Origin of the sequence: Curtobacterium sp. NPDC090223, from assembly GCF_044746585.1 — a bacterium.
GTDB lineage: Bacteria > Actinomycetota > Actinomycetes > Actinomycetales > Microbacteriaceae > Curtobacterium.
This window is the reverse complement of the sequence record NZ_JBIVCN010000007.1, coordinates 111,766-166,026: the sequence shown is the minus strand read 5'-3', so window position 1 is coordinate 166,026 and position 54,261 is coordinate 111,766. Positions and strand designations below refer to the sequence as shown.

At 70.6% G+C, this 54,261-nt stretch carries 63 protein-coding genes, 1 tRNA gene and 1 riboswitch (1 of these 65 only partly in view); of the genes, 31 read left to right on the top strand and 33 right to left on the bottom strand.

The window, feature by feature from the left end; all coding sequences use genetic code 11:
- The 3 genes in view from ACIPJY_RS17375 to ACIPJY_RS17365 are tightly spaced (at most 54 nt apart) and all read left to right on the top strand, a layout consistent with a single transcriptional unit that may run on beyond the window.
- Positions 1-242: the 3' portion of an SDR family NAD(P)-dependent oxidoreductase gene (locus tag ACIPJY_RS17375; RefSeq protein ID WP_400466590.1), read on the top strand. 655 nt of this gene lie to the left of the window's left edge; 242 of the gene's 897 nt are visible here — the last part of the coding sequence; its start codon lies beyond the left edge, outside the window; its stop codon occupies positions 240-242.
- Positions 243-296: 54 nt separating this feature from the next.
- Positions 297-1,295, top strand: coding sequence for a TerC family protein (locus ACIPJY_RS17370; RefSeq protein WP_400466592.1), 999 nt, complete (start codon positions 297-299; stop codon positions 1,293-1,295).
- A gap of 19 nt (positions 1,296-1,314) precedes the next feature.
- The gene (locus tag ACIPJY_RS17365) at positions 1,315-2,070 is read left to right on the top strand and encodes a phosphotransferase (protein WP_400466595.1); all 756 of its coding nucleotides are present in this window, start codon (positions 1,315-1,317) and stop codon (positions 2,068-2,070) included.
- Here the strand turns inward: ACIPJY_RS17365 and ACIPJY_RS17360 are convergent.
- Complete coding sequence (locus ACIPJY_RS17360; RefSeq protein WP_400466598.1) at positions 2,057-2,788, bottom strand: hypothetical protein; 732 nt, start codon at positions 2,786-2,788, stop codon at positions 2,057-2,059. The genes ACIPJY_RS17365 and ACIPJY_RS17360 overlap by 14 nt on opposite strands.
- 62 nt (positions 2,789-2,850) lie before the next feature.
- Between ACIPJY_RS17360 and ACIPJY_RS17355 the strand changes: the two genes are divergently transcribed.
- The gene (locus ACIPJY_RS17355) at positions 2,851-3,417 is read left to right on the top strand and encodes a TetR/AcrR family transcriptional regulator (protein WP_400466601.1); all 567 of its coding nucleotides are present in this window, start codon (positions 2,851-2,853) and stop codon (positions 3,415-3,417) included.
- 5 nt (positions 3,418-3,422) lie between these two features.
- Here the strand turns inward: ACIPJY_RS17355 and ACIPJY_RS17350 are convergent, their stop codons facing one another.
- The 9 genes from ACIPJY_RS17350 to clpS all read right to left on the bottom strand — a co-directional run bounded on the left by ACIPJY_RS17350 (position 3,423) and on the right by clpS (position 10,636).
- Entirely contained in the window at positions 3,423-4,253 is an 831-nt protein-coding gene (locus tag ACIPJY_RS17350; RefSeq protein ID WP_400466604.1) for a class II glutamine amidotransferase, read from the bottom strand.
- 68 nt (positions 4,254-4,321) lie between these two features.
- Positions 4,322-5,488: an N-acetylglucosamine-6-phosphate deacetylase gene (gene nagA / locus ACIPJY_RS17345; RefSeq protein WP_400466607.1), complete on the bottom strand. Its 1,167-nt coding sequence runs from the start codon at positions 5,486-5,488 to the stop codon at positions 4,322-4,324.
- On the bottom strand, positions 5,485-5,892 hold the full coding sequence (locus ACIPJY_RS17340) for a YrdB family protein (RefSeq protein ID WP_400466610.1): 408 nt from the start codon (positions 5,890-5,892) through the stop codon (positions 5,485-5,487). Before ACIPJY_RS17340 ends, nagA begins: the two co-directional genes overlap by 4 nt.
- Before the next feature lie 5 nt (positions 5,893-5,897).
- Positions 5,898-6,776 carry a formyltetrahydrofolate deformylase gene (gene purU, locus ACIPJY_RS17335; protein WP_400466612.1) on the bottom strand — a complete coding sequence of 293 codons (879 nt, stop codon included), beginning with the start codon at positions 6,774-6,776 and terminating at the stop codon, positions 5,898-5,900.
- A gap of 161 nt (positions 6,777-6,937) precedes the next feature.
- Positions 6,938-8,266: an MFS transporter gene (locus ACIPJY_RS17330; RefSeq protein WP_400466615.1), complete on the bottom strand. Its 1,329-nt coding sequence runs from the start codon at positions 8,264-8,266 to the stop codon at positions 6,938-6,940.
- 120 nt (positions 8,267-8,386) lie between these two features.
- The gene (locus ACIPJY_RS17325) at positions 8,387-8,836 is read right to left on the bottom strand and encodes a MarR family winged helix-turn-helix transcriptional regulator (RefSeq protein ID WP_400466617.1); all 450 of its coding nucleotides are present in this window, start codon (positions 8,834-8,836) and stop codon (positions 8,387-8,389) included.
- 52 nt (positions 8,837-8,888) lie between these two features.
- Entirely contained in the window at positions 8,889-9,806 is a 918-nt protein-coding gene (locus ACIPJY_RS17320) for a GNAT family N-acetyltransferase (RefSeq protein WP_400466620.1), read from the bottom strand.
- Between the two features lie 37 nt (positions 9,807-9,843).
- The gene (locus ACIPJY_RS17315; RefSeq protein WP_400466623.1) at positions 9,844-10,320 is read right to left on the bottom strand and encodes a DUF2017 family protein; all 477 of its coding nucleotides are present in this window, start codon (positions 10,318-10,320) and stop codon (positions 9,844-9,846) included.
- A 28-nt stretch (positions 10,321-10,348) separates the two neighbouring features.
- The gene (gene clpS, locus ACIPJY_RS17310) at positions 10,349-10,636 is read right to left on the bottom strand and encodes an ATP-dependent Clp protease adapter ClpS (protein ID WP_123656338.1); all 288 of its coding nucleotides are present in this window, start codon (positions 10,634-10,636) and stop codon (positions 10,349-10,351) included.
- Between the two features lie 39 nt (positions 10,637-10,675).
- Positions 10,676-10,759, top strand: a riboswitch (ZMP/ZTP riboswitch).
- 128 nt (positions 10,760-10,887) lie between these two features.
- Between clpS and glyA the strand changes: the two genes are divergently transcribed.
- Together glyA and ACIPJY_RS17300 are read left to right on the top strand one after the other, a co-directional pair.
- Complete coding sequence (gene glyA / locus ACIPJY_RS17305; protein ID WP_400467022.1) at positions 10,888-12,123, top strand: serine hydroxymethyltransferase; 1,236 nt, start codon at positions 10,888-10,890, stop codon at positions 12,121-12,123.
- Entirely contained in the window at positions 12,120-13,043 is a 924-nt protein-coding gene (locus ACIPJY_RS17300) for a bifunctional 5,10-methylenetetrahydrofolate dehydrogenase/5,10-methenyltetrahydrofolate cyclohydrolase (protein WP_400466627.1), read from the top strand. Before glyA ends, ACIPJY_RS17300 begins: the two co-directional genes overlap by 4 nt.
- 427 nt (positions 13,044-13,470) lie before the next feature.
- Here the strand turns inward: ACIPJY_RS17300 and galK are convergent, their stop codons facing one another.
- Both galK and galT read right to left on the bottom strand, forming a co-directional pair.
- Positions 13,471-14,607, bottom strand: a complete 1,137-nt coding sequence (gene galK / locus ACIPJY_RS17295) for a galactokinase (protein ID WP_400466630.1) — start codon at positions 14,605-14,607, stop codon at positions 13,471-13,473.
- Positions 14,604-15,701 carry a galactose-1-phosphate uridylyltransferase gene (gene galT, locus ACIPJY_RS17290; protein ID WP_400466633.1) on the bottom strand — a complete coding sequence of 366 codons (1,098 nt, stop codon included), beginning with the start codon at positions 15,699-15,701 and terminating at the stop codon, positions 14,604-14,606. Before galT ends, galK begins: the two co-directional genes overlap by 4 nt.
- A 64-nt stretch (positions 15,702-15,765) precedes the next feature.
- On the opposite strand from galT, the gene ACIPJY_RS17285 reads away from it, so the two are divergent.
- On the top strand, positions 15,766-16,605 hold the full coding sequence (locus ACIPJY_RS17285; RefSeq protein ID WP_400466636.1) for a DeoR/GlpR family DNA-binding transcription regulator: 840 nt from the start codon (positions 15,766-15,768) through the stop codon (positions 16,603-16,605).
- Entirely contained in the window at positions 16,602-17,534 is a 933-nt protein-coding gene (locus ACIPJY_RS17280; RefSeq protein ID WP_400466639.1) for an aldose 1-epimerase family protein, read from the top strand. Before ACIPJY_RS17285 ends, ACIPJY_RS17280 begins: the two co-directional genes overlap by 4 nt.
- A gap of 13 nt (positions 17,535-17,547) precedes the next feature.
- On the opposite strand, the gene ACIPJY_RS17275 is transcribed toward ACIPJY_RS17280, so the two are convergent.
- Positions 17,548-17,868 (bottom strand): hypothetical protein, encoded by a 321-nt coding sequence (locus ACIPJY_RS17275; protein WP_123656333.1) that lies wholly within the window; start codon positions 17,866-17,868, stop codon positions 17,548-17,550.
- Positions 17,869-18,542: 674 nt separating this feature from the next.
- On the opposite strand from ACIPJY_RS17275, the gene ACIPJY_RS17270 reads away from it, so the two are divergent.
- Positions 18,543-18,764, top strand: coding sequence for a hypothetical protein (locus ACIPJY_RS17270; RefSeq protein WP_400466642.1), 222 nt, complete (start codon positions 18,543-18,545; stop codon positions 18,762-18,764).
- A 176-nt stretch (positions 18,765-18,940) separates the two neighbouring features.
- On the opposite strand, the gene ACIPJY_RS17265 is transcribed toward ACIPJY_RS17270, so the two are convergent.
- Entirely contained in the window at positions 18,941-19,441 is a 501-nt protein-coding gene (locus tag ACIPJY_RS17265; protein ID WP_400466645.1) for a hypothetical protein, read from the bottom strand.
- Positions 19,442-19,489: 48 nt separating this feature from the next.
- Here ACIPJY_RS17265 and ACIPJY_RS17260 point away from each other — a divergent pair, with 48 nt between their 5' ends.
- Positions 19,490-19,645: a hypothetical protein gene (locus ACIPJY_RS17260; RefSeq protein ID WP_400466648.1), complete on the top strand. Its 156-nt coding sequence runs from the start codon at positions 19,490-19,492 to the stop codon at positions 19,643-19,645.
- Between the two features lies 1 nt (position 19,646).
- Here ACIPJY_RS17260 and ACIPJY_RS17255 read toward each other — a convergent pair whose 3' ends face one another.
- A complete protein-coding gene (locus ACIPJY_RS17255) occupies positions 19,647-20,345 on the bottom strand; it encodes a hypothetical protein (protein WP_400466651.1) in 699 nt (232 codons plus the stop codon).
- 672 nt (positions 20,346-21,017) lie between these two features.
- On the opposite strand from ACIPJY_RS17255, the gene ACIPJY_RS17250 reads away from it, so the two are divergent.
- The 3 genes from ACIPJY_RS17250 to ACIPJY_RS17240 are packed head-to-tail and all read left to right on the top strand — an operon-like array spanning position 21,018 to position 22,584.
- Complete coding sequence (locus tag ACIPJY_RS17250) at positions 21,018-21,701, top strand: recombinase RecT (RefSeq protein ID WP_400466654.1); 684 nt, start codon at positions 21,018-21,020, stop codon at positions 21,699-21,701.
- Complete coding sequence (locus ACIPJY_RS17245; RefSeq protein ID WP_400466657.1) at positions 21,698-22,210, top strand: hypothetical protein; 513 nt, start codon at positions 21,698-21,700, stop codon at positions 22,208-22,210. Before ACIPJY_RS17250 ends, ACIPJY_RS17245 begins: the two co-directional genes overlap by 4 nt.
- On the top strand, positions 22,210-22,584 hold the full coding sequence (locus ACIPJY_RS17240; protein ID WP_400466660.1) for a hypothetical protein: 375 nt from the start codon (positions 22,210-22,212) through the stop codon (positions 22,582-22,584). The genes ACIPJY_RS17245 and ACIPJY_RS17240 overlap by 1 nt, the downstream gene beginning before the upstream one ends.
- 5 nt (positions 22,585-22,589) lie before the next feature.
- On the opposite strand, the gene ACIPJY_RS17235 is transcribed toward ACIPJY_RS17240, so the two are convergent.
- Positions 22,590-22,892 carry a hypothetical protein gene (locus tag ACIPJY_RS17235; protein WP_400466662.1) on the bottom strand — a complete coding sequence of 101 codons (303 nt, stop codon included), beginning with the start codon at positions 22,890-22,892 and terminating at the stop codon, positions 22,590-22,592.
- A 414-nt stretch (positions 22,893-23,306) separates the two neighbouring features.
- On the opposite strand from ACIPJY_RS17235, the gene ACIPJY_RS17230 reads away from it, so the two are divergent.
- The gene (locus ACIPJY_RS17230; protein ID WP_400466665.1) at positions 23,307-23,633 is read left to right on the top strand and encodes a ParB/RepB/Spo0J family partition protein; all 327 of its coding nucleotides are present in this window, start codon (positions 23,307-23,309) and stop codon (positions 23,631-23,633) included.
- Positions 23,603-24,703 carry a hypothetical protein gene (locus tag ACIPJY_RS17225; protein WP_400466668.1) on the top strand — a complete coding sequence of 367 codons (1,101 nt, stop codon included), beginning with the start codon at positions 23,603-23,605 and terminating at the stop codon, positions 24,701-24,703. Before ACIPJY_RS17230 ends, ACIPJY_RS17225 begins: the two co-directional genes overlap by 31 nt.
- Here ACIPJY_RS17225 and ACIPJY_RS17220 read toward each other — a convergent pair.
- On the bottom strand, positions 24,694-24,987 hold the full coding sequence (locus ACIPJY_RS17220; protein WP_400466671.1) for a hypothetical protein: 294 nt from the start codon (positions 24,985-24,987) through the stop codon (positions 24,694-24,696). The two genes, ACIPJY_RS17225 and ACIPJY_RS17220, sit on opposite strands and share 10 nt — an antisense overlap.
- A gap of 25 nt (positions 24,988-25,012) precedes the next feature.
- Here ACIPJY_RS17220 and ACIPJY_RS17215 point away from each other — a divergent pair, with 25 nt between their 5' ends.
- On the top strand, positions 25,013-25,762 hold the full coding sequence (locus tag ACIPJY_RS17215) for a hypothetical protein (protein ID WP_400466674.1): 750 nt from the start codon (positions 25,013-25,015) through the stop codon (positions 25,760-25,762).
- Between the two features lie 220 nt (positions 25,763-25,982).
- On the opposite strand, the gene ACIPJY_RS17210 is transcribed toward ACIPJY_RS17215, so the two are convergent.
- Both ACIPJY_RS17210 and ACIPJY_RS17205 read right to left on the bottom strand, forming a co-directional pair.
- Positions 25,983-26,055, bottom strand: a tRNA-Lys gene (locus tag ACIPJY_RS17210).
- 54 nt (positions 26,056-26,109) lie between these two features.
- The gene (locus tag ACIPJY_RS17205) at positions 26,110-26,271 is read right to left on the bottom strand and encodes a hypothetical protein (RefSeq protein WP_165931368.1); all 162 of its coding nucleotides are present in this window, start codon (positions 26,269-26,271) and stop codon (positions 26,110-26,112) included.
- Between the two features lie 125 nt (positions 26,272-26,396).
- Between ACIPJY_RS17205 and ACIPJY_RS17200 the strand changes: the two genes are divergently transcribed.
- The 3 genes from ACIPJY_RS17200 (at position 26,397) to ACIPJY_RS17190 (ending at position 29,046) form a co-directional block, all read left to right on the top strand.
- Positions 26,397-27,026: a DNA-directed RNA polymerase subunit beta gene (locus ACIPJY_RS17200; protein WP_123656332.1), complete on the top strand. Its 630-nt coding sequence runs from the start codon at positions 26,397-26,399 to the stop codon at positions 27,024-27,026.
- A gap of 548 nt (positions 27,027-27,574) precedes the next feature.
- A complete protein-coding gene (locus ACIPJY_RS17195) occupies positions 27,575-28,174 on the top strand; it encodes a sigma-70 family RNA polymerase sigma factor (RefSeq protein WP_123656331.1) in 600 nt (199 codons plus the stop codon).
- 29 nt (positions 28,175-28,203) lie between these two features.
- Positions 28,204-29,046: an anti-sigma factor domain-containing protein gene (locus ACIPJY_RS17190; RefSeq protein ID WP_400466678.1), complete on the top strand. Its 843-nt coding sequence runs from the start codon at positions 28,204-28,206 to the stop codon at positions 29,044-29,046.
- Positions 29,047-29,300: 254 nt separating this feature from the next.
- Here ACIPJY_RS17190 and pstB read toward each other — a convergent pair whose 3' ends face one another.
- The 8 genes from pstB to ACIPJY_RS17150 all read right to left on the bottom strand — a co-directional run bounded on the left by pstB (position 29,301) and on the right by ACIPJY_RS17150 (position 38,234).
- On the bottom strand, positions 29,301-30,080 hold the full coding sequence (pstB, locus tag ACIPJY_RS17185) for a phosphate ABC transporter ATP-binding protein PstB (RefSeq protein WP_123700813.1): 780 nt from the start codon (positions 30,078-30,080) through the stop codon (positions 29,301-29,303).
- A gap of 31 nt (positions 30,081-30,111) precedes the next feature.
- On the bottom strand, positions 30,112-31,191 hold the full coding sequence (pstA, locus tag ACIPJY_RS17180; protein WP_400466681.1) for a phosphate ABC transporter permease PstA: 1,080 nt from the start codon (positions 31,189-31,191) through the stop codon (positions 30,112-30,114).
- Positions 31,192-31,205: 14 nt separating this feature from the next.
- Positions 31,206-32,156 carry a phosphate ABC transporter permease subunit PstC gene (pstC, locus tag ACIPJY_RS17175; RefSeq protein ID WP_400466684.1) on the bottom strand — a complete coding sequence of 317 codons (951 nt, stop codon included), beginning with the start codon at positions 32,154-32,156 and terminating at the stop codon, positions 31,206-31,208.
- 86 nt (positions 32,157-32,242) lie between these two features.
- The gene (gene pstS / locus ACIPJY_RS17170) at positions 32,243-33,352 is read right to left on the bottom strand and encodes a phosphate ABC transporter substrate-binding protein PstS (protein ID WP_400466687.1); all 1,110 of its coding nucleotides are present in this window, start codon (positions 33,350-33,352) and stop codon (positions 32,243-32,245) included.
- Positions 33,353-33,578: 226 nt separating this feature from the next.
- Positions 33,579-34,526 (bottom strand): NUDIX domain-containing protein, encoded by a 948-nt coding sequence (locus tag ACIPJY_RS17165; RefSeq protein WP_400466690.1) that lies wholly within the window; start codon positions 34,524-34,526, stop codon positions 33,579-33,581.
- Entirely contained in the window at positions 34,523-36,688 is a 2,166-nt protein-coding gene (locus ACIPJY_RS17160; protein WP_400466692.1) for an RNA degradosome polyphosphate kinase, read from the bottom strand. Before ACIPJY_RS17160 ends, ACIPJY_RS17165 begins: the two co-directional genes overlap by 4 nt.
- 58 nt (positions 36,689-36,746) lie before the next feature.
- On the bottom strand, positions 36,747-37,550 hold the full coding sequence (gene mshD / locus ACIPJY_RS17155) for a mycothiol synthase (RefSeq protein WP_400466695.1): 804 nt from the start codon (positions 37,548-37,550) through the stop codon (positions 36,747-36,749).
- Positions 37,551-38,234, bottom strand: a complete 684-nt coding sequence (locus ACIPJY_RS17150) for a response regulator transcription factor (RefSeq protein ID WP_123656322.1) — start codon at positions 38,232-38,234, stop codon at positions 37,551-37,553.
- An 82-nt stretch (positions 38,235-38,316) separates the two neighbouring features.
- On the opposite strand from ACIPJY_RS17150, the gene ACIPJY_RS17145 reads away from it, so the two are divergent.
- The 5 genes from ACIPJY_RS17145 (at position 38,317) to ACIPJY_RS17125 (ending at position 41,647) form a co-directional block, all read left to right on the top strand.
- Positions 38,317-38,598, top strand: coding sequence for a hypothetical protein (locus ACIPJY_RS17145; RefSeq protein ID WP_400466699.1), 282 nt, complete (start codon positions 38,317-38,319; stop codon positions 38,596-38,598).
- Positions 38,599-38,735: 137 nt separating this feature from the next.
- Positions 38,736-39,344 carry an FABP family protein gene (locus ACIPJY_RS17140; protein ID WP_123656320.1) on the top strand — a complete coding sequence of 203 codons (609 nt, stop codon included), beginning with the start codon at positions 38,736-38,738 and terminating at the stop codon, positions 39,342-39,344.
- Positions 39,344-40,426, top strand: a complete 1,083-nt coding sequence (locus ACIPJY_RS17135; protein WP_400466702.1) for a YgfZ/GcvT domain-containing protein — start codon at positions 39,344-39,346, stop codon at positions 40,424-40,426. Before ACIPJY_RS17140 ends, ACIPJY_RS17135 begins: the two co-directional genes overlap by 1 nt.
- 63 nt (positions 40,427-40,489) lie before the next feature.
- Complete coding sequence (locus ACIPJY_RS17130; protein ID WP_400466704.1) at positions 40,490-40,972, top strand: hypothetical protein; 483 nt, start codon at positions 40,490-40,492, stop codon at positions 40,970-40,972.
- Positions 40,973-41,251: 279 nt separating this feature from the next.
- A complete protein-coding gene (locus ACIPJY_RS17125) occupies positions 41,252-41,647 on the top strand; it encodes a hypothetical protein (RefSeq protein ID WP_400466707.1) in 396 nt (131 codons plus the stop codon).
- Here ACIPJY_RS17125 and ACIPJY_RS17120 read toward each other — a convergent pair.
- Positions 41,644-42,417: a class I SAM-dependent methyltransferase gene (locus ACIPJY_RS17120; RefSeq protein ID WP_400466709.1), complete on the bottom strand. Its 774-nt coding sequence runs from the start codon at positions 42,415-42,417 to the stop codon at positions 41,644-41,646. The two genes, ACIPJY_RS17125 and ACIPJY_RS17120, sit on opposite strands and share 4 nt — an antisense overlap.
- 44 nt (positions 42,418-42,461) lie before the next feature.
- Between ACIPJY_RS17120 and ACIPJY_RS17115 the strand changes: the two genes are divergently transcribed.
- Complete coding sequence (locus tag ACIPJY_RS17115) at positions 42,462-43,208, top strand: phosphoglyceromutase (RefSeq protein ID WP_400466712.1); 747 nt, start codon at positions 42,462-42,464, stop codon at positions 43,206-43,208.
- A 55-nt stretch (positions 43,209-43,263) separates the two neighbouring features.
- Here ACIPJY_RS17115 and ACIPJY_RS17110 read toward each other — a convergent pair whose 3' ends face one another.
- Both ACIPJY_RS17110 and phoU read right to left on the bottom strand, forming a co-directional pair.
- Positions 43,264-43,803, bottom strand: a complete 540-nt coding sequence (locus ACIPJY_RS17110; RefSeq protein ID WP_281265873.1) for an AAA family ATPase — start codon at positions 43,801-43,803, stop codon at positions 43,264-43,266.
- Positions 43,804-43,830: 27 nt separating this feature from the next.
- On the bottom strand, positions 43,831-44,490 hold the full coding sequence (gene phoU, locus ACIPJY_RS17105) for a phosphate signaling complex protein PhoU (protein WP_400466715.1): 660 nt from the start codon (positions 44,488-44,490) through the stop codon (positions 43,831-43,833).
- 157 nt (positions 44,491-44,647) lie between these two features.
- Between phoU and ACIPJY_RS17100 the strand changes: the two genes are divergently transcribed.
- Entirely contained in the window at positions 44,648-45,814 is a 1,167-nt protein-coding gene (locus tag ACIPJY_RS17100; protein ID WP_400466718.1) for a sensor histidine kinase, read from the top strand.
- Positions 45,811-46,491 carry a response regulator gene (locus tag ACIPJY_RS17095; protein WP_400466721.1) on the top strand — a complete coding sequence of 227 codons (681 nt, stop codon included), beginning with the start codon at positions 45,811-45,813 and terminating at the stop codon, positions 46,489-46,491. The genes ACIPJY_RS17100 and ACIPJY_RS17095 overlap by 4 nt, the downstream gene beginning before the upstream one ends.
- Positions 46,492-46,576: 85 nt before the next feature.
- Here ACIPJY_RS17095 and ACIPJY_RS17090 read toward each other — a convergent pair whose 3' ends face one another.
- Positions 46,577-47,185 (bottom strand): hypothetical protein, encoded by a 609-nt coding sequence (locus tag ACIPJY_RS17090; RefSeq protein WP_400466723.1) that lies wholly within the window; start codon positions 47,183-47,185, stop codon positions 46,577-46,579.
- 148 nt (positions 47,186-47,333) lie between these two features.
- Here ACIPJY_RS17090 and ACIPJY_RS17085 point away from each other — a divergent pair, with 148 nt between their 5' ends.
- The 4 genes from ACIPJY_RS17085 (at position 47,334) to rlmB (ending at position 51,565) form a co-directional block, all read left to right on the top strand.
- Positions 47,334-47,816, top strand: coding sequence for a CarD family transcriptional regulator (locus ACIPJY_RS17085; RefSeq protein WP_017888066.1), 483 nt, complete (start codon positions 47,334-47,336; stop codon positions 47,814-47,816).
- Positions 47,817-47,838: 22 nt separating this feature from the next.
- Complete coding sequence (gene ispD / locus ACIPJY_RS17080; protein WP_400466726.1) at positions 47,839-49,050, top strand: 2-C-methyl-D-erythritol 4-phosphate cytidylyltransferase; 1,212 nt, start codon at positions 47,839-47,841, stop codon at positions 49,048-49,050.
- Between the two features lie 33 nt (positions 49,051-49,083).
- Positions 49,084-50,493 carry a cysteine--tRNA ligase gene (gene cysS / locus ACIPJY_RS17075; protein ID WP_400466729.1) on the top strand — a complete coding sequence of 470 codons (1,410 nt, stop codon included), beginning with the start codon at positions 49,084-49,086 and terminating at the stop codon, positions 50,491-50,493.
- Between the two features lie 61 nt (positions 50,494-50,554).
- A complete protein-coding gene (gene rlmB, locus ACIPJY_RS17070) occupies positions 50,555-51,565 on the top strand; it encodes a 23S rRNA (guanosine(2251)-2'-O)-methyltransferase RlmB (protein ID WP_400466732.1) in 1,011 nt (336 codons plus the stop codon).
- A 111-nt stretch (positions 51,566-51,676) separates the two neighbouring features.
- Here rlmB and ACIPJY_RS17065 read toward each other — a convergent pair whose 3' ends face one another.
- Both ACIPJY_RS17065 and ACIPJY_RS17060 read right to left on the bottom strand, forming a co-directional pair.
- Positions 51,677-52,987: a DUF4032 domain-containing protein gene (locus ACIPJY_RS17065; protein WP_400466735.1), complete on the bottom strand. Its 1,311-nt coding sequence runs from the start codon at positions 52,985-52,987 to the stop codon at positions 51,677-51,679.
- A 135-nt stretch (positions 52,988-53,122) separates the two neighbouring features.
- Positions 53,123-54,223: an ABC transporter ATP-binding protein gene (locus ACIPJY_RS17060; protein WP_400466738.1), complete on the bottom strand. Its 1,101-nt coding sequence runs from the start codon at positions 54,221-54,223 to the stop codon at positions 53,123-53,125.
- Positions 54,224-54,261 lie beyond the last annotated feature (38 nt).

The window sequence follows — 54,261 nt, the reverse complement described above, 5'->3', positions numbered from 1 at the left end:
TGGCGCGGGTCGCCGGCAGGATCGCGCGGCTCGCCGCCAGGACGGCCGAGGACGGCGCCCGGTCGACCCTCTGGGCCGCGACCGCCGCCGACGTGCCGGAGGGGGTGTTCGTGGGCCCGGCGCTCCGTCGCGGTGACCGTCGGATGCACCCCGTGCCGGTGGCGGGCGCCGCGGCGGACCCGGTCTTCCGCGAGCGGGTGCGCGCGTTCGTGTCGGGGGTCCGGGAGCGAGCCGTGGCCTAGCCGACAAGCGGTCGGGTGGTCGCCACGGTCTGAGCGGTGCCTCAGACTGGAGGCATGCCGGAACTTCCTGTCGTGTTCGAAGTCGGCTCGATGATCGCCCTGGTCGCGATCCTGCTGGCGGACCTGCTCATCGTCGCCCGTCGTCCGCACGTGCCGACGCTCCGGGAGTCCGCGATCTGGGTCGGCGTCTACGTCGGGCTCGCGCTCGTCTTCGCGCTCGCGATGTTCGTGTTCGCCGGGGGCGAGCCGGCCGGGCAGTTCGTCGCCGGGTGGCTGACCGAGTACAGCCTCAGCATCGACAACCTGTTCGTGTTCGTGATCATCATGGCGCGGTTCGCCGTGCCGAAGGCGATCCAGCAAGAGGTGCTCATGCTGGGCATCATCATCGCCCTCGTGCTCCGCGGCGTGTTCATCCTCGTCGGCGCCCAGCTCATCGAGGACTTCTCCTGGATCTTCTACATCTTCGGCGCCTGGCTCGTCTGGACCGCGATCCAGCAGCTCCGCGACGACCACGAGGACGACCAGAAGGACAGCCTGATCGTGCGGGTGCTGCGCCGCCGGGTGCGCCTCACCGACACGTTCGACGGGATGAAGCTGCGCACCACGCACGACGGCGTGCGCCACTTCACGCCGCTGCTCATCGTCCTGATCGCGATCGGCACGACGGACCTGCTGTTCGCGCTCGACTCCATCCCCGCGATCTTCGGGATCACCCAGAGCGCGTTCATCGTGTTCACCGCGAACGTCTTCGCCCTGATGGGGCTGCGGCAGCTCTACTTCCTGCTCGGCGGACTCCTCGAGCGGCTGGTCTACCTCAAGTACGGCATCGCGTTCATCCTGGCCTTCATCGGCGTGAAGCTCGTGCTGCACGCGCTCCACGCCAACGAGCTGCCGTTCCTCAACGGCGGCGACCACATCGCCTGGGCGCCGGAGATCCCCACGTGGGTGTCCCTCGTGGTGATCGTCGTCGCGATGGCGGCCTCGACCCTCGCGAGCGTCGTCCGACTGCGCCGCGACGACGCGGAGTCGGTCGACGACCAGGCGCGGACGTGAGCCCGACCCTCGCGATGCTGTGGGAGTCGGACGACCCCCACGATGCCCTGCGGACCAGGTTCGGGTTCGCCGACGCCGAGGCGGCCGGAGCGTCTTCGAACGGCTCGCCCTCGCCGCCGACCTCACCGCCTGGCTCGGTGCCCGTGGGCTCCCCGTGTCGGCACCGGTCCCGACGCCCGACGGGCGGGTCCAGGTGCGGACCGACGACGTGTCGATGAGCCTTCAACGCGTGGTCGACGGTGCCCACCTCGACGTCGACGACCCGGAACAGGTCCACGCGGTGGGCGCGGCAATCGCCCGGCTGCACCGCGCGATGGTGGCCTACCCCGGTACCGCTGGGCGGCACGGGGTCCTGACGCCGCCACCGGCACCGGCCGAACTCGTCGCGGGCTGGCTCGACACGGCGCCCGAGGCCGCGCTCCCGCTGCAGGTGGTCCAGGGCGACTACCGGGCAGCCAACGTCCTGTGCGCCGACGACCGGGTCGTCGCCGTCCTCGACTTCGAGGAGCTGCGGCTCGACCACCGGGTCGTCGAACTCGCTCGCTCCGCGGTCATGCTCGGCACGCTCTTCCACGACTGGGGCCCCGTCTCCGAGGCCGTCCGGCAGCGCTTCCTGGACGGCTACCGGTCTGTCGAGACGCTCACCCGGGACGAACTGCGCTGGTGGGACGTCCTGGTGCTCTGGTACTCGCTGGCCCTCGTCCCGCCCGGCGACGACCCGACCGGCTGGGGTCGGGCGGCGGACGAGCACCTCGCCCGCATCAGGTCCCGCTGACCCAGTCGCGGAAGCGTGGGCCGACCACCTCCGTCCCGCGGTCGGGCACCAGGGCTCCGCCGCGGAACGCCCGCCCCATGCGTCCGGGGATCGGCAGCGGCACCGGTGTCACGTGCGGGTGGGGCACGGCCTTCGTCATCGTCCACAGCGTCGTGGTGTCCGGGCCGGCGACCTCGACCACCGGTCCGGTGCGGTCGCCGACAACGACGTCCGCGATGACCGCCGCGACCGCATCGAGCGCAACGGGGGCGATCGTCATGCCCGGGACCAGCGCGACGGGTCCGAGTCGCATCCGATCGAGGTTCTGCCGGGCGAACTCGAACCACTGCGTCGACCGCACGACGGTGAGCCGCGGGCTCGACGCGCGCGCGGCGGCCTCCTGCGCCGCCTTGCCCGCGAAGTAGCCGTAGCCCTGCACCTCGGGGCGCATGCAGTTGACGATCGACAGCAGCACGTGTCGCGACCCGAGTGCGTGCGTGGCACGACCGATCGCGCCGGTGGACGCCGCGAAGAAGTCGGTCGCTCGCTTGCGGCTCGTCGTGAACCGGCCCGTCGCCTCGATGACCACGTCGGCCCCGCTGAGTGCCGCGGTCGCGTCGTCCCGCAGCACGTCGAACCCCGTCGACCGGGACAACCGGGACACGGAACACCCTCGTGCCGCCACCGCGCTCGTGATCGCCGCCCCCGAGATCCCGCCACCGACCACTGCTACGTGCATGACCAATCCGTCCTCTACGTGTGTAGAGAACACTACGATGGTAGAGGCACGAAGGGAACAGCATGGACCGACGCGACCTGATCGCGGACGCGGGGATCCGTCTCACCGCGCGTGGTGGTGCCCGTGCGCTCACCCATCGCGCGGTCGACGCCGAGGCCGGGCTGCCCGCGGGCTCGACGTCGTACTACGCCCGCACCCGCCGGGAGCTGACCGCCCTCGTGGTCGCCCGGGTCTCGGCGCAGCTCTCGGCAGACCTCGGCGCCCTGCAGCTCCCCGACGACCTGGACGACGAAGCCGTCGTCCGGATCGCGGCGGGGTTCCTCGACCAGATCGCCGCACGGGAGGACGCGCAGGCGGCACGACTCGCGCTCCTGCTCGAGCTCCGTGACGACGAGGAACTCCGTGCTCCGCTCACCGCGGCCGACCCGGTCCGTGCCCGACTGCTCGACACGGCGCGGACGCTCCTGCGGATGATCGGCGCGGCTGCTCCGGAGCGGGCCGCCGTCGACCTCGTCGGCCTCGTCGACGCGATGCTCGTCTACCGCACCGCGGCGATCGCTCCCCTGGACGCCACCGCGGTGCTGCGCGCGTACATCGCGGGGACGGAGCGCAGCCGGCCCGCTCGGTGACGGGGTCAGCGCGGAGGAGCCGGGACGAACGGGCGTTCGTCGGTGTGTGCGCCGATCGTGACGACCGAGCCCGCCGGGACCTCGCGCCAGAGCCCGGGCAGCGCGACCAGCGGCTCGGAGACGACGACGCGGGCGTTCTCGGGCAGGTGGGACAGCCGTTCGACCTCCGGGTACAGCTGCCGGACGGACGCGACGTCGGAGCTGACGAACAGGGTGTTGGCCGGGCCGGCGCTCGCGTACCGCACGGCCGTCAGGGTGGCGCCGTCCGTGAGGCCGATCGTCATCTGGAGCGCCCCGTCGATCCCGGCCTCGGCGGCGACGGACTCGACGAACCCCGCCATCCGTTCGAGGCCGCCGATCGGGTCCTCCTCGAGGCCGAACGTCAGCGCGAGGTGGAACATCAGCTCCGAGTCGGTGGAACCCGCGATGCAGGGGAACAGGTCCGCCCTGACGGCCATGAGCAGCTCCCGCCGGAGCACGGCGAAGTCCTTGATGAACCCGTTGTGGACGAACAGCCAGCGGCCGTGGCGGAAGGGGTGGCTGTTGGTCTCCTGCACCGGTGTCCCGGTCGCCGCCCGCACGTGCGCGAGGAACAGTCCGCTCGACACCTCCGACGCCAGTTCCCGGAGGTTCTCGTCGCCCCAGGCGGGGGCGGCGCTGCGGAACAGGGTCGGGCGCTCCCGGCGTCCGTACCAGCCGAGGCCCGTGCCGTCGCCGTTCGGAGCGGGCGTCTCGGGGGAGTGGAACCGGCTCTGCTCGATCAGTGAGCGTTCCGTGTCGTAGAGCAGCTCACGCGGCTCGATCGGATCTCCGACGTACCCCAGCCACCGACACATGCGAGCCTCCTCGGCACCGTTGCCCGTGGCGCCAGTCAAGCACCGCCGGCGGTTCCGTGTGTCGGCCGTCAGCGCAGTGCGTTGCCGTCGGCCCAGACCCGCTCGACCCGGAGCGCGGGTGACAGCGCGACGAGGTCCGCCGCGTACCCCGGAGCAAGGCGCCCCAGTCGGTCCCCGAGCCCCAGCGCCGCGGCGGGGACGCTCGTCAGCGCCGCGACGGCTTCCGGCAGCGTCCGCCCGGCGAGCGTCACGGCGTTCCGCAGCGCCACGTCCTGCGTGAGCGTCGACCCCGCGATGGTGTCCGTCCCGGCGACGTGCGCGACCCCGTCGGTCACGGTGACGTCGAGCGACCCCAGCGTGTACGAGCCGTCGGCAGCACCGGCCGCCCCCATCGCGTCGGTGATCAGCGCGACCCGACCGGGGGCCGCGCGGAACAGGGTGTCGGCGACGACCGGGTGCACGTGGACACCGTCGAGGATGAGCTCGAGCGTCACGCGCTCGTCGGCCACCGCGGCGCCGATCGGCCCGGGCGCACGTTGGTGCAGCCCCGGCATCGCGTTGAACGCGTGGGTGAGGACGGTGGCCCCGGCGTCGAACGCCGCCCGGGCCTGGTCGAAGGTGCCGACCGTGTGTCCCACGGCGGCGACGACGCCGGTGGACACGAAGCGGCGGACCGCCTCGAGCGCACCGGGCAGCTCCGGGGCGATCGTGACCTGCCGGACCACGCCGTGGCCGGCGTCGAGCAGGGCATCGACGGACGCCGGGGTCGGCGCGACGAGGTAGTGCTCGTTGTGGGCGCCCTTGTTGTCCGGCGAGAGGAACGGGCCCTCCAGGTGGACGCCGAGCACGAGCGGGTCCGTTGCCATCACGGCACGGATCCGATCGAGGGACGCGGAGAGGGTCGGCACCGGGTTCGCGACGAGCGACAGGACCGAGCGGGTCGTGCCGTGCGCCCGGTGCATCGCGAGGGCCGCCGCGACGGAGTCGTCCTCGTAGGACTCGGTCGCGCCGCCGTGCCCGTGCAGGTCGATGAACCCGGGGGTCAGCGTCGCGTCGCCGAGGTCGACCACCTCGTCCGCCGACGGGGCGTCGGCGCCGGAGCCGACCGCGTGGATCGTGTCGCCGGCGAGCAGCACCCAGCCGTCGGCGGTCGACCCGGCCGCGTCGACGACGGAAGCCGCGCGGACCAGCGTGCGCCGGGCCTCCTGTCCGGTGCCACCGGACCGTGCGCTCATCGGGACTCGCGTCGGAACGCGACCACGCCGGAGAGTGCTGCGACCAGGATGAAGACCAGGCCGACCACGGGGTGTCCGATCGAGATCCAGGCGCCGCCGGCTGCGACGATGAGCGCGACCTCGACGATGGTCTTGCCGACGACGTCCGTCTCGATCGGGGACTTCCTGGACCGGAACAGGTACCAGACCAGGGCGGCGAACGCCGGGGCGCCGATCATGAACAGGATGCCCGGCATCGGGAACGGCCACGCGATGTAGCCCCAGAACGCGAGCGACAGCAGACCGAACACGGCGACGACGATGCGCAGGACCCTCCAGCCGTCGAACTCGCGCCGCGGCTTGCCGATCGCACTCGGGTCAGGGGTGTCTCCCCAGTCCATGGGGGATCGCGGGGCGTTGCTCATGGTGCCTACTTGAAGATGATCGTGCGGGCGCCGTCGCGGAGGACCCGGTCCTCCGCGATCCAGCGCACCGCCTGGGTGAGGGTGCGGGACTCCTCGTCCTGCCCGATGGAGACCAGCTCGGACGGGTCCTTCGTGTGGTCGACGCGGACGACGTTCTGCTCGATGATCGGCCCCTCGTCGAGGTCGCTCGTGACGAAGTGCGCCGTCGCACCGATGAGCTTCACACCGCGGGCGTGCGCCTGCCGGTAGGGGTTCGCGCCCTTGAAGCCCGGCAGGAACGAGTGGTGGATGTTGACCGCCTTGCCCTCGAGCGCGGCGCAGAGCTCGGGCGAGAGGATCTGCATGTACCGCGCGAGGACGACGAGCTCGATGTCGTGTTCCTCCACCGCCTCGAGGATGCGCCGTTCCATCGCGGCCTTGCTGTCGGCGTCGGTGACGGGGCGGTGCTCGAAGGGCACGGAGTAGAACGACGCCAGCTCGGCGAGTGCGGCGTGGTTCGAGAGCACCAGCGGCACGTCGATCGGCAGCTGGCCGCCACGCTGCCGGTAGAGCAGGTCGTTGAGGCAGTGCCCGGCCTTCGACACGAGCACCAGCGTGCGGAGTGGGCGGCCGACGACGTCGAGCTGGACGCGCATGTCGTAGCGCTCGACGACGGGGGCGAGGGCCTGCTCGAACGTCGCCCGGTCCACGGGGGCCATGACCTGCAGGCGCATGAAGAACGTGTCGGTGTCGTGGCTCGAGAACTGCTGCGACTCGGTGATGTTGCCCTGCGCCTGCACGACGGCGCCGGAGACGGCGTGCACGATCCCGGGCTGGTCGTCGCAGACCAGCGTGAGGGTCCAGTGCGTGGGGGTCGTCGCGGTCGCGTCGGTCGGGTCGGTCACGGCTTCAGGCTACCGGCCGCGCGGCGCGCGGCGCGGCGGCCGCCGTGGTGCGGGATGGGTTCGCACAACCGAAAGCAATCGGCACCGCGCGCTTGTGTGGTTCCGACCGTCTTTGGTTGTGCGGGGCACCGCGAGGCCGCGCCCGCGCCGGCGGCGCCGCGTCAGCGCGCCGCGCGGGCGCGCAGCGCGCGGTCGAAGACCGTCAGCGCGGTGAGCAGCACCGCGATGCCGACGATGACCCAGCCGAGGACGTGCAGGTCCGCCGTGATCGGGGCCTGGCCGAACACCCCGCCGATGAGCGACGACGCGGCGATCGCCCCGATGTAGACGCTCGTGCGCGAGAGCCCGGCCGCGGTGCCGATCGACTCCGGGGGGACGATCCGGTACAGCGCCGCCTGGTTCGACACGGACGCCAGGGCCTGGGGGATGCCGAACAGCGCCGGCGCGAGGGCGAGCAGCACCAGGGGCGAGCCGGTGTGCAGCCCGAGCAACAGCAGCCCGCCGATGATCGGCACCGTCGCCGCGACGATGAGCGGCCCGCGGACCGCGGTCTTGCGGGCGATGAAGAACGACACGACACCGGCGATGACCGCTGCCGGCAGCTGGATGTACCCGGCCTGGTCGCTGGAGTACCCGGCGACGTCCTGCACCCACTGCGAGAACCCGTACGTCATCGTGTAGGCGACCAGGTAGACGAGGAACAGCCGGGCGTAGGTGCGGGTGAGGGCACCGTTGCGGGCGAGCATCCGGACGTCGATGAAGGGCTTCGTGGCGCGGAGCTCCCAGAGTACGAGGGCGACGAGCAGCACGATCGCGACGCCGAGCAGCCACCAGAGCCCCGCCGTGATGTCGAGCAGGAACACCAGGAGCGCCGACACGGTGCCGGTCATCAGGACCATGCCGAGCGGGTCGAGCGCCGTGAGCACGGGCACGTCGGCGTCGTAGCGGGGGCGGAGCCGGTCGGACGGCAGCCACATCCCCGCGACGACGAGCCCGAACGCCGCGAGCGGGACGTTCACCAGGAAGATCGCGTGCCACCCGAACCCGGCGATGAGCGCACCGCCCAGGGGTGGCCCGGCCGCGGCGGAGACCAGCGACGTGATCGACAGCGCGCCGAGGACGAGCGGCGGCGTCGGCTTCCCGATGCGTGCGGAGTGCTGGCGGAGCGTGGTCAGCGCTGCGGGGTAGGCGGAGGAGGTGCCGATGCCGATCAGCACGCGGGCGAACACCGCGCCGCCGAATCCCGTCAGGACCTCGGGCACGACCCCGGCGACGCCGACGATCACGAGCCCGGCCATGAAGACCTTCTTCGGGCCGAACCGGTCGGCGAGCTTGCCCATCGTGGGTTGCGCGATCGCACTCGCCAGGTAGAGCGCGGCGACGAGCCAGATCGCTTGGGACGCGCCGATGCCGAGGTCACGGGAGATCGGTGCGAGGGCGACCGACACCATCGTGGTGTTGATCGGGTTGAGGAGCGGCCCGACGAGCACCGGGACGAGGAGCTTGGGACCGAATCCGCTCCCGGTACGGCCGGGAGCCGGTTCGCCGGACTGGACGGGGACGGGCGCTGAGGACGTGGACGTGGCGGGGTGCTTCTTCCTGGTGGTAGGTCAGCGCTCGATGAGCGGGCCGAGGATGCCGATGGCCCGGGCGACCGTGATGCGGTCGGCTTCCGGGAGTGCCTGGAGTCGCTCCGCGAGCACGCGGGTGCGCGCGACCCAGGAGTCCTGTCGTGCGGCGGCGCCGGCCGGCGTCGCGCGGACGAGTGTGCGTCGACCGTCGGCGGGGTCCGGTCGGCGTTCGACGAGCGCGAGGTCGACGAGCGCCTGCACGGTCGCGCCCATCGACTGGGGACGCACCCCTTCGGCGCGCGCGAGGTCGGCGATCGTGGTCTCGCCGTCACGGAGCAGTCGCCCGAGGGCAGCGGACTGGGACGCGGTGACGTCGTCGGTCTTGCCGGCCAGCAGGGCTCGTCGCATCCGGCCGTGCATCGCCAGGACCTCACCGGCGAGCTCGGCAGCGGTGACGTCGGTGACATCGGTGCTCGCGCTCGTGCTCATGCCCTCGATCGTACGACTTCGGAAGGGCAACTTGCAAGGCTGCCTTGCAAGTTCAGCTGTCGAACACGATCCGTCGTTTCGTGACGACGAACCCCGCACGCTCGAACGCCCTGCGCATCGGGGTGTTCGCCGCGTCGGTCGTCCCCACGACCCGAGGCGCTCCGGCCGTCTCGTGCACGCGGAGTCCCTCGGCGAGCAGTGCGTCGACCACCCCGCGGCCCCGGTGCTGCGGCAGCACCCCGATGTAGCTGATCGCCGCGTCGTAGGCGGTCCGGGTGGCGAGCACGAACCCGACGGTCAGGCCGTCCGCGTCCACCGCGATCCGCCAGTCGTCGCGGGAGCCGGGGAGCGACCGGTAGAACTCGAGGTCGTCGGCGGCCGTCCCGCTCGCGCCGAGTCGGGCGACGGTCGCCTGCGTGTGCGCGTCGAGGCTGCCCACCGTGACCCGCCGGAACAGGTCCAGGAACTCGTCGTCCTCCCCGCCCCCGAAGCGCAGCGCCCCGGGCCCGGCAGAGGACGGCCCGGCGGCGGACGGCCCGGCGGCGGACGGCCCGGCCGAGGACGGCGTCCACGCGAAGCTCACCCGCTCGGTCATCCGGACGAGCCCGGCAGCGCGAGCGGCATCCGCACGCCAGGCGACGGCCGCGACCGCGCGCGGATCCGACTGCCAGTCCACGGCGACGTCGACGATCCACTCGGGCAGCGTGCCGAACGACTCGCTGCCGGCGGCGATCAACCCGGCGGCGATCGCCACGCGGTCCTGGTGGTCCGGCACCGAGACGATCACGTCGTCCAGGGTGGACGGGGTCGCAGCGTCGGCGCCGCCCCACCAGAGCGCCCGTCCCACCGGCTGCCCGTCGCGCAGCGCGAGCCACGACCACTCCGGGCGGAGGTTCCGCGCCGCCGACTCCTGCCGGTACCGGTCCGCACCGATCCACGCGACCGGTTCGTCCGTCGTGATGGCGAGCACGGCCTCCAGGCCGGACGGAGAGGGGTGAAGGTGAGCGTCACGCCTGACCGGTCATCGTCGTGACCAGGTGCTCCTGCAGGTACCCGAGCCAGTCGTAGACGTCCCGCAGGCCGACGCCGTCGGCGGCGAGCCGGGTGGCCTCCTCGGTGTCCGCGTCGACGATGCCGAGGCGGTCCGCGATCGTCAGCCGGAGGTCGGTCAGGCACCGCAGCCAGGACTGTTCGTCCGCCGGGGTGAACGCGCCCTCGCGGTCGCCCGTCAGCCACGCGTGCACGGTGTCCGCGTTCGTCGACTTCGCCGTCCGGAGGTCGTCCCGGGTGTACCGCCGGAACTCGGAGCTGGCCTGCCGGTCACCCGGGTAGGCGTCCGGGAACATCCGGAGCGTCACCGGGTCCGAGTCGAGGTCCCCGTCCAGGATCTGCCGGAGCTGGTCGGTGAGGCTCGTGAGCATCGCGCGCTCGCCGGAGGCCAGGCCGAGGTGGATGCCGTCGGCACGACGGACGAAGGGGATCACGCTGCGGCCCCGGCCGCGACGACGGCGCTCACGCTTCGGTGGCCCGGTCGACGGTCGCCTGGAGCCCGTAGCCGTGCATCGCCTCGACGTGCCGCTCCATCTCCTCGCGGTAGCCGGTCGCCACGATCGCGCGTCCCTCGGAGTCGACCTGGTGCATCAGCCGCTCCGCCTTGTCCCGGGGGAACCCGAAGTAGCTCTGGAACACGTAGGTCACGTAGGACATCAGGTTCACCGGGTCGTCCCACACGACGGTGACCCACGGGACGTCCGCGCGCACGTCGGTGCGCTCGTCGAGCTCGGGGTGCAGCATCGTCATGCAACCAGGGTGACACAGGCACGGCTGCTCGGTACGATCATCAGGTCGCGACTGGCGTTGGATGGGTCACCATCGGGGAGCGACACCTGACACGGTGCGCGGCCGTACGCCTGGGCTGCGCCGACCGACCGTCCGAGCACCGTAGGAGTCCCGTGTCCATCACCGATCTGCCCCAGTTCGCCCCTGCCGCCGGTTCGTCCGAGGCCGAGTCGGCCGAGCGCGCCGCCGCCCGTGCCGCGTTCAACGCCCCCCTGAGCGAGGTCGACCCCGAGATCGCCGCCGTCCTCCAGCAGGAGCTCGGTCGTCAGCGCGACTACCTCGAGATGATCGCCTCCGAGAACTTCGTGCCGCGCGCCGTCCTCGAGTCGCAGGGCTCCGTCCTGACGAACAAGTACGCCGAGGGCTACCCGGGCAAGCGCTACTACGGCGGCTGCGAGTACGTCGACATCGCCGAGTCGCTGGCCATCGAGCGCGCCAAGAAGCTCTTCGGCGCCGAGTACGCGAACGTCCAGCCGCACTCCGGCGCCACCGCGAACGCCGCCGTCCTGCACGCCATCGCGTCCGCAGGGGACACCATCCTCGGCCTCGAGCTCGCCCACGGTGGTCACCTGACCCACGGCATGAAGCTCAACTTCTCGGGCCGGATCTACAACGCCGTGTCGTACGGCGTCGACCCCGAGACCTTCCAGGTCGACTACGACGACATCCGCGCGAAGGCCGTCGAGCACCAGCCGAAGGTCATCATCGCCGGCTGGTCCGCCTACCCCCGCCAGCTCGACTTCGCGAAGTTCCGGGAGATCGCCGACGAGGTCGGCGCCAAGCTCTGGGTCGACATGGCGCACTTCGCCGGCCTCGTCGCCGCGGGCCTCCACCCGTCGCCCGTCCCGCACGCGCACGTCGTGTCCTCGACCGTGCACAAGACCCTCGCCGGCCCCCGCTCCGGCCTGATCCTGTCGAACGACGAGTCGCTCTTCAAGAAGCTCAACTCCGCGGTGTTCCCGGGCCAGCAGGGCGGCCCGCTCATGCACGTGATCGCGGCGAAGGCCACGGCGTTCCTGCTCGCCGGCACGCCGGAGTTCAAGGACCGCCAGGAGCGCACGATCCGTGGTGCCCAGGCCCTCGCGGCCCGTCTCACCGCGTCCGACGCGACCGAGGCCGGCATCGACGTCCTCACCGGCGGCACCGACGTGCACCTGGTGCTCGTGGACCTGCGCACGTCCGAGGTCGACGGCAAGCAGGCGGAGGACCTCCTCCACCAGGTCGGCATCACCGTGAACCGCAACTCCGTGCCGTTCGACCCGCGCCCGCCGATGGTCACCTCGGGTGTCCGCATCGGCACCTCGGCGCTGGCGACGCGCGGCTTCGGCGACGCCGAGTTCACCGAGGTCGCGGACATCATCGCGCTGACCCTCATGCCGAACCCGGACATCGACGCGCTCTCGGCCCGGGTCAAGGCCCTGACCGACGCGTTCCCGCTGTACGCGTGAGCGACGTCCTCCCGCGTGCGCTCTGGGCCGGTGAGGGCTCTGCCGTCCGCATCGACGGCACCGCCCTCGCCGCCCGCACGCTCGACGAGCTCCGGGTCCGCATCGACCGCTTGCACGAGCACGGCATCCGCCCCGGCCTCGGCACGATCCTGGTCGGGGAGAACCCGGGGTCGCTGTCGTACGTCGCGGGCAAGCACCGCGACTCGGCATCGATCGGGCTCGACTCGCACCGCATCGACCTGCCTGCGACCGCCTCGGCTGCCGACATCCGCGCCGCGATCCTGCAGATGAACGACGACCCCCGGGTCACCGCGTTCATCGTGCAGCTGCCGCTGCCGGAGGGCATCGACCCGACGCCGATGCTCGAGCTCATGGACCCGTCGAAGGACGCCGACGGCCTGCACCCGACCAACCTCGGTGAGCTCGTGCTCGCCGTCCCCGGTGGTGCCGGCACGATCGACGCTCCGCTGCCGTGCACCCCGCGTGGCATCGTCGCGATGCTTGAGGCCTACGACATCCCGATCCGCGGCCGGCACGTGACGATCATCGGCCAGGGGCTGACGGTCGGGCGCCCGCTGGGCCTGCTGCTCACCCGGCTCGAGGCCACGGCCACCCTGACGCACTCGCTGACGGCGGACGTCGCGGCCGAGTGCCGTCGCGCGGACATCATCGTCGCGGCGTCCGGGGTCGCCGGGCTCGTCAAGCCGGACTGGGTCGCGCCCGGTGCTGCGGTGATCGACGTGGGCATCACGCGCGTGGTGTCGCCGGAGACGGGGAAGGCTCGTCTGCGGGGGGACGTCGACCCGGCGGTCGCATCCGTCGCGGGCTTCATGTCCCCGGTCCCGGGAGGCGTCGGCCCGATGACGCGGGCGATGCTCATGAAGAACGTGGTCGAGGCGGCGGAGCGCCGGCTGAAGTAGGGCGTGCTGGGCCCGGCCCGCGTCGCGTCGCGCTGGCGCCGGGCTGGGCCCGCGTCGCGCTGGGCTGGGCTTGCGCCGTGCTCGCTCGGCCCGCTCTGGGCCCGGCCCGCTCACGTGTCGCATCCGCCGCTGCGGTGTCGCATCCGTCGTGCGGCGGCGGATGCGCACGCATCGAGCGACGAGGTACCGCCGGAAGCGCCGCGCGATCCCTCGTACGGTGTCGCATCCGTCGTGCGGCGGCGGATGCGCACGCATCGAGCGACGAGACACCGCCGGAAGCGCCGCGCGATCTCGCGTACGGCGTCGCATCTGTCGCGGGGTCGCGGGGTCGCGCGGGTCGCGGGGTCGCGCCGGCCGCCCCCACCACCCGGCCTGGAGGCCCGCCCCACCCCCGCCACGCCGGCCCCGGCCCCGCGTGGCCGGCGCGTCAGCCGTCGCGCCGAGCGCCCTGCGCAGCGTGCACCGTGAACACGGCGGGCTCCCGGTAGCCGGCGTCCGCGAACGCCGCCGTGACGGCAGCGCCGATCGCCTCGCGCTGGGAAGCGTCGACGAGCGCAATCGCAGCCCCGCCGAACCCGCCACCGGTCATCCGCGCCCCCACGGCACCGCGCGCCATCGCCGTGTCCACCGCGAGGTCGAGCTCCGGCACCGAGATCTCGAAGTCGTCGCGCATCGACGCGTGCGAGGCCACGAGCAGGTCACCGATCGCCCGGGGGCCGTGCTCGCGGAGGGTCCGCACGGTGTCGAGGACGCGCTGGTCCTCGGTCACGATGTGACGCACGCGACGGAAGGTCTCGTCGTCCAGCAGCTCGGCGGCGCGGGGGAGGTCGTCCACCGACACGTCACGCAGCGCCTCGACGCCGAGCACCGCCGCACCCTTCTCGCAGGACTCCCGGCGTGCCTTGTACCCACCCGTGGCGTGGGCGTGCTCGACGCGCGTGTCCATCACCAGGACCTCGAGGCCGTTCGCTTCGAGTGCCATGTCCACCACGGCGGTGTCGAGCGTGCGGCAGTCCAGGAAGACGACGGCGTCCCGCTCCCCGAGCAGCGACGCGGACTGGTCCATGATCCCCGTGGGGGCACCGACGGCGTGGTTCTCGGAGTACTGCCCGACGCGGGCGAGCTGCTTGCGGTCGAGGCCGAGCTCCCACAGGTCGTTGAACGCCAGCGCGACGCCGCACTCGATGGCGGCGCTCGAGGACAGGCCCGCGCCGACCGGGACGTCGGACTCGATGAACACGTCGAAGCCGGTCTTGTCGGTCAGGTCGGCGCCCTGCTCACGGAGCGCCCACGCGATGCCGAGCACGTACGCGGACCAGCCGTCCATCGCGGCGGGGTCGAGGTCGTCCAGGGACAGCGAGACGACGGACTCCGGGTCGAACGCGGACGCGACACGCAGCACGCGGTCGTCCCGCTGGGCGATCGACGCGGCGGTGCGCCGGTCGATCGCGAAGGGCAGCACGTAGCCCTCGTTGTAGTCGGTGTGCTCACCGATCAGGTTCACCCGGCCGGGGGCGGAGTACCGCACCGTCGGCTCGTACCCGAACACCTGCTGGAACGTCATGCGCGTTCGATCCCTCCTCGGATGAACTCGGCCGCCTTCTCGGGCACGAGGTCCCCGATCCAGGCGCCCATGGCGGCTTCGCTGCCGGCCAGGAACTTCAGCTTGTCGGCCGCCCGTCGCGGCGAGGTGATCTGCAGCATCAGGCGGACCGTGTCGCGTGCGGTGTGCACGGGTGCCTGGTGCCACGCCGCGATGTACGGGGTCGGGTCGCCGTAGAGCTGGTCGATGCCCCGCGTGAGCCGCAGGTGCATGTGCGCGAGCTCGTCCTTCTCGGCGTCGGTCAGCCCCGCGAAGTCCGGCACGTGGCGGTGCGGCAGCATGTGGATCTCGATCGGCCAGCGCGCGGCGAACGGCACGAACGCGGTGAAGTGCTCACCGGCGAGGACGACCCGGTCCGAAGCGCGCTCGTTCGCCAGGTGCTGCTCGAACAGGTCCGGCCCGAAGCGCTCGATCGAGTCGAGGAGCCGCTGCGTGCGCGGCGTGACGTAGGGGTAGGCGTAGATCTGCCCGTGCGGGTGGTGCAGCGTGACGCCGATCGCCTCACCGCGGTTCTCGAACGGGAACACCTGCTGGATCCCGGGCATCGCCGAGAGCGCCGCCGTGCGGTCCGCCCAGGCCTCGACGACCGTGCGCGCCCGCGACTCGGAGATCGACGCGAACGAGCCGGAGGTCTCCGGCGAGAAGCACACGACCTCGCACCGGCCGACGGAGCGGAACGTCCGGTTGAGCCCGACGTCCGTCAGCGCACCGAGCGACTCGGGGGCATCGTCGGCCTGCAGCGCCGGGCCGAAGGACGGCGACCGGTTCTCGAAGACCGCGACGTCGTACCGGCTCGGGATCTCCGACGGGTTCGCGTCGGACTGCGGAGCCAGCGGGTCCTGGTCGGCCGGGGGCAGGAAGACACGGTTCTGACGGCTGCTCGCGATCGACACCCACTCGCCGGTGAGGACGTCCTGTCGCATCCGTGCCGTCTCTGGACGCGGGTCGAGCGTGCGCTCGTCGATGCGACGCTCGGCGGGCAGCTGCGTGTCCGCATCGTCGAAGTAGATGAGGTCGCGGCCGTCCGCGAGCTTCGTCGCGCGCTTGGTGATCACCGATCCATCGTAGCGGGGGAACGAAGGATTGCGAAAGTGATCGGAAGCAGACGAAACTACTCGGGTGAGCGACGACGACCTCTTCCTGGCCGGCACGATGCCGGCGCCGCTGCGCCAGGACCGCATCGTCACGATCGTCGACGGCGCGCCCGGCATGGTGCGCACCGCCGCGTTGGCAGCGGCGCTCGGCACGAGCGAGGTGACGGTCCGGCAGGACCTCGCGGTGCTCGACCGGGAGGCCCGGCTCAGGCGGGTGCACGGCGGTGCGGTCCGCCTCGGTGCCGGTTCGCCGGAGCGGCCGTTCGAGGAGACCGCCGTCGAGCAGCAGGTGGCCAAGGCCGCCATCGGCCGCGCCGCGGCGGCGCTCGTCCGCTCCGGACAGTGCGTGGTGCTCGACGTCGGCACGACGCCCGCCGCCGTCGCAGCGGCGCTCGTCGCCCGCGACGACCTGGTCGACGTCACGGTGGTCACGAACTCCCTCACCACCGCACTCGCGCTCGAACGCGCCGTGCCCCGCTTCACGGTGATCGTCACCGGCGGCACGCTCCGTCCGCTGCAGCACTCGCTCGTCGCGCCCTTCAACGGTGCCGTGCTGCCGATGATCGCCGCGGACGTGGTGTTCCTCGGTGGCACCGGCGTCGACGTGGAGCACGGCCTGACGAACGTGAACCTGCCCGAGACCGAGGCCAAGCGGATGCTCCGCGCCGTCGCCGGGCGTACCGTCGTGGTGGCGGACGGCTCGAAGTTCGGGCGCGCCCACATCGGGGTCGTCAGTGGCCTCGAGGACATCGACGTCATCGTGACCGCGGAAGCGCCACCCGAGCTCGTCGAGCAGGTGCGCGCCGCCGGGGTCCAGGTCGTCGTGGCCGACAGCACCGCATCGGGAAGGAACCACAGCGCATGACCGCAGCACCCACCGGGGGCCAGTACCACCTCCGTCACGCCGGCCCGGACGGCGTCGTCGAGGCGATCGTGACCGAGGTCGCGGCCGGCATCCGCGAACTCCGCGTCGCCGGCTTCGACCTGACCGAGCCCTTCCCCGCGTCAGAGGCGCCGGCGGGCGCGAACGGCATCGTGCTCGTCCCGTGGCCGAACCGCGTCGCCGGGGGAGCGTGGGAGCACGAGGGCAAGCGGCAGCAGCTCGACGTCTCGGAGCCGAAGTACGGCAACGCCTCGCACGGGCTGCTCCGGTTCTCGCCGTACCGCGTCGTGTCCCAGACCGAGACGAGCGTGCTGCAAGAGGCCACGATCCACCCGCAGCACGGCTGGCCGTTCACCCTCGAGACCCGGGTGCACCACGAACTGGTGGACGACGGGATCCGCGTCACGCACGAGATCACGAACCGCTCCGGTGTCCGGGCTCCCTTCGCCGTGGGCGCCCACCCGTACCTGCGCGCCGGCGACACCCCGGCCGAGGACCTCGTCGTCACGCTCGACGCCGCCACCGCCTTCACCGTCGACGACAAGAAGATCCCGAACGGCACCGAGCCCGTCGACGGCACCGACCTCGACCTGCGTGCGGGCCGACGCGCCGGCGACTCGGACCTCGACACCGCGTACACCGACGTCGCTCCCGACGCCGACGGCGTCCGCCGCACGACGATGCACGGACCGGAGGGCGACGGCGTCCAGCTCTGGCAGGACGCGTCGTTCCCCTACGTGCAGGTGTTCACGTCCCGCGAGTTCCCCCGCGGTGACGGCAAGGGCCTGGCGGTCGCCGTCGAACCGATGACCGCACCCGCCGACGCGCTCAACTCGGGCGAAGGACTCCGCTGGCTCGAGCCCGACGAGTCCTGGACGGGCTCGTGGGGCATCCGCCGCGTGTGGTCCTGAGTCGGATCGGCGCTCAGCCGCGGCGCATGCGCAGGGCCTCGACCGCGAGCGACTCCGAGTCGTAGCGGCCGATCTCCTGCGCCCACGCGGGGTCGTCGCCGCGGAGCGCGATGAACTGCTTGCGCTGCCGGCACACGTACCCGAGCACGCTCGACCCGGTGGCGACCTCGGCGAAGTCCTTGCGGATGTGGCGGGTCGTGACCTGCGCGTTGCGGCGGAGCGTGTCCAGCAGGAGCTGGTCGCTCATGGTCGTGCCGGTCGCTGCGGCGAGCTCGACGATGCGGCGCGCGTCACCGGTGGTGCTGGTCTGCGTGGCGTCGATGTGCTCGATCACGGTGTACCCCGTTCGTTCTGCTGCTGATGGTGCTGACCGACCCACGAGGAGTGGATCCGGGAACGAGACTATCGGCGGTAGCCCAACAGTCCGCTGAACGGGGCCTGAACTGTGCAGTGCGCTTGCCATGAGAGGCCTGGGGACGGTGTGTACCCCACGGAACGAAACGGGTGGGCCCCGTGGGGCTCGAACCCACGACCCTCGGATTAAAAGTGCGTCGAGGGCAATCGGGGCCGGAAGGCGTCGCTCGACGAGGTGATGATGCCGTACCTGATCACCGACACCGGTCGCGCGATGTACGTCGAGACGCGGCAGCGCCTCCTCGCGATCGAGAGCGGGGCGGTCGGCTGAGAAGTGGTGGACGAAGAAGCAGGCGTGCCAGCACCTCGACATCGACCCGAAGACGTTCGAGCGGTACACGGCCGACGGCATGAAGGTCACGAAGATCCGCGGCCGCGTCTACGTCCGCCGAGAGATCGTCCAAGCCGAATACCGACGCCGGAAGCTCGGCCAGAAGGCGACACGCGCCAATGCCGGAACCGCGCTAGTTCCCGTGTGTCGGATCCGGCGTGTATGCGTCCGCCAGCGAACCCGTCCGCATGGACGTAACCGAAGGCCCTCGACTCTCAGTCGGGGGCCTTCGGTATGTCGGTGGACGCCCGTAGATTCCGGGCATGGCCGCCGAGGAGCTCACCTACCCCGCCCGCATCGAAACGCCGGGCAGGACCTACGAGACGACGTTCGCGACGATCACCGGGAGGCGCACCGCGCAGACCCACTGGACGCCGGACGGCGAGCTGACGCTGTTCGATATCGAATTGGTCAGCGACCTGGAAGCTGACGTCGTCGTGTACCGCGCGACCGCGGTCTTCGACCTGCGGCCGGAGAGCCGCTGAGCACAACCCCGGTGAGGCGTCGTTGCCCCGGGGGTACGGGATGATCCGCCCGGCCGTCGGGGGCGAAGGATCCGGGGCCGACGCAGCAGGGACTGGCCGCGTCGGCCCACCGACTTCCCGGCGACCACCCGCGCGCACCCACCTCAGTGGCCGGGGCGCGATCGCCGTGCAGCTCCCTAGACGGAGGTTCGATGAGTGGCGTTGGCGTGGTGCTCATCCAGCCACTTCCGACGGTTGCGGTTCCGGATGTGGAATAACTGGGTAGCCAGGAGGCCCGCGACCGCTGCGAAGATCCCAAAGAACGCCGCGAGTTCGAGCCAATCCGCCGCCCCGTAGTCCCTCGGATCGCGAGTCGGTGGGAGCAGCGCCTCGAGCCCGAGGAACGCGTACCCGTACGCGACGACGAACACCAGCCAGCCGCCTATTCGGAACGCCCACGCCGCGATCCCGAAGAACCACTCACGGGGTGCTCGGTATGCGCTGTTGATGCGCTTCGCCAGGTCTCGACGAACGACCTCGAGGGACTCACACGCTGAGTCACCCTCGGGCATGTCCTTGAGAACCGCGCTCACGCGTTCGAGCTGCCGCATGGGCGACTGCTCCCGCACGATCGCCCAAGCGGCGCCAAACGCTGCGACCAGCACGCCGGCGAACGTAGCGAGGACAGACCACTCCATGCCGCCCCCTGTCGGCCGAGCCGCATCTTTCGTTACCGAGGAGGCCCGATGAACCTCTCCGAGCTCCGCGCGCTCTTGAAGGCGCACGGCTACAAGACCACCGCGGCGATCGACCGGATCGACGTCAAGCGCAGCAGCGGCGCCGTCGTCGGCGTCGACGTGATGCTCACCGACGGTCAGGTCGTGTACCTCGCGGTGAGCTGAGTCAGTTGTGGCCTGTGGCGGTGAGGACGCCCGCGATGATGGACGGCGACGATGCGAGCACCCCCGCCGTGGCGGGCCACCACAGCTTGTTGGCGAGGTCGGTCCACGCCGACCGCTTCCCGTCGTCGGTCGTCTGAGCGGATGCAGCGAAGAGCGCGGTCCAGAGTCGCTTCCCCGCTTCCTCGAAGTCGAAGCGCTTGAGGACTTCCTCGTCCTCGAGTGCGTTCTGCATCTCACGGACAAGACGTCCGAGGTACACCTTCAACTGTGCGGTGATCGTGTCGTCGGACTCGAGTAGTGACTGCACGTCCTGGAGGAACATGCGCAGCTCCGACTGGCTCTGTTCGCTCGGCAGTGGACGCGTCGTCGCGAACCAGCCGGCCAAGGTGTGCAGGTGATCGAGTGTCGACGATGGGTAGACGTTGGCCACTGACACGTTGTTCGACCAGCCGGTCGGGTACGACAGCACCATCGAAGCCCAATCGTTCACGTACTTCCGGTACGTGGACACCGGGAGGCCCGCAGTCTCCAGATCGTCAATCCCGTTGCGTATCGCAAGCAAGTCAGTCACGGCCTGGAGCTGCTTGTCCATCCCGCCCGCAGTACCAAGGCCGCGTGCGTCTCCGACGGTGACGTTGCCCGGCGACAACCGCTGCTTCATTTCCAAGAGGTAGTCGTACAGAGACTGAGCGGGATTCACGTGCTGAGCGTATCCGACAGGAGGGACAACGTGCCCGTCTGCTCGGAGTCCGGCTGCCCCACCATCACCTACCGATGCCCCACCCACCAGCGTACTGCTGACCAGGCACGCGGATCCCGGCAGGCCCGAGGCTATGGGGCAGGGCACGACAGGGAGCGGGCCAGGTGGGCACCGAAGGTAGCTCGCGGCACAGTGAAGTGCTGGCGCTGCGGCGACCCGATCAGCCCCACCGAACCGTGGGACCTCGGCCACGACGACCACGACCGCACGAAGTACCGAGGACCCGAGCACGCGGGCAGGTGCAACCGGGCAGCAGGCGGAAGGGCAGCACACCGAGGAGCACAGCACACAGCACCCGCATCGCCCTGCTCGCCCACATCCCCATGCACCACGGCACAGTGCCAGGCCCCTTCTGCCACTGCGGCCACCAGTACCGACCCGGCACTTCATCCCCGAGCACCGAGCACGCGTCCTCGATGCAGCACTGACACTCCACGACACAGGAGTCACAGACCTCGACGACCTCGACCGCCTCGCCACACAGACCGTCCAACTCGCGTCAACACCCTGAGCAGCAGACGAACCCCCTACCCCACCCCCATCCGAAATACCACCCCGCCCAAGGGGTGGGGGCGACCCCCTCCGACGACGGCGAACCGGACCAACGACGGCGTGACGTGGTCGATCGCGTGGACGGCGACGGACGAGCACCCGCACCCGCAGTTCGCCCGGGTTGGTGTGTACCGCCGCGGCCACCGCGACGCGATGCGCGTCGTCGCGCGGTGGGACTCGTACGCGGTCTACGATGACGTGTGGAAGCGCGGGCAGAAGACGGGCGAGAAGCGCGTCTCGTCCATGTGGGGCAAGATGCCCGACCTCATGCTCGCGAAGGTCGCCGAGATGCTGGCGCTCCGCAAGGCGTTCCCGCAGGACCTGTCGGGCCTGTACTCGTCGGAGGAGATGCAGCAGGCGGACCGCCCGCAGAAGGCTCCGGAGCAGGCGCAGGGTGCTCAGCCGGCGCTCGTGCAGGAGCAGGCGGCGCCGTCGACGGACTGGTGCGCGGAGGCGGCCAAGGTCACGTCAAAGGACGAGGCGAACGCGCTGTGGCGGCGAATCTCGAAGCCGGAGCGGTCGGACGAGCTGGGCGCGGCGATCGCGGCGCGGCTGGCGGCGCTGGCTGAGGCGGAGAAGCCGCAGGAGTCGGAGGCGGATCCGCAGTGGGCGGAGCAGGCGGAGCCGGTCACGGACTGGGCGACGGCTGAGGTGCCGCAGGGCGACGACGTCGAGACGGTCGACGGGGTGCTCGAGGGCGCCGAGGCCGAACAGGCGGCGCCGAGCAGCGGGTACGACCGGTGAGCGCGGTGGATGCCGGCACCGGCGAGGTCATCGACGAGCCGGGCCTCGATTCGCGGATCCTCCACGTGCTCGCCTCGGTCGGCATCCACCGGCCGGACCGCACGGACCACCTGCACGTCGCCCTCGTGAACGCGATCGGGCGGACGCTCGGCGGGCAGTACGGCGACCAGCTCGCCGCGATGCGGTTCGAGGTCGTGGCGGCGTTGCAGGCCGCGGGTGAGGCGTACGCGATGGCACGGACGGACTACGAGGCGTTCATCGATCGGGAGTCGGTGCGTCTCGTGATGGGGCCCGACAAGGTCTCACGGACGTTGGCCGAGCAGGTCGCTCGTGCGTCGGATAAGGGGTTCGAGCTGAAGCTCGCGTTCCTCCTCGCTGAGAAGCGGGACCAGTTCCTTCGGAAGCTGCTCGATGCGTTCGCGGCGGCGGGGGAGAACCACACGACATCGCGTGCGGATCAGCGGGCTGCTGACCGGATGCACGCGCAGGGCTACACGGGAGCGAGCTGATGGAGAAGAACACGATGCTGGTGCGTCGCGGCGATGTCGTGCACACGCGGGAGTGCTCGCGAGCGCAGGGCGTGAAGGTGACGCCCGTCGAGGGGCCGGCGATCGCGGGCATGAACTTCTGCTCGTTGTGCGGTCCGGTCCCGGAGCCGGGAACGCCCGCGGGGCGACCCGGAGCGCAGACGATCGGCCGCCGGGTGTCGGTGCCGGCGTCAGGGCTGGACGAGGCGTTCACGGGTCGGCTGGTGTCGATCGGGCACGACGGGTCGGTCACGGGGCGCACGGTGACGACGCTGACGTTCGAGCCGACGGCGAAGCTCGGCCGGTGCCGGGTGCTGTCGGTGGACTCGTCAGTGCGGGTGGAGGTTCGGGGATGAGCCAGTCAGCTTGCAGTGTGCTTGTTGTCCGCCTCGGCAACGATCTCCACGGCGTTCGGCGCCAACTGCTCGAAGATCGGAATGACCACGGGGTTGCCCGGCTCTTCTTCGACGGTGAGCGAGACCTGCGAGGTCGGGGTCACGAGTACGGCCGAGCGGACTCGGGCTCCGGTGCTGGTGCGGAGCTCGACAGTAATTGGGCGAGTGTCCCCTGCCCGAACGATGCTCGTTGCGGCGGCGAAGACGCTCATCGCGTCGAGTGCATCGGTCTTGTAGCTGAGGCCGTCGATCGTGACGTGGCTGGCCATGGTTCCCCCTCGGGTGTCGTGACGTGGCTCAACGTACACACGCCGGCACCCGCCGCCAACCCCCTCGTGTGGGGCGGTGAGGCGGCATGAGCGGCGCCGACCTTCTCGTCGACGGGTTCCCGCACGGGACGACGGCCGGGTTCCGAGCCGGGTGCCGCGGGAACGGTGCGTGCCCGGGCGGGTACGGGCAGACCTGCCAGCGGACGAGTGTCCGGGCGGCGGCCGAGTACCAGTACGGGCGAGCGGTGGCGAAGGACCGTGAGGTCGAGTTCCTGCAGCGTGAAAGGTCGAGGCCAGCACGGAGCCGGTGAAGCCGTCGTCGGCCATCGGGGAGCGGGCGGTTCGCACGATCCGCATCGAGATTAACCACCTGCGTCGCGAACTCGCGGCGCACGAGAGCAACGAGGAGAGGTCATGAGCAACGAGGGAACGGTCGTCCGGGTGGATCCGGCGACGCTGATCGTGGCGGCGAACGTCCGGTCGAACACGAAGGTGACGAAGGAGTTCATCGCGTCGGTGAAGCTGCACGGCGTGCTGGTGCCGATCACCGCACAGGAGGCCGAGGACGGGCTCCGGGTGGTGGACGGGCAGCGGCGAACGCTCGCCGCCGTGGAGGCGGGGCTGGCTGAGGTGCCGGTGTTCGTCGTGGCGCCGCTCGAAGACGCTGCTCGCATCGTCGACCAGGTCGTCGTGAACAGCACCGTGCAGAGTTGGACGACGTCGAGCAGGTGCTCGCGATGAAGGAGCTCGAGCAGCTCGGTGTAAGCGCGGTGGCGATCGCCCGGCGCACCGGTGCGAAGCGGAAGATCGTCGATGCTGCACTGACGGTCGCCGGCAGCGAGGCGACCACCGCCAGGATGCGGGACCAGCAGCTGACGCTCGACGACGCGCCGCTGCTGGCCGAGTTCGCCGACGACGAGCGCGCGACAGACCTCCTCCTCGCCCGGATGCAGGACGGTCGCGGCGTCGAGCACCTGGCGCAGCAGATCCGCAACGAGCGCGCGACGGAGGCCGGGCACGCAGCGGTCCGAACGGAGATCTCGGAGCGGGGCCTGCAGCTCATCGAGAAGGCGCCGTCGTACGACGACAAGCAGCTCGTCGCGCTGAGTCAAGTGCAGGTCGGCATGGACGGCTCCTACCTGACGGCGGAGGAGGCGCTCGAGCAGGCTCCCGCAAGCGTGTTCGCCCACCCGACCACACGGCGGGGGGGGGGGGGCAGGTGGGAGGACGGTCAGCGGATCGCCGAGCCGGACACGTTCGAGATCGGGTACGCCCTCGAGTGGTCCTCGCTGCGCCCGAACGGGTGGTGGCACTACTCGATGCGGAACGGCGGCAACGTCGCTGCGCAGACGCCGGAGGAGCAGGCCGCGGTCAAGGAGGAGCGTAGGAGCTCACGTGAGTCGATGAAGGCATGGACGGCGGCGACCACGGTGCGTGTCCTCTGGCTGCAGGAGCTGCTGCAGCGACGAGCGATGCCGAAGGTCTGGGAGCTGCTGGCGGCCCGTCAGGCGCTCGAGGAGACCTACGGGTATCCGTGGTCGACCGTGCTCGGCCTGCTCGGCAAGGAGCGCTCGGAGAACGGGCTCGGGAAGTACGACGTGGTGAAGTACCTGGACGAGCACCCGGCGAAGGCAGCGCAGGTCGCGCTCGCGTTGGCACTCGGTTCGATCGAGGGCGCCCGTGACTTTAACCGGAAGGGCTGGCAGTCGTTGAGCGCGAAGCCGTACCTCGAGCTGCTGGCGTCGTGGGGCTACGACCTCTCCGACGTTGAGCGCGAGACGGCCACCACCACGGCTGCAGGTCAGTCGTGAACGGAGATCACGCCGGAGCGAGCGCCACGCGCGAGCTGGCTCACCTCGCCGGTCAGGCTCGTGACCGCGTCGGCAAGCTGCTTGACGGCCGCCTGAAGAAGGCGGACGCGCTCGTCGTCGGTGACTTCGCCGAAGGAGTCCGCGAACATGTAAGCGTTGTTCGCCAGTTCGTGTGCGTGCCGAATGACGGTCGTGTCCACGCTCCCGTAGCGGTACTCACCGTTCCCACCCGCGATCTGGACTGCGGGCGGTGCGTCGTCGTGGACGATCGGCTTCGTGGTCATGGCGCCACCGTAGCGGAGGCGCGGCGTGGGTGACCAGACCCCGAAGGGGCTACTCGCGGCGCTGGAGCAGCGCGACGACGGGCGCCGCTCGGCGTGGACGGGCAACGAGGGCGACACGCTCGTTCCGCAGCACCGTCAGGGCGGGATGGGCGGCCGGAAGTCGAAGCACCGCCTGTCGAACGTGGTGTGGCTCGAGTCGGACATCAACGGGCTGATCGAGGCGGACCCGGCGATGCAGGCGGAGGCCGTGCGTCGCGGGATCAAGATCAGCGGCCACGACGACCCGGAGCTGGTCGAGGTGCGGCACGCGGTGCACGGGCTCGTGCTCCTGCGGGACGACCGCCAGATCGTGCCGGTGTGGACGCGGATCCACTTCCGCTGCTCGGACGGCGCGCACCGACACGTGGACGGCAACGAGGTCGCCTGGTGGCCGGCGTCGAGCGCGCAGATCAGCGCCGAGGTGGGGCTGTCGGAGGACCAGGTCGATCGGGCCCTCCGCGCGCTCCGTGGCGGCGGGTTCGTCGAGTCGACGGAGCACCGCCTGGGCGGGAACTACGACCGCACGAAGTCGTGGCGGCCGGTGGTTCTCGAGTCGCGCGGAGTCGATTCCGCGGATTCGCGGAATGGAGCCTGCGAAATCGCGGACAGGAGCCCGCGGATTCGCGGAATGTTCCTACTAGTCAGACCCAGAAGAAGAGTGAAGACGGGAAGCGCGCACGCGCGCTCTCCGAGTCGTTCTCGATCTCGCCGGAGATGCGGGCCTGGGCCGCGGTGAACGTTCCGGCCGTCGACATCGACGCGGCGCTGGGCGAGTGGGTCGACTACTGGGTCGGCGTCGGGAAGCCGATGAAGAACCACCTGTACTCGGTCACCCGCACAGGATCGCCTGGCCCTCCGACATCGGGGGGAGCCCCTGCCCTACGTCTGCCCCACGCCCGCCCTGACGAGAGAAGCCCCGGCTGGACCATTCGAGGTCCGGCCGGGGCTTTTCGTCGTGGGCCCCGTGGGGCTCGAACCCACGACCCTCGGATTAAAAGTCCGGTGCTCTACCAACTGAGCTAGAGGCCCTCACCCGCAAGGGTAGCGGGCGAGGGCCTCGAGGTCAGATCGAGGTGCGGTGCGTCAGCTCCGGCGACCGGTCAGTGTCCGCAGCAGCCAGGCGATGATCGCGATGACGAGCAGCACGACACCGACCCAGAGCAGGAACTTCAGGCTCGCTGCGAACCCGCCGACGAACAGCAGGATGACGGCGATCACGGCCAGGATGATGAGCAGGGCGTTCATGAGGGTCCTCTCTTTCACGTCCGGGAGGAGTGCCTCCCTCGCCGCAGAACGGTACCCGTCGGGCGTGCAGCGCGTTCGCGCGGCCGGATGGCGGGCGTGTCACCGGCGACGCCTACACTGCTGCGGTGCCTCGCGATCACCACCGTCCAGTCCACTTCACCGACGCCGAGTTCGCCGCCATCAAGGGCGGCGAGGACCCTGCGCTGGTGAACCGTGTCGCGCACGAGACCGCCAACGCGCTGCTGCACCGCGTGCGGCAGGACCCGGACCCGGCGGTGGTCGAGCGCCTGGTGACCTACACGGACGTGCACGGCATCGAAGCCGTCGCCGAGCTGTGGGCCCGCGTCGGAGCACACACGCTCCCGGGCGCGCTCTGGCGGATCTACCTGATGCGCACGGTCATCCGGCAGAACCCGGACGAGATCGCGTACCTCTTCACGCGGGGCACCGAGCGCATCGGCACCATCGACCAGGCCGTCGCGGGCGCCGAGCAGCCGACCGGCCCCGCCGAGATCCTGACGCTGGCGGACAGCATCCTGCACGGGCTCTACACCGGCGACTTCGCCGTGGCGCTCGATCGCGGTGCGGCGTTCTGCCGGCTCGCGGCGGCGGGGGCGACGAGCGTGGCGGACGACTCCGACCTCACCGCAGAGGAACGTGCCAGCGTGCTCACGGTCCGGGCGTTCCGCCTGGCCGAGCTCGCCGAGGACCTGTCCGCAGCCGCTGCGCTCTGGCGCCGCGACGCCCTGGACTGATCCCGAGCCGGACGCGGGTGGCGCGTCGGACGCGCGCCCAGCCTCCAGGCCGGAAGACCGGAACCCGGAACCCGGAAGACGGAAGACCGGAACCCGGAAGACCCGACGGCCGGAACCCGGAAGCGGGCAGAGAAAAACCGGGCCGCAGAAGCGCCTCTCGGCGCGAGGCCGCTCGAAGCGGCGAATTTTGGAGCCCGGGGCTTGCTGCGGCCCGGCGAGGTCGAGTCTACGAGACGCTCGCCGTGCGCGCGCCCCTGTTCACTCTCGGTGGACACCCGACCCCCGGGCGTGCCGGGGACCCGCGCACGCGGCCCGATCGAAAAAGCCGGAACCCCGAGCAATCCGTCCGGGCGACCGTGCCGAATCATCAGCGTGTGACGGAATCCCATGGGTCGTCACACGGCGAGGGTCCTCCTGTGCGACTCGACCCGGCTCACCCGGCCGGTGTAATTCCCTGCGAGTCGCACGGGAGCCCTCGTCCCAGTTCCCGACCCGCGCATCCGGCGCGTATGTCGGACCCCCGAGAACCGGAAGGAGGAAAACCTGCAATGCTTGCACTCGTGGAACGCGACACGGACGGCTGGAGCTCTGCTGAGCCAGCACCCGCATCGCCGGATTCCCTCCTCCTCCGCGTCGCCCAGGGCGACCAGCAAGCCTTCTCGGAGCTCTACGACGAACTCTCCGGCCGCGTCCTCGGACTCATCACCCGGCTCCTGAAGGACCGCGCACAGTCCGAAGAGGTCGCTCAAGAGGTCTTCCTCGAGGTCTGGCAGCAGGCCGCGAAGTTCGACACGGCCCGCGGCAGCGCCGCCAGCTGGGTCCTCACGATGGCCCACCGCCGCGCGGTCGACCGGGTCCGGGCTGCACAGTCCTCCCGTGACCGCGACACGAAGATCGGCATCCGCGACTTCGAGTCCGGCTTCGACCAGGTCTCCGAGTCCGTCGAGATCCGGATCGAACACGAACGCGTCAGCCGGGCACTCGGGCGTCTGACGGAGTTCCAGCGCCAGGCGGTCCAGCTGGCCTACTACGGCGGCTACTCGCACAGCGAGATGGCCGAGCAACTCGGGGTGCCGATCGGCACCGTGAAGACCCGTCTCCGTGACGGGATGATCCGACTCCGCGACGAGATGGGGGTGACGTCATGACGAACGACCGGCACGACGACCCTGCCCTCATGACCGGGTCCCACGCACTCGATGCCCTCAGTGACGACGAACGTCGCGAGGTCGAAGCGGCCCTCGCCGCCTCCCCTGAACTCCTCGCCGAGGCCGACTCGCTCGCCGAGACCGCACGGGCACTCGCCTACGCGGTCGAGCCGGTCGAGCCGCCCGCGTCGATGAAGGCGGCACTGATGGCCGCCATCCAGACGACCCCGCAGGTCGCCGCGGACCCGGCTCCGGCCGCAGCGCCCACGGCAGCCCGCCACGCGGCGGTCGGTGAACCCGGCCAGGAGGCCCCGGTCGCCCCCGTCACGTCTGTCACCTCCGACGGTGGTGCGGCCAGCGCCGCGGCTCGCCGTCGGTGGTTCCAGCGTCCCGCGGCCATGCTCAGCGCCGCAGCCGCGGTCGGCGTGGTGTTCCTCGGCGTCGGACTCGGTGTCGGCGGTGTCATCGGCAGCGGTGACGCCGGTCCGGGCCCCAGCACCTCGCAGGCGGCGTCCGGCCTCGACCAGATCTACGCGTCCGCCGACTTCCAGCGGAGCACCTCGAAGGTGACCGGCGGCGGGACGGCCACCGTCGTGTGGTCGGACCAGCTCGGCAAGTCCGCGGTCATCCTCGACGGGGTCAAGGCCGCGCCGAAGGACAAGACCTACGAGCTCTGGTACATCGGCTCCGAGGAATCCGGCGGCACCATCGAGTCCGCTGGCCTCATGAACGACGTGGACGGCGGTGTGCGCTCGGCGGTGCTGAGCGGCGCGAAGTCGAGCGGTGCGACGATCGGCATCACGGTCGAGCCCGCCGGCGGCTCGAAGCAGCCCACGACGACCCCGATCGTCGCGGTCCCCACTTCCGCGTAGTGCGGCCGGCGCCGCGCTCCGCGCTCCCGCGGCCCGCGGCGGCGCTTCGGGTCCGCAGGAGTTCTTCGACACCGCAGCAGTCGATGGACGGCCGCGGTGTCGAACCATGCGGACGCCTGCAGTGCGTACGCATACGTCGACACGGCAGGAGTCGATCGACTCCTGCCGTGTCGGAACATGCGCACGCACGACGAGCGCACACGGGCGCGAACGACGGGCGCACACGCCCGCCCGCCCGAGCGCCCGCCCGGGGATCAGCCGAAGCGCCCCGAGACGTAGTCCTCGGTGGCCTGCACGGACGGGTTCGAGAACATCGTCGCGGTGTCGTCGAACTCGATGAGCTTCCCCGGCGCCCCAGTGCCGGCGATGTTGAAGAACGCCGTCTTGTCGCTGACGCGCGACGCCTGCTGCATGTTGTGCGTCACGATCACGATCGTGAAGTCCTTCTTGAGCTCCTCGATGAGGTCCTCGATCGCCAGGGTCGAGATCGGGTCGAGCGCCGAGCACGGCTCGTCCATGAGCAGCACGTCGGGCTGCACGGCGATCGCCCGTGCGATGCACAGGCGCTGCTGCTGCCCGCCGGAGAGCCCCATGCCGGGCTTGTCGAGGCGGTCCTTGACCTCGTTCCAGAGGTTCGCGCCCTGCAGGGAGCGCTCGACGATGTCGTCCGCCTCGGAGCGGGAGATGCGCTTGTTGTTGAGCTTCACGCCCGCGAGCACGTTGTCCTTGATGCTCATCGTGGGGAACGGGTTCGGCCGCTGGAAGACCATGCCGACCTGGCGTCGGACGATCACCGGGTCGACACCGGGGGCGTACAGGTCGTCACCGTCGACCTTGACCGAGCCCTCGACGTAGGCGCCGGGGATGACCTCGTGCATGCGGTTGAGCGTGCGGAGGAAGGTCGACTTGCCGCAACCGGACGGGCCGATGAACGCGGTCACGGTGCGGGGCTCGATCGTCATGTCGACGCCCTCGACCGCCTTGAACTTCGAGTAGTAGACGTTGAGGCCGTCGACCTCGATGCGCTTGGACACGGTGTTCCTCTTCCTGGTGGACGAACGCGCGCTAGCGCGACAGCTTGGGGGCGAAGAGACGGGTGATGAACCGCGCGAGCAGGTTCAGGACCATCACGATGAGGATGAGCACGAGCGCGGCGGTCCATGCCCGGTCGACGAACGGGACCGGGTTGGCGCCCTGCTGCGAGTACTGCGTGTACGCGAACACCGGCAGCGTCATCATCGGGTTGCCGAACAGGTCGTAGTTCATGCTCGTGGTGAACCCGGCCGTGACGAGCAGGGGAGCGGTCTCACCGATGACGCGGGCGATGGCGAGCATGACGCCCGTCGTGATGCCGGCCAGGGACGTGGGGAGCACGACCTTGATGATGGTGAGCCACTTCGGCACCCCGAGCGCGTACGAGGCCTCGCGGAGCTCCATCGGCACGATCTTCAGGACCTCTTCGGTGGACCGCACGACGATCGGGATCATCAGCACCGCGAGGGCGACCGAGCCGACCAGGCCGAAGCGGGCACCAGGGCCGAGGAACAGCGCGAAGAGCGAGTAGGCGAAGAGCCCGGCGACGATCGACGGGATGCCCGTCATGACGTCGACGAAGAAGGTGATCCCGCGGGCGAGCGCCCCACGGCCGTACTCGACGAGGTAGATCGAGGTGAGCAGGCCGATCGGGACGCTGATCAGCGCCGCGAACAGCGTGATTTCGAGCGTGCCGATGAGGGCGTGGAGCGCACCGCCGCCGACCGAGATGACCCCGCGCATCGAGTACGAGAAGAACGCGGCGTCGAACCGGGCGAGACCGTCGGCGAGCACCGTGTAGAGCAGCGACACCAGCGGCAGCACGGCGATGACGAACGCGGTGACCACGAGCGAGGTGACCAGGCGGTCGACGGCCTTGCGTCCGCCCTCGACGATCCGGGAGACGACCACGATCAGGACGTCGAAGAGGACCGTGCCGAGGAACAGCGCGGCGACGACGTTGAAGTCCTTCACCGAGCCGCCGGCGTTGAGCAGGGCGAAGACCAGGGCCAGGGCGACCCAGCTGCCGACGAGGAGCAGCCACGGCACGGACTTGTGCAGCTTGCCGTTGGCGAAGACGTTGCCGCCGTTGGACCGGAGTGCGAGGGACATCGGGGTGCGACCTCTCAGCTGACGCGCCGGCGGACGATGTACCGCGCGAGCATGTTGATGACCAGGGTGATGACGAAGAGGATCAGACCCGAGGCGATGAGCGCGTTCAGGGCCGTTCCGGACGCCTCGGCGAACTGCAGGGCGATGTTCGCGGCGATCGTCGAGGGGTTGAGCGAGCCGATCAGGTTGAAGGTGACCTTCGTGGACACCGACAGCACCAGGGCGATCGCCATCGTCTCGCCGAGCGCACGACCGAGGCCGAGCATGATCGCGGAGACGATGCCGGACTTCGCGAACGGCAGGACCGACAGCCGGATCATCTCCCAGCGCGTGGCACCGAGGGCGAGCGCGGCCTCTTCGTTGAGGGTCGGCGCCTGCAGGAAGATCTCGCGCATGACGGCGGTCATGATCGGGATGGCCATCACGGCGAGCACGATCGCTGCGGTCAGGATGGTGCGACCGGTGCCGGAGATCTGGCCGGAGAACAGCGGGATCCAGCCGAAGTACTCGTTGAGGAAGGCGTAGAACGGCTGCACGAAGCGGGCCAGGACGACGATGCCCCAGAGCCCGTAGACGACGGAGGGGACCGCGGCGAGCAGGTCGATCACGTAGCCGAGCACCGGCGCGATGCGACGCGGCGCGAAGTGCGAGATGAAGAGCGCGATCCCGAGGGACAGCGGGACGGCGAAGACCAGCGCGAGGAACGCGGACCAGACGGTGCCGAAGACGAGCGGACCGACGTAGTCCCAGAAGTTGGCGGCCTGGTTCGGGAGCTCGCCGGCCTTCGCGGTGAAGGCGGGGATGCTCTGCCAGACGAGGAACGCCGCGACGAGGGCGAGCACCACCAGGATGAGGCCGCCGGAGATGACCGAGGCGGCGGAGAAGACACGGTCGCCGACACGCACGACGGCCTTCGGCTTCGGCGTGGTGATCGATGACCCTTGCTGCAGGGGTGCGGTCGTCATGGGAGGTGGGACTCCTGTCGGGAGACGGGGAAGTGCCCGGATGCCGGTCGGGGGTGTCGGACCGGCATCCGGGCTCTCAGGAGGTGTTACTTGATGGACGCGACCGCGGTGGCGGCCTTCTTCGCGAGGTCGCTCGAGAGGGCGGCCGACTTGGCCTCCGTCGCGGCGGCCTTCTGGGCGTCGTCCGAGACCACGTAGGTCAGGTACGACTTGACGAGGTCGGCCTTGGCCGAGTCCTTGTACTCCTGGCACGCGATGGCGTAGGAGACGAGGACCAGGGGCCATGCGCCCTTGGCGGTGTCCTTGCGGTCGATGTCGATCGCGAGGTCGTTCGTCTCGCGACCCGAGGCCACCTCGGAGTCGGCGACGACCTGAGCGGCACCGTCAGCGGAGATCTTGGTGGCGGTGTCGCCGACCATGAGCTTGGCCTTGTCGAGGTCACCCGCGCCCGAGTCGTCGATGTAGGTGATCGCGTTCGAGGCGCCCTGCATGGCCGAGGCCACACCCGAGGTGCCCTTCGCGCTGTCGCCGACCTGGTACGGGAAGGTCTGGCTGGGCGCCTCGGTCCACACGTCGCTGGCGTTCGCCGAGACGTACTCGGAGAAGTTCTGCGTGGTGCCCGAGTCGTCGGAGCGGTGCACGACCGTGATGTTGGCGTCCGGCAGGTCGGCGTCCTTGTTGAGGTCCGCGATCTGCGAGTCGTTCCACTTGGTGATCTTGCCGGAGAAGATGCCCGCGATGGTCTTCGCGTCGAGCGTCAGGTCCGAGACGCCGTCGACCTTGTAGGCGATCGCGATCGGCGAGATGTACACCGGGATGTCGATGGCCTTCGAGTCCGCGGCGCAGAGGCCGAAGGAGCCGGAGAGCTCGTCGTCGGACAGCGCGGCGTCGGAGCCGGCGAAGTCCGCGGCACCCGAGATGAAGTTCTTGCGGCCGGCACCGGAGCCGTCGGGCGAGTAGTTCACCGTGACGTTCGAGGCCTGGTCCTGGAAGCCGGCGGCCCACGTGGCCTCGGCGGTCTGCTGGGCGGAGGAGCCCGAACCGGTGAGCGTGCCGGAGAGCTTCGAGTAGTCGACACCCGAGGCCGAGGCCGACGTGGTGCTGCCCGCGCCGCCTTCGTTCGCCGCGCACGAGGAGAGCACGACCGCGCCGGCGATCGCGATTGCCGCGACCGTGCCGATTCGCTTGATGTTCACAGGGGTCCCTTCGGGGGTGGAGTGCAGGTGGGACCCTTGGTGGTCCCGCGGGCCGGTGCCGACCCGCGAGCGACTGTAGGGACACGAAGTGACCGGGATCACGCTCGCCGGTGAACGGAAGGTGAACGAGGGTTGTCCCGGCTCCGGGGGATCGGACAGGAGGCCCGGCTCGGCCCGGGCACGACGGAGGACCCCGCCAGGTGGCGGGGTCAGGCGGCTGTGCGCGCTAGGACGAGACCGGGTTGCGGTGCGTCTCCACCGCGACGAGCCGGCCGTCGGCGATGTGCATCACGGCGAAGTCCCCCACGGAGAGCATCGCGGCACGACGGAGGTCGAAGCGGGCGGTGTCGTCCGCGGTGTCGGTGGCGATCCGGGCGATGATCTCGGGCAGCACCGGGCCGTGCGAGCACAGCACGGCGGTCTTGCCCTTGGTGATGCGCTTCCGCACGACGCCCTTGACGTCCGCCGAGCCCTGGTCGTGGGCGTCCTGGCTGATGTCCGGCGTGCTCGAGACGCCGACCTTGATCCGGTCGGAGAGCGGCTCGACGGTCGCGAGGCACCGTGCCGCCGTGCTGCTGATGATCTTGCGCGGGCCGTACGCGGCGACGGGTGAGGCCACCGCCTTGGCCTGCGACCGGCCGACGGGCAGGAGCGGCCGGGTGGCGTCCGGGCCGTGCCAGTCGGAGCCGGGGGTCGTCTTGGCGTGCCGGAGGGCGATCAGGGCGAACGTGTCGTGCGTCCCCGCGGTCGCTCGGTCGGCGAAGCGGTCGAGGATCTCGACGTCCCGCGCGTAGGTCAGGCGAGCGCGGGCGTCGTCGATGGTCACCCACTCGATCGCGGCGACCTCGTCGTTGGGCGTGAACTTCCCGGCCCGCTGGTGCTCCTTCGGGGAGACCCGCGCGGCCCAGTAGTGCACGACCTTGTCGCGGCCGTTCGGCAGCACGTACTCGGCCGAGCCGAGCGGAGCGCCGAGGTGGACGCGGTAGCCCGTCTCCTCGTCGATCTCGCGGACGGCGGCGGTCGGCACGGCTTCGCCCGGGTCGACCTTGCCCTTCGGGAAGGAGACGTCCTTGTGGTGCTCGCGGTGGATCAGGAGCACGAGCGGGACACCGTCCTGCTCACGCCAGAGGACCGCTCCCGCCGCGAGGACGGGACCCGTTGGTCCCCCGCTCACCGAGTGGAGCGCTTCCGGGACGAGATGTTCCGCATGAGGACATTCTGCACGTCGTCGAGGGGGCGGCCGTCGTCGTCCGTGGAGTGGCGCGTCCATTCGCCGTCGGACTCGAGGTGCCACGAACTCGTCGTCTCGGCCATCGCCAGGTCGAACATCTCGGTGACCTCGTTCATGTGGGCCGGCTCGGACAGGCGCACCAGGGCCTCGACGCGGCGGTCCAGGTTGCGGTGCATCATGTCGGCGCTGCCGATGAAGATGAAGGGGTCGCCGTCGTTGTGGAACGCGAACGCCCGCGAGTGCTCGAGGTAGCGCCCGACGACGCTGCGCACCCGGATGGTCTCGCTGACGCCCTCGATGCCGGGCTTCAGGGAGCAGATGCCGCGGACCCAGACGTCGATCGGGACGCCGGCCTGGCTGGCGAGGTAGAGCGCGTCGATGATCTGTTCGTCGACCATCGAGTTCACCTTGATGCGGATGCCGGAGGGCTTGCCGGCGCGGGCGTTGTCCGCCTCGACCTGGATCCGCTTGAGCAGGCCCTTCCGCAGGTGCAGCGGGGCGACGAGCAGACGCTTGAACTTCTTCTCGATCGCGTACCCGGAGAGCTCGTTGAACAGGCGCGTGAGGTCCTTGCCCACGACGTCGTCCGCGGTGAACAGCCCCATGTCCTCGTAGATGCGCGAGGTCTTCGGGTTGTAGTTGCCCGTCCCGATGTGGCTGTAGTGCTTGAGCGTCCCGCCCTCTTGCCGGATGACGAGCACGAGCTTCGAGTGCGTCTTCAGCCCGACGAGCCCGTAGACCACGTGCACGCCGGCCTTCTCGAGCTTGCGGGCCCACGTGATGTTGTTCTGCTCGTCGAAGCGGGCCTTGATCTCCACGAGCGCCAGGACCTGCTTGCCGGCGGCGGCCGCGTCGATCAGGGCTTCCACGATGGGGGAGTCGCCCGAGGTGCGGTACAGCGTCTGCTTGATCGCGAGCACGTGCGGGTCGGCCGCTGCCTGCTCGAGGAAGGCCTGGACGCTCGTCGCGAAGGACTCGTACGGGTGGTGCACGAGGACGTCCTTCGCGGCGATCGCGCGGAAGAGGTCGGGCTTCGTGTTCGGCTCGCCCGGCTGGAACTGCACCGGGGTGGTCGGGACGTGCTTGGGGTAGTGCAGGTCGGGCCGGCTGATCTTCGAGATCTCGAACAGGCAGCCGAGGTCGAGCGGCGACGGCAGGCGGTAGACCTCTTGTTCGGTGATGTCGAGTTCTCGGACGAGCAGGTCGAGCGTCACCGGGTCCATGTCCTCGGTGATCTCGAGCCGGATCGGCGGGCCGAAGCGGCGACGGAGGAGTTCGCGTTCGAGCGCCTGGATGAGGTTCTCGGCCTCGTCTTCCTCGATCTCGACGTCCTCGTTGCGGGTGACGCGGAACACGTGGTGCTCGAGGACCTCCATCCCCGGGAAGAGGTCGTCGAGGTGGTTGGCGATGAGGTCCTCGAGCGGGATGAACCGCATCCGCCCGGAGTTGTCGTCCGGCAGCTTGATCAGCCGGGAGAAGTTCTGCGGCACCTTGAGGCGCGCGAACTCCTGCCGCTGCGACTTCGGGTTGCGCACGCGCACCGCGAGGTTGAGCGACAGCCCGGAGATGTACGGGAACGGGTGCGCGGGGTCCACCGCGAGGGGCATCAGCACCGGGAAGATCTGCTCGGCGAAGTACTCGCGCATCCGGAGCCGGTCGGCCTCGGCCAGGTCGGACCAGTGCTCGATGTGGATGCCGGCGGCGTCCATGTCGGGCTTCAGCGAGCCGATGAACGCCTGCGCGTGCCGGTCCTGCAGCTCGTGCGCCTTCTTCGCGATGTCCCGGAGCACGTCGCTCGGTGCCCGGCCGACGTTCGTGGGCACCGCGATGCCGGTGTCGATGCGACGCTTCAGCCCGGCCACCCGGACCATGAAGAACTCGTCGAGGTTGGACGCGAAGATCGCCAGGAAGTTGGCGCGTTCGAGCAGGGGGACCGTCCGGTCCTCTCCCAGTTCGAGCACGCGCTGGTTGAACCGCAGCCAGCTGATCTCGCGGTCGAAGTACCGGTCCGTCGGCAGCGACTCGTGCTCGACCTCCACGACCTCGTCGAAGTCGTCGAGGTCGTGCGAGACGGATTCGCCGTCGAGCTGCGGTTCGGTGTCCATGTGCTCATCCTGCCACCCGGCTGCTGCCGTCGCGGGGGGTGTGGACAACCGTCGCGGGTCAGGGTGCGGCGTACTGCACGTCGATCGCGTGCTGGGTGAACCCGGACCGGCGGTAGAGCGCCAGCGCCGGCTCGTTGTCGCCCTCGACGTAGAGCGCCGCCGTGCTGATGCCCTTCGTGTGCAGGCGGGCGTACCCGGCGCGCATCAGGACGCCACCGAGCCCCTGCCCCTGCAGGTCCGGGCGCACGGCGACGGCGTAGAACTCGCCGATCCCGTCCTCGACCTTGAGCCAGCACGACCCGGCGAGTGCCCCGGACGCGTCGCGGAGCAGCAGCAGGTCGTCGGCGTCGAACCACGGCTCTGCCTGGCGGGCGCGGAGGTCGTCGAGGGTCATCGATCCCTGTTCGGGGTGCGACGCGAACGCCACGGCGTTGAGGTCGAGCCACGCGGCCTCGTCCGTTCCGGTCCGGAACGCGGTGAGGGTGGAGCCGGCGGGGAGACCGAGCTCACGGAGTTGGTCGGGTTCCGACGTCGGCACCGCCGCGCGCAGCTGCAGCAGCGTCCTGGTGGCGGCCCAGCCGTACCGCGTCGCGATCGCGCGTGCCGCCGGGCTGTCCCCGTGCGCCCAGGCCAGCCGCGGCGCAGCCCCGCCCAGGGCGAGCGCCCGGTCGACGAGCCGTGTCCCGATGCCCTGGCCACGGGCCTCCAGGCGGACCACGAGTTCCAACTCGCCGTCCCGGACCACCGCGACCCCGTCGGGTTCCTCCAGCAGGACCGCGCGCCCGGCGCGCACGTCGACCAGGGTCTGGTCGGAGAAGGGCGGGGGTTCTCCCGGGACGACGAAGCGGCTGAGGTCGGGCACCTACTGGCCCATCAGGCGTTCGGCTTCGTCGTCGTAGACGTTGAAGCGGTAGCCGACGTTCCGGACCGTGCCGATGAGCGACTCGAGGTCGCCGAGCTTGGCGCGGAGTCGCCGGACGTGCACGTCGACGGTGCGGGTGCCACCGAAGTAGTCGTAGCCCCACACCTCGGAGAGCAGCTGTTCGCGCGTGAAGACCCGCGACGGGTGCGTGGCGAAGAAGCGGAGGAGCTCGAACTCCTTGAAGGTGAGGTCGAGCGGTTTCCCGCGGACCTTCGCCGAGTAGCTGGCCTCGTCGATGACGACGCCGGAGGCCTGGATCTTCGACCCGGTCTGGTTCTTGGCGGCACGACCGGCGCTGAGGCGGATGCGGGCGTCGACCTCGGCCGGGCCGGCGCTCTCGAGCACCACGTCGTCGATGTTCCACTCGCTGTTGACGGCGGTCAGCCCGCCCTCGGTGACGACGAGCACGATGGGCGTCGTCGAGCCGGACGTGGCGAGGATCTTGCACAGGGCCTTCGCGCTGACCAGGTCGGTGCGGGCGTCCACGAACATCAGGTCGCTCTGCGGTGCGTTCACCAACTGCGCGGCTTCGGCCGGCACGTGGCGGATCCGGTGGCTCAGGAGGCCGAGGCTCGGCAGGACGTCGCCGGGCGCAGCCGAAGTGAGTACCAGGAGCTGTGCCACAGGACCTCCAGTGGGAAGACGTCGTGGAGACATCCTAGTGATGCCCGACAAGTGTCCCCGACGCGCCTGCAATGATGGGGTGGTGACCGAGCCCGTCCCGCCCGCAGACCAGCGCCGCCTGAAGCTGACGTCGGTGCTGCCCGTCTGGCTGCTCTCCGTCCTCGGCGCCGTGCTCGTCCTGACGCTCACCGAGAAGGACTCCTTCGCGTGGCTGCTCCTGGTGTTCGTGGCGTCGGTGCTGGTCAGCTTCGTGCTGCAGCTCATCACCGCCACGAAGGACGGCCTGGTCGAACGGATCAGCATCGCCTCGTCCGGGTCCTTCGTCGTCGTCCTCGTCACCGCCGTGGTGCTCCTGGCGCGTTGAGCCGCTCCGCGTAGACTCGGCGGCATGGATTCGCTGCTAGCGCTCGAGCTGTTCTACGTCGGTCTCCTCGGCCTGGCGTCGCTCGCCATCGCGTTCGTCTCGGTGACCGTCGTCGTGAAGCTGTTCAAGGGTCAGCGTTGATCGAACTGCCGGAGGGCCTCGCGCCCGAACTCGTCCCCCTGTCCTGGCTCGTCGGCGTCTGGGAGGGCACCGGCGTCGTGGAGTACCCCGTCGGCGAGGGTGACGAGCCCGACGTCCGCAACTACGAGTTCGGCCAGCGCGTGAGCTTCAGTCACGACGGCCTGCCGTACCTCAACTACTCCTCCACGACGTGGCTCCTCGACGAAGCGCACACGCCGCTCGCCGCGGAGATGGGCTACTGGCGCCTCGACCGGCCGTCCGAGCCCGGTGACCGCGGCCCGGCAATGCTCCTCGGCGAGGGCACCGTGCCGTTCACCACCACGCAGAGCGTCGAGGCACTGCGCAACACGAACGACGGCTTCGACGTCGAGGCGGCGATCATCCACCCGACGGGCGTCAACGAGCTCTACGTCGGGCAGGTCCGCAAGGGCCGGATCGACCTCGCGACGGACGCCGTGATGCGCTCCGTGAACGCGAAGGACTACTCCGCCGCGACCCGGCTGTACGGCCTGGTCGAGGGCAAGCTCTTCTGGGCGTGGGACATCGCCGCGCTCGGCCGGGAACTCACCTCCCACGCCTCGGGGCAGCTCGCGAAGGTCGACTGATGTCGCCCTCCGCTGGTTCGGTCTTCGCGGCGCGCGACGGCTTCGTCGCGTCGGACCTCGGTCCGGCGGCGCACTTCGGCAACCCGCTCGGTGAGCAGCGTGCACTCGCGGACGGCCGCGCGGTCGTGGAGCTCGGCCTCGGTGTCGTGACCGTCACCGGCCCGGACCGCCTGTCGTGGCTCAACTCGATCACGTCCCAGCTGCTGCTCGGGCTCGCACCCGGTGTCAGCAGCGAGACGCTCGTGCTCGACCAGTCCGGTCGCGTCGAGCACGCGGCACGGGTCGTCGACGACGGCGCCACCACCTGGCTGCTGACGGAGCCGGCCGACGCCGCGCCCCTCGCCGCATGGCTCTCCTCGATGCGGTTCATGCTCCGCGTCGAGGTGCTCGACCAGTCGGGCTCCTTCGTGACCGTCGGTTCGTTCGCCGGTGCTGCGCCCGTCGACGGTGCGGTCGTCGAGTGGGTCGACCCGTGGTCGTCCGTCACGCCCGGTGGGTGGGGCTACGCCAGCCTGGAGGCCCATCCCGGCTCCGACTGGACGCTGCGGATCGCCGTGGTCGCCTCCGACGCCGCGACCGCCCTGGTCGCGTCCGACCGGCCCGCAGCAGGGATCCTGGCGTTCGACGCCCTGCGCATCGCCGCGTGGCGTCCGGTCCTCACCGACGTCGACGAGCGGACGATCCCGCACGAGCTCGACTGGCTCCGCTCCGCCGTGCACCTGAGCAAGGGGTGCTACCGGGGACAGGAGACCGTCGCCAAGGTCCACAACCTCGGGCACCCGCCGCGCCGCGTCGTGATGCTGCACCTCGACGGGTCGGACGCGGTCCTGCCGGCGCCCGGCACCCCGGTGACGCTCGACGGCAAGGACGTCGGGCGGCTCGCGGCCTCGGCGATCCACCACGAGCTCGGGCCGATCGGGCTCGCGGTCGTGAAGCGCTCCCTCGACCCCACGGCCGTGCTCACGCTGACGGCGGACGACGTCGTCGTGACGGCGGCGCAGGAGACCATCGTCCCGCCCGAGGCCGGCGCCACCGCCGACGTGCCCCGTCTGCCCCGCCTGGGAGCCGTCAAGCGAAACTGATGTTTGACGTTTCACCGTCACGATGCCAGGCTCGCTCCAGTCCCTCCCCGATTGGAGCCGTCCATGTCAGCTCGTTCGATCATCGCCCTGATCGTGGCTGCGGCCGCCTTCCCAGGGCTCCTCGGTGCGGCCGCTCCTCCCTCGGTCGATCCGGACTCCGAAACACGGCAGAGCACCGACCCGACCCCGCGCGCGAACGTCTGCGTGTTCGGCATGGCCGGGGACCGGGTGCACCGGTCGGCAACGCCGCCGTCGACGGCCTCGGCGCATGCGTGGTGGACGAACATCGTCGGTTGCGCGGGACGGAAGGCCGTCGTCACGACGCAGCTACAGCGCAAGTCCGGCAGCACTTGGACCAACGTCGGATCCCGTGGGGTGAAGACGGTGTGGGCCGGAGGCGGTTCGGCGAACCGCACGGTGACCCGGTACACCTGTACGGGGTCGGCGAAGAAGACGTACCGGCACTGGGTCGACGTCGACGTGCTCGGGATGGCCGATCCGTCGAACAAGCACACGTCCGCGCCCGTCGTGTTGGCGTGCGGCTGAGGAGTGCGTGACGTGTCGACACGGATCGAGGTACACGGGCAGTTCGACAGGCGGGCCGGGCTCCCTCCGGAGCTGGAGCTGTGGGATCTCGTCTGGGGTCGCCTGCAGGTGTTCGGGCTCGCTGTCCCGTGGTTCACGACATCGGATGGCGGCCGTTCTGATGAACAGCCGGAGGTGGGCCTCGGTGTCGCCGACATCGACGGAGTGATCGCCCGGATCGAGGCCGATCTGCCCCGGGCCCTGGAGCTGTCGGCTCCCCTCCAAGCCATGGTGGCCGCGATGTCCGATGCCCTCCGGACGATGTACGTCGTGCGGATCGACGCGATCGACGTCAGCGCGGCTCCTCGAGCCGGCCTGCGGTCGATCGCCGTCGGGGGTGCCGCGTGGTCCGAGGCGTGGCCGTTGGCAGCTCGGCGGACCGTCGTTGCTCGGATCGTCGGCGTCGATTGGTCCGATGACCTCGAGGACCGATTGGCCGGGGGAGCATTCGGTCCGTGGCTCGCGCCGCGGCGCCGACCGGCAACAGGGGGCGGCGCCATCGAGCTCACGATGGTGCTCCCGACCTGGGACCTCGATCGTTGCGCGGCTGCCGCTGATCATCTCCTCGCGACGCTCCACGACGTCGGCGTGACGCACCGGGTGTCGATCCGGATCCGACCGGCCGAGGACGACTAGGCCGGAGCGACGGCGGACCAGGGGACGCTGAGCTCGCCGAGGCGCCACCGCGTCGTGCCGTGCAGCACCGGCCAGCCGCGGTCGCGCATGCCCGCCACCGCGGCGAGCCACCGCTGCCGGGGCCCGTACGTGCCGAGCGGGGCCGCGATCGCCCACGCCAGGTCGAGGTCGCGCAGGAACTCGTGCACGCGCTCGCCGGGGACGTTCCGGTGGATGAGGGCCTTCGGCAGCCGCTCCGCGACGATGCTCGGCACGTCGAGGCCAGCGAGCCGCAGCGACACCGTGAACGTGTGCGCCTCCCGGTCGTCGAGCGTGATCCAGGACGCCACCCGTCCGACCTCGTTGCAGGTCCCCTCGACCAGTGCGCCACCGGGCTGCAGGCGGTCCTGCATGATCCGCCACGACTCGGCCACCTGGGACTCGTCGTACTGGCGCAGCACGTTGAACGCCCGGATCACGGCGGGTCGACGGCCGCCGGGCGTCGGGGTCTCGAAGCCACCGAGCCGGAACGTGACGCCGTCGCGGGTGCCGGCGTTCGCCAGGGCCACGCGCGAGGGCTCGATCTCGATCCCCGTCACCTCGACGTCGGGCCGGACGCGGGCCAGCCGGTCCCGCAGCTCGAGCGTCGTCGTCGGGCTCGCGCCGTACCCGACGTCCGCGACCAGGGGGTCCGACGTGCGCCGGAGTGCCGGGAGGGTGGCGATCCACCGGTCCACGCGGCGGAGCCGGTTGTACCCGGTGGTACCGCGCGTGACGTTCCCGATGGGCATCCCCCAAGGGTAAAGGGAGCACGGCGCTCGGTAGACTTCGGAGCATGACCTCCACGCTCGTCCTGCTCCGTCACGGCAACAGTGACTGGAACCAGAAGAACCTGTTCACCGGTTGGGTCGACGTCCGGCTCTCCGAGCTGGGCGAGAAGGAGGCGAAGCGCGCCGGCGAGCTCATCGCCGAGTCCGGCATCGTCCCCGACGTCCTGTACACCTCGCTCCTGACCCGCGCGATCCAGACCGCCGACATCGCCCTGCTCGAGGCCGACCTCGCATGGCTGCCGGTGAAGCGCGACTGGCGCCTCAACGAGCGCCACTACGGCGACCTGCAGGGCAAGGACAAGGCCCAGACGCTCGAGCAGTACGGCGAGGAACAGTTCATGGAGTGGCGTCGTTCGTTCGACGTCCCGCCGCCCCCCATCGCGGACGACGCCGAGTGGTCGCAGCACGGCGACCGCCGCTACGCCGACCTCGGCGACGCGCTGCCGCGCACCGAGTCGCTCAAGCTCGTCATCGAGCGGCTGCTGCCCTACTGGGAGTCCGACATCACGAAGGACCTCGGCGCGGGCAAGACCGTCCTCGTCACGGCGCACGGCAACTCGCTCCGCGCGCTCGTGAAGCACCTCGACGGCATCTCCGACGACGACATCGCCGGGCTCAACATCCCGACGGGCATCCCGCTCGTGTACGAACTCGACGACGAGTTCCGTCCGACCGGGCCGTCGCGCTACCTCGACCCCGAAGCCGCCGCCGCCGGTGCCGCCGCGGTCGCCGCGCAGGGCGCCAAGAAGTAGGACGACGAACGAACGCCCCGCCCGGGAACGGGCGGGGCGCTCGTTCGTGCTGCGCTCAGACGAAGTGCGACGCGATCTCCTGCACGAGCTCGCCGACGTCGTACTGCGCCGTGGTGTCGACGCGGACGACCGGCCCGAGGCCGATCGGTCCGGCGGTGGGGCCGTGCTCGTCCCAGAACGCCAGGATGTCCGCCAGGTCGCCGTGCACCTCGTGACGCACGGGTGAACCCGGGTCGTACCGGTCCGTCAGCCGCTCCACGGCGGTCGCGTGGTCGACGTCGCACCACACCTCGACGGCGCGAGGCGACCCTGCGGACGCGAGCCCGGCCTCCAGGAAGGCGCGGTCACGGGACGGCAGCCAGACGGCGTCGAGGACGACCCCGTTCTCCACCGCTCCGGCCATCGCCCACATCGTGGTCATCGCGATGGCGCCGAGCGGACGCGAGGCGATCATCGGGCCGGCGATGTCCGCCAGGGGTTCCTTGATCCGGTCCTTCGAGAGGAAGGGGCAGCCGAGCACCTCGGCGAGGGCGGCGCCGACCGTGCTCTTGCCGGAACCGGGCATGCCGTTGACGATGATCGCGACCTGGGCCATGTCACGATCCTGGCAGAGAACCCTCGGTCAGACGTTGGCGTTCGCGCCGGCCCAGTCGCCCGTCGCCAGGTACTGCACCTTCTTCGCGATCGACACCGCGTGGTCCGCGAACCGCTCGTGGTACCGGGACGCGAGCGTGGCGTCCACGGTGTCGACCGGGGCGCCCTTCCACGTTTCGCCGAGCACGAAGTCGAAGACGCTGGCGTGGAGTTCGTCGACGGCGTCGTCCTCGTCGCGGATCTCCTCGGCGAGCTGGATGTCCTCGGTGGCGAGCAGGCGCGTCAGCTTCTGCGCCATCGCGACGTCGTGCTGGCCCATCTTCTTGAAGGTGCCGCGGAGGCCCTTCGGGACGACCTTCTCGGGGAACCGCTGGCGGGCGAGCTGCGCGATGTGCTCGGCCATGTCGCCCATCCGCTCGAGCGACGAGCTGACGCGGAGCGCGGTCACCACGACGCGGAGGTCGCGGGCGACCGGCGCCTGGCGCGCCAGGATGTCGATCGCGATCTCGTCCAGGCTCTGTGCGGCCTCGTCGATCTTCGCGTCGTCGGCGATCACCTCGTCGGCGAGGGCGACGTCCGACTCGGTGAACGCCTCGGTCGCCCGGCTGATCGCCGACTCGACGAGTCCGGCGATCTCGGTCAGACGCTCCTGGACGTCCTGGAGTTCCTGCTGGAACACTTCGCGCATGGGGGATGGCCTCTCTGATGCGTACCGGGAGAGTGTCGTCACCCCAGGTGAACGAACGGTGACCTGGGACTGAACGCTTCGCGATGGCCTGCGGCAGTGCTCGGGAACCGGGGTGAACGGTGCCGGAACCCCGTGTGTCCACTCCTACACTGGCGGCATGGACAACGCGTGGCTCGTGCCACTGTCGATGCTCCTCGGCGGGGTCTTCGGCGCGGGTGTCGTCGGGCTCATCATCACGGCCGAGCGCACGGCACGGGCAGCTGACGTCGCCGAGCGCACCCTGCCGGACGGCGTCGCTGCGGTCATCGCCACGATGCACAACCCCGCCGTGGTCGTCGACCCCTCGAACACCGTCGTCGCCGCGTCCCCGCAGGCGCTCACGGTCGGGCTGGTGATCCGGCGCCGGCTCGTGCACCAGGAGCTCCTCGACCTGGTGGACCGGGTCCGTGCGAGCGGCGAGATGGGGGCAGAGGACCTCGAGCTCCCGCGCGGACGTCGTGGGGAGCTCGTCGGCTACCTCAGCTTCCGGGCCGCCCAGCTCGGGAACCGCTACGTGCTCCTGACCGCCGACGACCTCACCGAGTCGCGGCGCATCGACGAGGTCCGACGGGACTTCGTCGCCAACATCTCGCACGAGCTGAAGACCCCGATCGGCGCCATCGGCCTGCTGTCGGAGACGCTCGTCGCCGCCGCGGACGACCCCGACCACGTGCGGAAGTTCGCCGGACAGCTCATCACCGAGTCCGAGCGGCTCGGTGCGCTGACGAAGGACATCATCGAGCTCTCCCGGCTGCAGTCCGTCGACACGCTCGACTCCAGCGAGGAGATCTCGATCGACAAGGTCGTGCAGGCCGCTGTCGACGCGAACGAGGTCGTCGCCCGCGCCCGCGACATCGAGCTCGTCCGCGCGAAGAAGTCCAAGCTCCGGGTGATGGGCGACCCCGGACTCCTGCAGGTCGCGGTGTCGAACCTCATCGCGAACGCGGTCAAGTACTCCCCGGACAACACCCGCGTCGGTGTCGGCGTCCGGAACTCCAAGGGGTTCGTCGAGATCGCCGTGACCGACCAGGGCGTCGGGATCCCGGAGGCGGACCTCGACCGGGTGTTCGAGCGATTCTACCGCGTCGACCCCGCACGCTCGCGCGCCACCGGCGGCACCGGCCTCGGCCTCGCGATCGTGAAGCACGTCGTCGGCAACCACGGCGGCGACGTGCGCGTCTGGTCGCAGCCCGGCAAGGGCTCGACCTTCACCATCCGCCTGCCCGAGGCGGACACCGAACTGACCACAGCACTCGAAGAGCAACGGGAAGAGCAGCCATCGTGACCAAGATCCTCATCGTCGACGACGAGCCGGCCCTGAGTGAGCCCCTGGAGTTCCTCCTGCAGCGGGAGGGCTACGAGACCGCCGTCGCTGCCGACGGCGTCACCGCGCTGTCGAAGTTCGACAGCGAGAACCCCGACCTGGTCCTGCTCGACCTGATGCTGCCGGGGCTCTCCGGCACCGAGGTCTGCCGGCAGATCCGCACGCGGTCGAACGCCCCGATCATCATGCTGACGGCGAAGGACTCCGAGGTGGACATCGTCGTCGGGCTCGAGCTCGGCGCGGACGACTACGTGACGAAGCCGTACTCGACCCGGGAGCTCCTCGCCCGGATGCGCGCGGTGCTGCGGCGGCGCACCGAGGACGACCCGGCGGACAGCGGCGTGCTGCAGGTCGGCGGGATCAAGATGGACGTCGAGCGCCACACGGTGTCCGTCGACGGCTCCGAGACGCCGATGCCGCTCAAGGAGTTCGAGCTCCTCGAGCTGCTGCTCCGGAACGCCGGCCGGGTGCTCACCCGCGGGCAGCTCATCGACCGGGTGTGGGGCTCGGACTACTTCGGCGACACGAAGACGCTCGACGTGCACATCAAGCGGATCCGCTCGAAGATCGAGCGGGTGCCGTCGGCACCGGAGGTGCTGGTCACCGTGCGCGGTCTGGGGTACCGCATCGAGGCCTGAGAACGCGACGGACCGGAGGCCCGGTGCGAGTCCCTGGGACCCGCACCGGGCCTCCGGTCGGTTGCGTCTGGTGGACCTGCCGTGCCTAGCCGGCGGGGGTCGCGGTCGCGCTGTCCGTCGGCGTCGCCGACGGGGTCTCGACGGGGAGCGTCACCGTCGGGGTGGGGGTCGGTGCGAGGGTCTGGTACTCCTCTTGGGCGCTGGTGAGGACCGGCACGTTCGCCGAGACGCCCTCGGCGCCGGGGTAGGAGAAGTAGACCTTGACGAGCGAGCCCGGCTCGATGTCGGCGCCGGAGAAGACGACGTCGTCCGAGGTGCCGGCGCTGGTGCCCTGCGTCTCGGAGCCGCTCTGGACGCTCGAGTCGGCGCTGCTCGAGTCGCTCGGCGAGTTGGCGAGGTCCACGTGGGTGTTCGCGGGGACCCGGACGGTGTCGGAGGCGTCGCCGACCTCGATCGTGACGGTCCGGCCGGTGCCGCTGTTGTTGATCAGCGTGCCGACGAAGCGCGCGTCGTCGTCCTTGCCGTCGGAGATGATCAGCGCGTTGCGGACGTCGATCTTGCCCGTCGTGACGTTGACGCCGTCGGTGATCTGCTTGATCTCCTTGGTCTGCGCCGGCGAGATGAACTCGCAGCCGGTTGCACCGAGCGCGATGGTTGCCGCAACGGCGACGGACACGAGTACCCGAGCTCGCAAGAGATTCCTCCGAAGATCACGATGCGCCGGCCGTCTGGTCCAGCACGCCCCCATCTTAGCGATCACCTGGGAGCGCTCGTGGTCGCCGGCCCCCCTTACCCGAATTCCGCTTGTGGTAAACTGAGTGTTGCGGAACGGAGCTTGATACATGCAATTCGAGGTCGGCGAGACCGTCGTCTACCCCCATCACGGGGCGGCAACCATCTCTGAAGTCAAGACGCGAGTCATCAAGGGCGAGGAAAAGGTCTACCTGAAGCTGCGTGTCACGCAGGGTGACCTGACGATCGAGGTACCGGCGGACAACGTCGACCTGGTCGGCGTCCGCGATGTGATCGGCAAGGAAGGCCTCGACAAGGTCTTCGAAGTGCTGCGCGCACCGTTCACCGAAGAGCCCACGAACTGGTCTCGCCGCTACAAGGCGAACCTCGAGAAGCTCGCTTCGGGAGACGTCATCAAGGTGTCCGAGGTCGTTCGCGACCTGTGGCGCCGCGACCAGGACCGCGGTCTCTCGGCGGGTGAGAAGCGGATGCTCGCCAAGGCCCGCCAGATCCTGATCTCCGAGCTCGCGCTCGCGGAGAAGACCGACGAGGACAAGGCATCGACCGTCCTCGACGAGGTCCTCGCTTCCTGATCGTGCCCATCCAGATCCGGGCGTGAGCACCAGCCACACGACGACCCCACAGACCCCAGCGGTCCGTGGGGTCGTCGTCGTTGCAGCGGGGTCGGGCACGCGGCTCGGCATGGGCACGGCCAAGGCGTTCGTCCCCGTCGCCGGGCAGGTCATGCTCGCGCGGGCTCTGGCGCCCCTGTTCACGCTGCCGTCCCCGACGTACGTCGTCGTGGTGGCGCCGGCTTCCCTGCTCGCTGCGTGCACCGAACTCGTCGACGCCGTCGCCGGCGTGGCCGTCGGGTACACGGCGGTCGTCGCGGGCGGGGAGGACCGGCACGCCTCGGTCCAGGCCGGTCTCGCCGCGTTGCCCGCGTCGGTGGAGACGGTGCTCGTGCACGACGCCGCCCGGTGCCTGACGCCCGCATCGCAGTTCGCCGCGGTGTTCGACGCCGTCGAGTCCTCCGGTGCGGGTGTCGTCCCGGCGCTCCCGGTCACGGACACCGTGAAGCAGGTCGCCGGTGACGTGGTGGTGACGACCGTGGACCGGTCCTCGCTCGTCGGGGTGCAGACACCGCAGGGCTTCCCGCTCGCCGCGCTGCGGGACGCGTACGCGGTGTCGACGCAGTCCGCGACCGACGACGCCGGGGTGTTCCAGGCCGCCGGTGGCACCGTCCGGGTCATCCCAGGAGACGCCGACGCATTCAAGATCACGACCGCGTGGGACCTGCAGCGGGCGTCGTCGATCGTGTCGTCGCGGGTCGGAGCCGTCGGGGCGGGTGGCGTGCTCGGCGTGCGGGTCGGGCTCGGCGTCGACGTGCACGCGTTCCATCCGGCGTCACCGTGCCGCGTCGGGCTGCTCGACTTCCCGGGGGAGCCCGGTCTCGCCGGACACAGCGACGGCGACGCGGTCGCGCACGCGGTCTGTGACGCCCTGCTCTCCGCCGGCGGGCTCGGGGACATCGGCGGGCGCTTCGGCACGTCGGACCCGACGTACGCCGGTGCTTCTGGAGACGTCTTCATCCGCGGCGCCGTCCGGGCCCTCGCCGACGCCGGGCTGACGCCGTCGTCGGTCACCGTCCAGGTGATCGGGAACCGTCCGCGCATCGGCGCCCGCCGGGTCGAGATGCAGGACGCACTCGCAGCGGTCGTCGGGGCCCCGGTCGCGGTGTCCGGTACGACGACCGACGGGCTCGGGTTCACCGGCCGCGGCGAGGGGCTCACCGCGATCGCGACGGCACTGGTGCACGCCTCCTGAAACCCGCGCGGGTCGCCGTCTAGGCTTGGGGCCGTGACCGTTCGCCTCTACGACTCCCGTGCCGCAGACGTCGTCGACCTCGTCCCCCTGGTCGACGGACACGTGAGCATGTACGTGTGCGGGCCGACGGTCCAGTCCTCGCCGCACATCGGGCACCTCCGCTCGGCCCTGGTCTACGACATCTGGCGGCGCTGGCTCACGCACCGTGGGTACCACGTCACCCTGGTCCGGAACGTGACGGACATCGACGACAAGGTGCTCGACCTGGCCGCGGGCACCGACGAGCCGTGGTGGGCGCGGGCGTACCGCGTCGAGCTCGAGTTCAGTGCCGGGTACGCCGCGCTCGGCATCCTGCCGCCGACGTACGAGCCCCGCGCGACCGCGAGCATCCCGCAGATGCAGGACATCATCGCCCGGCTGATCGAGCGCGGGCACGCCTACCCCGCGGCCGACGGCTCCGGCGACGTCTACTTCGACACCGGCAGCTGGGCCTCGTACGGCGAGCTGACCCGGCAGCGCCGTGAGGACATGGTCGAGGCCGCCGACGCCGACCCCCGAGGCAAGCGCGACGCCCGCGACTTCGCCCTGTGGAAGGGTGCGAAGGACGGCGAACCGTCGACCGCGTCGTGGGACTCCCCGTGGGGAGCCGGGCGCCCGGGATGGCACATCGAGTGCTCCGCGATGTCCCGGCGGTACCTCGGGCCGGCGTTCGACATCCACGGCGGCGGACTCGACCTCCGGTTCCCGCACCACGAGAACGAGCTCGCCCAGTCCACCGCCGCCGGGGACCCCTTCGCGACGTACTGGATGCACAACGGCCTGGTCACCGTCGGCGGTCAGAAGATGTCGAAGTCGCTCGGCAACTCGATCTTCGCGGCGGACTTCCTCGGTTCCGCGGCTCCGGTCGTCGTCCGCTACTTCCTCGGCGCCGCGCACTACCGCTCCACCATCGACCACCACGAGGGGTCGCTGCGCGAGGCAGAGGCGGCGCTCGACCGGATCTCGGGCTTCCTCGGCCGTGCTGCCGCTCGACTCGAGGGCGTGTCGCTCGCCGACGCCCCCGGCGTGCCCGACGCCTTCGCCGCCGCGATGGACGACGACCTCTCGGTGCCCCAGGCGCTCGCCGTGCTGCACGAGACCGTCCGGGCCGGGAACGCCGCCCTGGACGCGGACGATGCGGAAGCGCTCGGGACCGCGTACCATCAGGTGGCCGCCATGGTGGAGGTGCTCGGCATCGACCCGCGGGCGTCCCACTGGCCGGGTGCCGGCCAGGACACCTCCGCCGCACCGCTCGCCGCCCTCGTCGAACGCCTCGTGCAGGAGCGTTCGGACGCCAGGGCATCGCGCGACTTCACCACGGCCGACCGCGTGCGCGACGACCTCGCCGCCGCGGGCATCACGATCGAGGACACTTCGTCCGGAACACGTTGGAGCATCGCCTAGGCGACGCACCGCCGCCACGAGCGGCACCGAAGTCGCTCAGGCGGCGCCGAAGGAGTACATCATGAAGAACGTCTCGGGGAACCGGAAGGGCCGTCCCGGCGCCGTCCGTTCCGGACGCAAGGGCAACAAGCAGGTCGGCTCCGGCGGGCAGGGTGCGCAGGCGCTCGAGGGGCGCAAGCCCACGCCGAAGGCCGAGGACCGCCCGTACCACCCCGCCGGCAAGCGCAAGGCCGCGAAGGAGCGCTTCGACGCAGCGCGCAGCCGTCACGGTGCGTCGAGCAGCCCGCAGAACCGCACCGGCCGTCCGCCGCAGCGCAAGACCGACGACTCCGAGCTGGTCACCGGCCGCAACTCGGTGCTCGAGGCGCTGCGCACCAAGACCCCGTCGACGACGCTCTACGTCGCCGCCCGCATCGAGGTCGACGACCGCGTCAAGGAGATCCTGACGCTCGCCAACCACCGCGGCGTGCCGATCATGGAGATCATGCGCCCGGAGCTGGACCGCGTCACCGGGCACGACAGCGTGCACCAGGGTGTCGCGCTCAAGGTGCCCGCGTACGAGTACGCCGTCGCCGAGGACATCGTCGAGCGCGCGTTCTCCCGCGACCAGGTCCCGCTGATCGTGGCCCTCGACGGCATCACCGACCCGCGCAACCTCGGTGCGATCATCCGCTCGACGGCGGCGTTCGGCGGGCACGGCGTCATCGTGCCGCAGCGTCGTTCGGTCGGTGTGACCGCGTCCGCGTGGAAGACCTCCGCCGGTGCCGCTGCCCGCACCCCGGTCGCGATGGCGCCGAACCTCACGCAGACCCTGAAGTCGCTCAAGTCGATGGGGCTCTTCGTGCTCGGGCTCGACGGCGACGGGGACGTGCAGCTCGACGCGCTCGAGCTCGCCGACCGTCCGATCGTGATCGTCGTCGGTTCGGAGGGCAAGGGCCTGTCGCGCCTGGTCACCGAGACCTGCGACGCGATCGTCTCGATCCCGATCTCCTCGGCGACGGAGTCCCTGAACGCCGGCATCGCCGCGAGCGTCACCCTGTGGGAGGTCGCTCGGCGCCGTCGCGCGGAGTAGCCCGGCCGCTGAGATCGCACTCCGTGTCGCCTCCGCCGAGACGATCCGACACGAAGTGCGATCTCACGGGACGGCGGCGCGCGGCGCGCGCGCCGGCGCGCCCGGCGCGCGTCAGACGTTCGCGCGCCAGTCCTCGGCGTCGTCGGACTCGTCCAGGTCGCCGTCGGCGTCCACGATCGGGATCGGCATCGTGATCGACGAGGTCGGCGGGTTGATCAGCAGCCGCTCGTCCCGGCGGTGCCGCAGCACGTCGTTGATGTACGCCGTGGTGGCCTCGGGGAGTGAGACCGCACGCTCCTCCTGCTGGGACATGAACCAGCGGTGCTCGAGGAGCTCGTGGAAGACCTCGGCGGGCTCGAGGCGCCCGCGGAGGTCCCGTGGGATCGCCCGGACGACGGGCTCGAAGACCCGCGAGACCCACTCGTGCGCGACCATCTCCTCGTCGAGCTCGTCGCGGCCGTTCCGCGCCCGGTAGGCATCGAGGTCGTTGAGCAGCCGGCGTGCCTGGTTCTCCCCGGCGTCGAGCCCGGTGAGCCGGAGCAGTCGACGCTGGTGGTGTCCGGCGTCGACGACCTTCGGCTGGATCCGGACCTCGCCACCGCCCGGCGCCGCGTTGATCGAGAGCTCCTCGATGTCGAACCCGAGGGCGTTGAGACGCTCCACGCGGTCGTTGATGCGCCAGCGTTCCTTGGCGTCGAACTGCTCGGTGCCGGTCAGTTCCTTCCACAGCGTGCGGTACTGCGCGACGATGCGGTTCGAGACGTCCACCGCGTCGGCGTTCTCGTCCAGACGTCCACCGGCTTCGAGGTCGAGGAGCTCGCCGGCGATGTTGACCCGCGCCACCTCGAGGTCGTTCTCGCGCTGCCCGTTCGACAGGCCGCCCGGGTAGAGCTTGCCGGTCTCGGCGTCCACCAGGTACGCGGCGAAGGACCCGGCGTCGCGCCGGAACAGGGTGTTCGACAGCGAGACGTCCCCCCAGTAGAAGCCGAGGATGTGCAGGCGCACGAGCAGCAGGGCGAGCGCGTCGACGAGCCTGGTGGCGGTGTCCGGGCGCAGCGTCTGTGAGTACAGCGCGCGGTAGGGGAGCGAGAAGCGCAGGTGCCGGGTGACGAGCACGGGGTGCAGCGGTTCACCGTCGGCGCTGACGCGGTTCGTGATGACGGCGACCGGGTCGACGCACGGCACGTCCATGCGCTGCAGCGTGCGGAGCATCTCGTACTCGGAGCGGGCGATCTCCTCGCCGGTCTCCTTCACGGCGACGACGTACCCGCTGAGGTGCACGAAGCGCACCAGGTGCCGGGAGATGCCCTTCGGCAGCGCGACGATCGTCGAGTCCGGCCACGCGTCGAGGGGCAGGTCCCACGGCAGGTCGAGCAGACCGGGATCCACGGTGGCGGCGGTGATGGAGAGGGAGTCGGGCACGGTGGGTCCTTCGGGTGCTCGGACGGGAGGCACGGTGCGCGTCATCGGGTCAGCGTGCGTTCCCGGTGGGGAACGACGGGAGCCCGCCACCCGCCCTTGTGAGGCGGGCGCGGGCTCCCGGGGTGGTTGCGCTTCCTAGGCGCTGATGACGGCCTTGTCGTCGAGGCGCTCACCGGACTCGCTGTCGAACACGTGGACGTGGCCCTGCTTCGGGCTCACGACGATCGTGTCGCCGATCGAGGGGTGGTTGCGGCCGTCGACGCGGGTGACGATGTCGGTACGCGTACCGTTCACATCGGCGTGGCCGTACAGGTAGCCGTCGGCGCCGAGCTCTTCGACGACGTCGACGGTGACGGGGAGGCCCTCGCCCGAGTTCGAGACGATGATGTCCTCGGGGCGGACGCCGACCGTGACCGAACCGGAACGCGCGTTGCCGAGCGTGTCGCGGTCGACCGGGTGGTTGAGCGAACCGAACGTGATGCCGCCCTCGACCACGGAGGCCGGGAGCAGGTTCATGGCCGGCGAGCCGATGAAGCCGGCGACGAACACGTTGTTCGGCTTCTCGTAGAGGTCGCGCGGGGTGCCGACCTGCTGCAGGATGCCGTCCTTGAGGACCGCGATGCGGTCACCCATGGTCAGGGCCTCGGTCTGGTCGTGCGTGACGTAGACCGTGGTGACGCCGAGACGACGCTGCAGCGACGCGATCTGGGTACGCGTCTGGACGCGGAGCTTGGCGTCGAGGTTCGACAGCGGCTCGTCCATGAGGAACACCTGCGGCTGACGGACGATCGCGCGGCCCATCGCGACGCGCTGACGCTGACCACCGGAGAGCGCCTTCGGCTTGCGGCCGAGGTACTGCTCGAGGTCGAGGAGCTTGGCGGCCTCTTGCACTCGGGTGGCGCGCTCTTCCTTGCCGACGCCGGCGATCTTGAGCGCGAAGCCCATGTTCTCGGCGACGGTCATGTGCGGGTACAGCGCGTAGTTCTGGAAGACCATCGCGATGTCGCGGTCCTTCGGCGGGACGTCGGTGACGTCGCGGTCGCCGATGCGGATCGCGCCGGAGTTGACCTCTTCGAGCCCTGCGAGCATGCGGAGCGAGGTCGACTTGCCACAGCCCGACGGGCCGACGAGGACCAGGAACTCGCCGTCGGCGACGTCCAGGTCGAGGGAGTCCACCGCGGGGCGGTTGCCTCCGGGGTACAGACGGGTTGCCTTGTCATAGGTGACGGACGCCATGAGCGTTCGGTCCTTTCTCCACCGGCAGGTACGTGCCG

Excerpts from the sequence above, each read along its gene's own strand:
- ACIPJY_RS17280 (WP_400466639.1), top strand. The coding sequence starts at position 16,602 with ATGACCGCAGCACCCACCGGGGGCCAGTACCACCTCCGTCACGCCGGC.
- ACIPJY_RS17340 (WP_400466610.1), bottom strand. The coding sequence starts at position 5,892 with ATGAGCAACGCCCCGCGATCCCCCATGGACTGGGGAGACACCCCTGAC.
- ACIPJY_RS17085 (WP_017888066.1), top strand. The coding sequence starts at position 47,334 with ATGCAATTCGAGGTCGGCGAGACCGTCGTCTACCCCCATCACGGGGCG.
- ACIPJY_RS17130 (WP_400466704.1), top strand. The coding sequence starts at position 40,490 with ATGTCAGCTCGTTCGATCATCGCCCTGATCGTGGCTGCGGCCGCCTTC.
- ACIPJY_RS17240 (WP_400466660.1), top strand. The coding sequence starts at position 22,210 with ATGGAGAAGAACACGATGCTGGTGCGTCGCGGCGATGTCGTGCACACG.
- ACIPJY_RS17125 (WP_400466707.1), top strand. The coding sequence starts at position 41,252 with ATGTCCGATGCCCTCCGGACGATGTACGTCGTGCGGATCGACGCGATC.
- ACIPJY_RS17060 (WP_400466738.1), bottom strand. The coding sequence starts at position 54,223 with ATGGCGTCCGTCACCTATGACAAGGCAACCCGTCTGTACCCCGGAGGC.
- ACIPJY_RS17160 (WP_400466692.1), bottom strand. The coding sequence starts at position 36,688 with ATGGACACCGAACCGCAGCTCGACGGCGAATCCGTCTCGCACGACCTC.
- ACIPJY_RS17110 (WP_281265873.1), bottom strand. The coding sequence starts at position 43,803 with ATGGCCCAGGTCGCGATCATCGTCAACGGCATGCCCGGTTCCGGCAAG.
- ACIPJY_RS17355 (WP_400466601.1), top strand. The coding sequence starts at position 2,851 with ATGGACCGACGCGACCTGATCGCGGACGCGGGGATCCGTCTCACCGCG.
- ACIPJY_RS17100 (WP_400466718.1), top strand. The coding sequence starts at position 44,648 with ATGGACAACGCGTGGCTCGTGCCACTGTCGATGCTCCTCGGCGGGGTC.
- rlmB (WP_400466732.1), top strand. The coding sequence starts at position 50,555 with ATGAAGAACGTCTCGGGGAACCGGAAGGGCCGTCCCGGCGCCGTCCGT.
- pstA (WP_400466681.1), bottom strand. The coding sequence starts at position 31,191 with ATGTCCCTCGCACTCCGGTCCAACGGCGGCAACGTCTTCGCCAACGGC.
- ACIPJY_RS17260 (WP_400466648.1), top strand. The coding sequence starts at position 19,490 with ATGAACCTCTCCGAGCTCCGCGCGCTCTTGAAGGCGCACGGCTACAAG.
- ACIPJY_RS17235 (WP_400466662.1), bottom strand. The coding sequence starts at position 22,892 with ATGGCCAGCCACGTCACGATCGACGGCCTCAGCTACAAGACCGATGCA.
- ACIPJY_RS17230 (WP_400466665.1), top strand. The coding sequence starts at position 23,307 with ATGAGCAACGAGGGAACGGTCGTCCGGGTGGATCCGGCGACGCTGATC.
- ACIPJY_RS17135 (WP_400466702.1), top strand. The coding sequence starts at position 39,344 with ATGTCGCCCTCCGCTGGTTCGGTCTTCGCGGCGCGCGACGGCTTCGTC.
- ACIPJY_RS17190 (WP_400466678.1), top strand. The coding sequence starts at position 28,204 with ATGACCGGGTCCCACGCACTCGATGCCCTCAGTGACGACGAACGTCGC.
- ACIPJY_RS17350 (WP_400466604.1), bottom strand. The coding sequence starts at position 4,253 with ATGTGTCGGTGGCTGGGGTACGTCGGAGATCCGATCGAGCCGCGTGAG.
- phoU (WP_400466715.1), bottom strand. The coding sequence starts at position 44,490 with ATGCGCGAAGTGTTCCAGCAGGAACTCCAGGACGTCCAGGAGCGTCTG.
- ACIPJY_RS17265 (WP_400466645.1), bottom strand. The coding sequence starts at position 19,441 with ATGGAGTGGTCTGTCCTCGCTACGTTCGCCGGCGTGCTGGTCGCAGCG.
- ACIPJY_RS17220 (WP_400466671.1), bottom strand. The coding sequence starts at position 24,987 with ATGACCACGAAGCCGATCGTCCACGACGACGCACCGCCCGCAGTCCAG.
- ACIPJY_RS17205 (WP_165931368.1), bottom strand. The coding sequence starts at position 26,271 with ATGAACGCCCTGCTCATCATCCTGGCCGTGATCGCCGTCATCCTGCTG.
- ACIPJY_RS17370 (WP_400466592.1), top strand. The coding sequence starts at position 297 with ATGCCGGAACTTCCTGTCGTGTTCGAAGTCGGCTCGATGATCGCCCTG.
- nagA (WP_400466607.1), bottom strand. The coding sequence starts at position 5,488 with ATGAGCGCACGGTCCGGTGGCACCGGACAGGAGGCCCGGCGCACGCTG.
- clpS (WP_123656338.1), bottom strand. The coding sequence starts at position 10,636 with ATGACGATGCTGCACCCCGAGCTCGACGAGCGCACCGACGTGCGCGCG.
- galK (WP_400466630.1), bottom strand. The coding sequence starts at position 14,607 with ATGACGTTCCAGCAGGTGTTCGGGTACGAGCCGACGGTGCGGTACTCC.
- pstC (WP_400466684.1), bottom strand. The coding sequence starts at position 32,156 with ATGACGACCGCACCCCTGCAGCAAGGGTCATCGATCACCACGCCGAAG.
- ACIPJY_RS17195 (WP_123656331.1), top strand. The coding sequence starts at position 27,575 with ATGCTTGCACTCGTGGAACGCGACACGGACGGCTGGAGCTCTGCTGAG.
- ACIPJY_RS17360 (WP_400466598.1), bottom strand. The coding sequence starts at position 2,788 with ATGCACGTAGCAGTGGTCGGTGGCGGGATCTCGGGGGCGGCGATCACG.
- ACIPJY_RS17270 (WP_400466642.1), top strand. The coding sequence starts at position 18,543 with ATGGCCGCCGAGGAGCTCACCTACCCCGCCCGCATCGAAACGCCGGGC.
- ACIPJY_RS17325 (WP_400466617.1), bottom strand. The coding sequence starts at position 8,836 with ATGAGCACGAGCGCGAGCACCGATGTCACCGACGTCACCGCTGCCGAG.
- ACIPJY_RS17120 (WP_400466709.1), bottom strand. The coding sequence starts at position 42,417 with ATGCCCATCGGGAACGTCACGCGCGGTACCACCGGGTACAACCGGCTC.
- ACIPJY_RS17115 (WP_400466712.1), top strand. The coding sequence starts at position 42,462 with ATGACCTCCACGCTCGTCCTGCTCCGTCACGGCAACAGTGACTGGAAC.